The following is a 54,466-nucleotide window of genomic DNA, read 5'->3' as shown; positions in this document are numbered from 1 at the left end:
AGCGCGCGCTTGGCTTCGATGAAGGTCTTGCTCCAGTAGCGGTCACCGAGATTGTCGATGCGCACGCCACCGCTGCGGCGGCTGCTGGAGTGGATGAACTGATCGTCGCCCAGATAGATGCCGGCGTGGCTGACGCGGCCGCGACCATTGGTGCTGAAGAACAGCAGGTCGCCTGGCTTGAGCTTGTTGCGCGCAACCAGCGGGGCTTTCACGTTGATCATTTCGCGGGTGGAGCGCGGCAGGTTCATGCCGGCCTCTTCGCGGAACAGGTAGCCGATGAAGCCGCTGCAGTCGAAGCCGGACTTCTCCGAGGTGCCGCCGAAACGGTAGCGGGTACCGATCAGGGACATGCCACGTTCGAGAATGTTGTCGGCCAGGGCTGGCAGTTCGTAGGGCTTGGTGCTGGAGGAGAACGCTTCCAGGTCCTGCTCGGTGGCCAGCTCTTCTTCGAACACCGACGCGGCGGTGGAAGGCTTGGCGGCAGCCTGGGCAGCAACTGGAGCGGGAGCCTGCTGGTGGGTGACGGGACCGGTGGTCGCGCAGCCGAACAGCAAGGTCACAAGTGCGAGGGGCACGAGGGGTGCGAAGCGATTTAGCATGGGCACGACCGTGGCTTGAATTTGATGAAGCCGAGACTATGCCTTCTATCGGATCGATTTGCAAATTCAATCGAAAAAAATGTGACTTTTATGTGCCGAGGCTCTGGGCCGGCCCTACCAGCCCAATGTCTCTTTCAAAAACGGGATGGTCAGCTTGCGCTGCGCCTGCAGTGAAGCCTGGTCGAGGCGTTCGAGCAGGTCGAACAGTGCGCTCATGCTGCGCGTGCCTCGGGTCAGGATGAAATGCCCGACTTCGTCGGTGAGGTGCAGGCCCCGGCGCGAGGCGCGCAATTGCAGGGCACGCAGCTTGTCTTCATCCGACAGGGCGCGCATCTGGAAGATCAGCGCCAGGGTCAGGCGCGACTTCAGGTCGGCCAGCTTGATCGGCAATTCCCGGGGGGAGCTGGACGCTGCCAGCAGCAAGCGGCGGCCGCTGTCGCGCAGGCGGTTGAACAGGTGGAACATGGCCTCTTCCCAGTCCGGCTTGCCGGCAATCACATGCAGGTCGTCCAGGCACACCAGTTCGTACTGTTCCAGGTTGTCGAGCAGTTCCACGCCGCGATCGAGCAGTTGCGCCAGAGGCAGGTACACCGCAGGCTCGCCCAGTTGCTCGAAGCGCAGGCACGCGGCCTGCAGCAGGTGGGTGCGCCCTACGCCCTGCTTGCCCCACAGGTAGATCAGGCTTTCGGTCCAGCCGGCGTCGGCTTCGCAGAGTCGCTCGACGTAGCCCAATGCGGCGGCGTTGGCACCCGGATAGTAGTTGATGAAGGTGGCGTCATCACGCAGACGCACACCCAGGGGCAACTGGATCGGTTTCATGCTGGCTGGGCAGTCCCGAGGAACCGCAAGGGGCCTTTGGTGAAAAGTCCGCAAAGTCTATACCCGTGACGCCAACCGCACAATGCGTTAGCAAAATCAAAGGCTTGCGCGGCATATGGGGCAGGCATGGGTCAATCCTCCAGCAGTTCCTCTGCACTCAGGCGAAACAGCTCCACGGTGTTGATGCTCGCCCCTTCGAGCGAGCCTTCCTTATCCAGTACCTGGTTGGCCGCGTTCATCTCCGAACTGCGCCCGGCAACGCGCTGGAAGGTGCTGCGCGGTAGTGCGGCGCTCCAGCCATTCTCGAAGGTGTTGTAGGCCAGGGTCAGCGCCGCGGTGAAGTAGTGCTGATTGGCGACCGGGATCCGCACCGCATTGTCGTCCTGGTCATAGGCCGTGAAATGACTGGGCAGCGCCTTGAGCCCCAGACGCTTGAGCACCACCCAGGAAAACGCCGAGGGTACGAACATCGTGAGCTTCTCGGCCGCGTGCCGCGAGTAGCCCTGCTGCTGCAGGGCCGCTGCCACCTCATCCTCGTCGAGGTCGTCGGCCAGCAGCGGCAATGCATCCATCACGCCTGCCAATGCACAGGCGTGGTCGGTTTCATGTTCCATCACTCAGGGTGTCCTTCAAAGGTCCGGGTCGATTTCACCAGCATACATGTCCGACTCTTTATAGAGGTCGTGCATGTGCCGCAGCAACACCATGATCACCGCCGCCACCGGCAGCGCCAGCAGTACCCCGGTGAACCCGAACAGCTCGCCGCCGGCCAGGATCGCGAAGATCACCGCCACCGGGTGCAGACCGATGCGGTCGCCCACCAGCAACGGCGTGAGCACCATGCCTTCAAGCGCCTGGCCCACCATGAACACCGCGACGATGCCCAGCATCGGGTACAGGTCGCCGCCGAACTGGAACATGCCGGCGATCAATGCCGCGCCGATGCCGATGATGAAACCCATGTACGGCACGATGGCCGCAAGCCCGGCCATGATACCGATCAGCAGGCCCAGTTCGAGGCCCACCAGCATCAACCCGGCGGCGTAGATCACCCCCAGCGCCAGCATCACCAGCAACTGCCCGCGCACGAACGCACCGAGCACCTCGTGGCATTCCAGGGCCAGCGACACCACCTGCTCTTCGCGCTGGCGCGGCAACAGGCGGCGCAGCTTGGCCATCATCAGGTCCCAGTCGCGCAGCAGGTAGAAGCCCACCACCGGGATCAGCACCATGTTGGCCAACCAGCCGATCAGCGCCAGCCCGGACGCAGTAGCCTGGCTGAGCACGATGCCGACGATGTCGGTGGTCTGGCCCATGTGCTCGCTGATCGCCGACTTGATCTTGTCGAACTTCCAGAAGCCATCGGCCAGCCCCAGGCGCGTCTGCACCCACGGCAGCGCCACGTGCTGCAACCAGTCGAGCATCTGTGGTGCCAGCTCGTACAGGCGCACCAACTGCTTGGCCAGCATCGGGATCAGCACCAGCAGCATCGCCATGAACACCAGGGTGAACAGGGCGAACACCACTACTACGCCCCAGGTGCGTGACAGCCCGGCGCGCTCCAGCCGGTCCACCAGCGGATCGGCCAGGTACGCCAGGCCGATACCTATAAGGAAGGGCGAGAGGATCCCGTGCAAGAAGTACAGCAGCGTGCCGATTACCAGCACCCCCAACACCCATACCCAACGGCGTGTATCCATCATTCAGTCACGCTCCCTGCCAACGAAACCGCAAACCGGTGAACGGTGCGGGCGCAGCCACCTGGGCCTCGCCTGGGGCTGCGGGTGCGACCGGCGCTGGGGCGGCGGCCTCTGCCGGCACCTCCTGCAGCCTGGCCAGGCCCAGTTGCGCACGCACCTGTTCGGGGGTGCCGCTGACGGTGTAGGTCAGGGTATCGCCGTCCACATAGGTCAGGCGCCCGCCCAGCGGCTCAAGGGTCTGCAAAAGCTGCGCATAGCGCTCCAGGGTCATGCCCTGGACCTGTATCTGGTTTTCGCCACCGGTGCCCGGTCGCGCGACGAAGCGCGGCGCCAGGCGCGTGCTGACGGCCAGCATCACCGCATCGGCCAGGGCGGCCTGATCGGCGCCTTCGACCTTGCCCTGCTCGCGCTGGTCGCCCAGCCACAGGCGCCAGGTGCCCTGCCATTTGCCCTCGCCCTCGGTGGCATGCACCGCCAGCAACGCATCGGCCGCGTAGCGCTCGGAGGCCTCGCGCAGGGGCGCGGGGTCGGTGCCTTCGAGGTTCTTGGCAGTGGCCACCAGTTGCTCGTTCAGGTCGCCCATGGGCAGGCGCAGCGGCAAGCCACGGTGTTGCGCGGCGCGGCGCAGCGGTTCGGCGCTGCTCTGGCCATCGCCCACCAGGCTCGAACCGCCCACGCTGTCGTTCAACCACCAGCCGAGGATGGCCGGCCGGTTGCTGCCCCACAGGGCCAGCCCGGCCTGGCGCAGCGCCCGGTCGGTGCTGCCGGGGTCGAAATCCACCAGCACGGTTTCCGGCGGGCCGGCCTCGAAACCGAACTGGCTGATGATTTGCTGCGGGTCCTTGCGTAGCCCTGCCAGGCCCGCACTCTGCGGCGCCTTGGGGTCGCCCGTGAGGCGCACCACCAGGGTACTCAGGGCATTCTGGGTGGCCTGGGCGCGGGCTTCGGTGCCCTCGCCGCTGACCGGCTCGCGCACCTGATAAAGGCCAGTGAGGGTTTCGGCCTGAACGCTCAGGCCAAACAGGGCAAGGCAGCCAACGGCCAGGTATGAACGCAAACGCATGGAGGATTCCTGTCCAGGTAAATAGAAAGCGCGGTCAGTGAAAAGTGAAGCTCTGACCACCCCCGCGGGTAAAACATTCAGCCCTGCGGTCAAATTTCATTACCTATACCTTATACAGCCCATGGCGCGGCAACCAGCGGCCGTACCGAATCAATGTTTTTATGTCGAATGAGGCCCTGCCCGTCGGCCTGAGGATGGCCGCTACCGGGTAACCCTGATAAAATCGCGCGCCTTCGCAGACCGGCGACGCTCAGGCAGCAGGAAAACCCTCGCAATGCCTGGCAGGTGCCGGTCGATTCCCCCGAATCCCTCCCCCTAAAGGCCTGGATCATGAGCAAGCAACCCTCCCTGAGCTACAAGGACGCCGGTGTAGACATCGACGCCGGTGAAGCATTGGTCGAACGCATCAAAGGCGTCGCCAAGCGCACGGCGCGCCCGGAAGTCATGGGCGGCCTGGGGGGCTTCGGCGCCCTCTGCGAAATTCCGGCCGGCTACAAGCAGCCGGTGCTGGTTTCGGGCACCGACGGCGTGGGCACCAAGCTGCGCCTGGCACTGAACCTGAACAAGCACGACACCATCGGCCAGGACCTGGTCGCCATGTGCGTCAACGACCTGGTGGTGTGCGGCGCCGAGCCGCTGTTCTTCCTCGACTACTACGCCACCGGCAAGCTCAACGTCGACACCGCGGCTGACGTGGTCACCGGCATCGGCGCCGGCTGCGAACTGGCAGGCTGCTCGCTGGTAGGCGGCGAAACCGCTGAAATGCCGGGCATGTACGAAGGCGAAGACTACGACCTGGCCGGCTTCTGCGTCGGCGTGGTGGAAAAGGCCGAGATCATCGACGGCTCCAAGGTGGCTGCCGGTGACGCCCTGATCGCCCTGCCATCGTCGGGCCCGCACTCCAACGGTTACTCGCTGATCCGCAAGATCATCGAAGTGGCCGGCGCCGACATCCAGAACGTCCAGCTCGACGGCAAGCCGCTGACCGAACTGCTGATGGCCCCGACCCGCATCTACGTCAAGCCGCTGCTCAAGCTGATCAAGGACACCGGCGCGGTCAAGGCCATGGCCCACATCACCGGTGGCGGCCTGCTCGACAACATCCCGCGCGTGCTGCCAAAAGGCGCCCAGGCCGTGGTCGACGTGGCCAGCTGGCAGCGCCCGGCGGTATTCGACTGGCTGCAGCAGCAGGGCAACGTCGACGAGACCGAAATGCACCGCGTACTCAACTGCGGCGTGGGCATGGTGATCTGCGTGGGTCAGGATCAGGTCGACAACGCCCTGAACGTGCTGCGCGAAGCCGGCGAGCAGCCTTGGGTGATCGGCCAGATCGCCACCGCTGCCGAAGGCGCCGCCCAGGTCGAGCTGAAGAACCTCAAGGCGCACTGATGCCGAGCACGTCTTGTGATGTAGTGGTGCTGCTGTCCGGCACCGGCAGCAACCTGCAGGCCCTGATCGACAGTACCCGCACCGGCGACAGCCCGGTGCGGATCCGCGCGGTGATCTCCAACCGCGCCGATGCCTACGGCCTGCAGCGCGCCCGCGATGCGGGCATCGACACCGCCGTGCTCGACCACAAGGCCTTCGACGGCCGCGAGGCCTTCGACGCGGCGCTGGTCGAGCTGATCGACGGCTTTGCCCCGCAGCTGGTGGTGCTGGCCGGCTTCATGCGTATCCTCAGTGCCGGTTTCGTGCGCCATTACCACGGCCGCCTGCTCAATATCCACCCTTCCCTGCTGCCCAAGTACAAGGGCCTGCATACCCACCAGCGGGCGCTGGAAGCCGGGGATGCCGAGCATGGCTGCAGTGTGCACTTCGTCACCGAGGAACTCGATGGCGGGCCACTGGTCGTACAGGCTGTGATACCGGTAGTCTCGGATGACACGCCGGCGCAACTGGCCCAGAGGGTTCACAGCCAGGAACACCTGATTTATCCGCTGGCGGTGCGCTGGTTCGCCGAAGGCCGTTTGCGCCTTGGCGAGCACGGTGCTCTACTGGATGGCCAGCCCTTGGCGGCCAGCGGCCACTTGATTCGACCCTAGGAGATTTTATGCGTCGTGCCCTGCTCTTCGCACTTGCCGTGCTTGCACTGCCGCTTCAGGCAGCCGATCTGAAGCCTTTTTCGGCCAGCTACACCGCCGACTGGAAGCAACTGCCCATGAGCGGCACCGCCGAGCGCAGCCTGGCCAAGAACGCCAACGGGACCTGGAGCCTCAACTTCAAGGCCTCGATGATGATTGCCAGCCTGACCGAACAAAGTACCCTGCGCCTGGACAAGGACACCCTGCTGCCGCAGACCTACCACTTCGAACGTGGCGGCCTGGGCAAGGCCAAGAAGGTCGACCTGGACTTCGACTGGTCGAGCAAGAAGATCACCGGCTCCGACCGTGGCGACGCGGTCAACCTGCCGCTCAACCGCGGCGTGCTGGACAAGTCGTCCTACCAGCTGGCCCTGCAGCATGACGTGGCAGCCGGCAAGAAGAGCATGACCTACCAGGTGGTGGATGGCGACGAGATCGACACCTACGACTTCCGCGTGCTGGGTACCGAGAAGGTCAGCACCAAGACCGGCCAGGTCGATGCAATCAAGGTCGAGCGCGTGCGCGACCCGAGCCAGAGCAAGCGCGTCACCGAGCTGTGGTTCGCCAAGGACTGGGACTACCTGCTGGTGCAACTGCGCCAGGTCGAGACCGACGGCAAGGAGTACGTGATCGTGCTGCAGGACGGCACGGTCGACGGCAAGTCGGTCAAGGGCAGCTGACAGGCCGCTAGCGTGCATTACCCGAAACCCCGCCTTGTGCGGGGTTTTGTTTTTGTGGCGTGGCCCTCCCTGCAGACACCAGCCTTGCTGGCGAAGGAGTCGCCTCGACCGTGCGGCATGAAAGATGTTTCATGCGCCAAGCATTTACTTAGGCTGCTAACAAATTCTATAAAAGAGACCTGCGACACGGTGCCGCAGTTAACTGGATTTGGAGTTAGCAGATGACTGTCAAAGTAACTGAGCGCGATGAATCGAAACTGTCCCACGAAGGCCTGGCCGCAGGCGTGCGTATCTGGGATGTGCATCAGCAGGACCAACTGGTCGGCATGTTCCACAACGAACAGGAAGCCCACAGCTACCGGATCGAACTGGAGTACCTCGAAGCCAAGCGCCAACCCCAGTAATTCCCCGTCTTCAGAAACAGCAAACCCCGCCGAGGCGGGGTTTGTCGTGTCTAGCCCAGCAGGCTTACCACATCAGGTCATCCGGGATGACGTAGGCGGCGTACGGGTCGTCCGCATCCGGCGCTTCGACCTGGGTGTTGAGCAGCACGATGCGCTGCGGGTCGCGCTCCTGGATCTTCAGCGCGGCCTCGCGCGGGATCACCTCGTAGCCACCGCCATGCTGCACGATCGCCAGCGAGCCGCTGCTCAGCTTGCTGCGCATCAACGCGTTGACCGACAGGCGCTTGACCTTCTTGTCGTCGACGAAGTTGTAGTAGTCCTCGGTGGTCAGCTTGGGCAGGCGCGACACCTCGATCAACTGCTTGACCTGGGCGGCACGGGCCTTCTGCTCGGCCTTTTCCTGCTGCTGGCGGTTGAGCTCCTGGTCACGCTTGGCCTTCTCGGCCATGGCTTCCTTGGCCAGGCGCTGCTGGGTGTCGTCGACTTCGACCTGGCCTTTGTGCTCCAGGCGTTTCTGTTTCTTCTGTTCTTTGCTGACCTGCTTGACCTGCTTCTGGTTGACCAGGCCGGCTTTGAGCAGTTGGTCACGAAGGGAAAGGCTCATCGGTGTTCACTCACTTATGCAACAGCTCAGCCGCAGCTGGGCAGGTTCTTTTCCTGACGTTTGGCTTCGCCCCAGAGCGCGTCCAAGTCTTCGAGGGTGCAATCTTCAATCGGGCGCCCCATGTCGCGCAATGCCTGTTCGATAAAACGGAAACGTCGTTCGAACTTGCGATTGGCGCCACGCAGGGCGTTTTCCGGGTCCAGCTTGAGGTGGCGGGCCAGGTTGACGGTGGCGAACAGCAAATCGCCCACCTCGTCGGCCAGCGCCGCCGGGTCGTTGTCGGCCATGGCCTGGAGTACTTCGTCGAGCTCCTCGCGCACCTTGTCCAGCACCGGCAACGGGTCGTCCCAGTCGAATCCGACCTGGGCCGCACGCTTTTGCAGTTTGGCCGCACGCGACAGGGCCGGCAAGGCCGCCGGCACGTCGTCGAGCAGCGACAGTTGTTCGGGCTCACCCTTTTCGGCGCGCTCCTGGGCCTTGATCTCTTCCCAGCGCTGCTTGACCTGTTCTTCATCGAGCCGTGGCAGGTCCAGCGGCGCATGGAGCTCGCCGGTGGGGAACACGTGCGGGTGGCGACGGATCAGCTTGCGGGTGATGCTGTCGATCACCCCGGCGAATTCGAAACGGCCCTCTTCACGGGCCAGCTGGGCGTAATACACCACCTGGAACAGCAGGTCGCCCAGTTCGCCCTGCAAGTGTTCGAAGTCGCTGCGCTCGATGGCGTCGGCCACCTCGTAGGCTTCTTCGAGGGTGTGCGGGATGATCGTGGCGTAGGTCTGCCTGAGGTCCCACGGGCAGCCGTACTGCGGGTCGCGCAGGCGGGCCATGAGGTGGAGCAGGTCGTCTAGGGTGTACATCGTGTGCTCTCTGTTCGGCAGGTCTGGCCTCATCGCGGGTCAAGCCCGCTCCCACAAGGATCCTGCAGGAGCGGGCCTGCCCGCAATGGCGCCCTCAAGGCGTACGGTTGCGCCGCGTCTCGATGATGTTGGGCAACTGCGAAATGCGCCCCAGCAAGCGCCCCAGGGCGTCCAGGCCCGGGATCTCGATGGTCAGCGACATCAGCGCGGTGTTGTCCTCCTTGTTCGAACGGGTATTCACCGCCAGCACGTTGATGCGCTCGTTGAGCAGCACCTGCGACACGTCACGCAGCAGGCCCGGGCGGTCATACGCACGCACGATGATGTCCACCGGGTAGGTCTGCACCGGCACCGGGCCCCAGCTGACCTGGATGATGCGCTCCGGCTCGCGACCGGCCAGTTGCAGCACCGAGGCGCAGTCCTGGCGGTGAATGGTCACCCCACGGCCCACGGTGATGTAGCCGACGATGGCATCGCCCGGCAGCGGTTGGCAGCACCCGGCCATCTGCGTCAGCAGGTTGCCAACGCCCTGGATCTGGATATCCCCGCGCTTGCCCGGCTTGTAGCCGGTGGCCTTGCGCGGCACCAGCTCGATGTGGTCGATGCGGTCCGGCTCCACCAGTTGCTGCGCGGCGTTGACCAGGTGCGCCAGGCGCAGGTCGCCGGCGCCCAGCGAGGCGAACATGTCTTCGGCAGTCTTGAGGTTGGCCTTTTCGGCCAGGCGCTCGAAGTCCACCTGCGGCAGGCCCAGACGGTTGAGTTCGCGCTCGAGCAGTGTCTTGCCGGCGGCGACGTTCTGGTCGCGGGCCTGCAGCTTGAACCAGTGCACGATCTTGGCCCGCGCCCGCGAGGTGGTGACGTAGCCCAGGTTCGAGTTCAGCCAGTCGCGGCTCGGGTTGCCGTGCTTGCTGGTGATGATCTCCACCTGCTCGCCGGTCTGCAGGCTGTAGTTGAGCGGCACGATGCGCCCGTTGATCTTGGCGCCCCGGCAGTTGTGGCCGATCTCGGTGTGCACGCGGTAGGCGAAGTCCAGCGGCGTGGCGCCCTTGGGCAGGTCGATGGCGTGGCCGTCGGGGGTGAACACGTACACCCGGTCCGGCTCGATATCCACGCGCAGCTGTTCGGCCAGGCCGCCGATGTCCCCCAGTTCCTCGTGCCATTCCAGCACCTGGCGCAGCCACGAGATCTTCTCCTCGTAGTGGTTGGAGCTGGGCTTGACGTCGGTGCCCTTGTAGCGCCAGTGCGCGCAAACGCCCAGTTCGGCCTCCTCGTGCATGGCATGGGTGCGGATCTGCACCTCCAGCACCTTGCCCTCGGGGCCGATCACCGCGGTGTGCAGCGAGCGGTAGCCGTTCTCCTTGGGGTTGGCGATGTAGTCGTCGAACTCCTTGGGGATGTGCCGCCACAGGGTATGCACGATGCCCAGCGCGGTGTAGCAGTCGCGCATCTCGGGCACCAGCACGCGCACGGCGCGCACGTCGTAGATCTGGCTGAACTCCAGGCCCTTGCGCTGCATCTTGCGCCAGATCGAATAGATATGTTTGGCCCGGCCGCTGATGTCGGCCTTGACGCCCGTGGCCAGCAGCTCGTTCTGCAGCTGGTTCATCACGTCGCTGATGAAGCGCTCGCGGTCGAGCCGGCGCTCGTGCAGCAGCTTGGCGATCTGTTTGTACTGGTCGGGTTCCAGGTAGCGGAACGAGAGGTCTTCGAGCTCCCACTTGATGTGGCCGATGCCCAGGCGGTGGGCCAGCGGCGCGTAGATGTCGAACACCTCGCGGGCCACGCGGTTGCGCTTCTCGTCGTCGGCGCCCTTCACCGCACGAATGGCGCAGGTTCGTTCGGCCAGCTTGATCAGCGCCACGCGCACGTCGTCGACCATCGCCACGAGCATCTTGCGCAGGTTCTCGACCTGCGCCTGCGAGCCCAGCACCAGCGAATGGCGCGGACTGAGGCTGGCACTGATGGCCGCCATGCGCAGCACGCCGTCGATCAGCTTGGACACCACCGGGCCGAAACGCTGGCCCACCTCGGCCAGGGTCACCTTGCCTTCACGCACCGCACGGTAGATGACCGCCGCCACGAGGGAGTCCTGGTCGAGCTTGAGGTCGGCGAGAATCTCGGCGATCTCCAGGCCCGCCTGGAAGCTCGAGGTACCGTCGGCCCAGGAATGCTTGGCCGGGTTACCTTTTTTCTCTATGTCCTGAGCGAACTCGCAGGCCGCCTTGAGGGCTTCCCGGTCCAGCGCCAGGTCGACGCTGACCACATGATCCAGCCATGCTTCGAGATTGATACTGCCGTCGGTGTTGACCGGCTGGTGCACTCTCACCTGTACCATCTTTGTTTACCTTTCCCTACAGCGCATGCTCATGCGCTTGAAAACACGGGTGTCGCCCCTGCCAGATCGAAGGGGCTACACCGGGCGGGCCAGCGTCGCTAACCCACCTCGAATAACGCCATGGCCTCGACATGCGCAGTCTGCGGAAACATGTCGAGGATCCCGGCACATTTTAACCGGTACCCCTGCTTGACCAGCTCGACGGTGTCGCGGGCCAGCGTCGCCGGGTTGCACGACACGTAGACCAGACGTCGGGCGCCAAGTGCGGCGATGTTGCGCACCACCTCGAAGGCACCGTCGCGCGGTGGGTCCAAGAGTACCGCACAAAAGCCTCCTGCCGCCCAGCCTGAAGTCGCCAGAGGCTGGGATAAATCGGCCTGAAAAAACTGCGTGTTATGCAGTTTGTTGCGTTGGGCATTGGCCGCGGCCCGATCGACCATGGCCTGCACCCCTTCCACCGCCACCACTTCGCGGGCCTGCCGGGCCAGCGGCAGGGCGAAGTTGCCAAGGCCGCAGAACAAGTCCAGCACACGCTCGTCGGCCTGTGGCGCAAGCCATGCCAGGGCCTGCTCGATCATCGCGGTGTTGACCTGGGCATTGACCTGCACGAAGTCACCTGGCCTGTAGGCCAATTCCAGATTCCACGGTTCCAGGGTAAACCCTAGCGTGTCCGCTGGATTGGCCGGGGCCGGTTGCCCCTCACCTTGTAACCAGAGTTGTACACCCGCCTCGCTGCAGAACGCCTGCAAACGTGCCAGGTCGGCCTCGACCAGTGGCGCGGTATGGCGCAGCAGCAGTGCCAGGGCGGTGCCGCTGAACAGCTCCACGTGCCCCACCACCTGTGGCTTGCTCAGGCTCTGCAACAGCAGCGGCAGGTGACGCAGTATCGACTGCAAGGGTTGTACCAGCACCGGGCAGTCGTCGATGGCGACGATGTCCTGGCTGGCTTCGGCGCGAAAGCCCACGTCGAGCTTCCGGGCCTTGGCGTCCCAGCGCACCGCCACGCGGGCGCGCCGGCGGTAACCGAATTCGGGGCCGGACAACGGCGCGGCCCACTGCTCGGGCACCACGCCGGCGACCCGCTGCAACTGCTCGGCCAGCAGGCGCTGCTTGAGTTCGAGTTGAGCGGCATGGGGCAGGTGCTGCAGGTTGCAGCCGCCACAGCGATCGAAGTGCTTGCACGGCGCCGGGCGCCGCGCCTCGCTGGGGCTGAACACACGCTCCAGGCGTGCCTCGACCACCTTGCCGTGGGCATTGAGTACCCGTGCCTCGACCTCTTCACCGGCCAGGGCGCCGCTGACGAACCAGGTGCGCCCTTCGAAGAAGGCGATGCCGCGGCCGTCACCGGCCAGGCGCTCGATGCTCAGGCGCTGCTTCTTGCCCGTTGGCACCTGGGGCGCACGGGTACCACCGGTCGGCTGGAAGCGCAGACCGCCATTGCGTTTGGCCTTGGACATCAGTTGGCCGCGTCGAAGATGCCGGTCGACAGGTAACGGTCGCCACGGTCACAGATGATCGCCACCATTACCGCGTTTTCCAGCTCGCGCGACAGGCGCAGCATGGCCGCCACCGCACCACCGGAGGACACGCCACAGAAAATGCCCTCTTCGCGGGCCAGCCGGCGGGTAGTTTCTTCGGCTTCGCTCTGGGCCATGTCGACCACACGGTCGACGCGGCTGGCGTCGAAGATCTTCGGCAGGTACTCGTGGGGCCAGCGACGGATCCCGGGGATCGCCGAGCCTTCCATCGGTTGCAGGCCGACGATCTGCACGTTGGGGTTCTGCTCCTTGAGGTAGCGCGAGCAGCCCATGATGGTGCCCGTGGTGCCCATGGAGCTGACGAAATGGGTGATGCTGCCGCCGGTCTGCTGCCAGATTTCCGGGCCGGTGCTGACGTAGTGGGCTTCGGGGTTGTCACCGTTGCCGAACTGGTCGAGCACCTGGCCACGGCCTTCGGCCTGCAGGCGCTCGGCGAGGTCGCGGGCGCCCTCCATGCCTTCTTCCTTGCTGACCAGGATCAGCTCGGCGCCATAGGCGGTCATGGCGGCCTTGCGTTCGGCGCTGGAGTTGTCGGGCATGATCAGGATCATCTTGTAGCCCTTGATCGCCGCTGCCATCGCCAGGGCGATACCGGTGTTGCCGGAGGTCGCCTCGATCAGCGTGGCGCCTGGCTTGATCTGCCCGCGCAGTTCGGCACGGGTGATCATCGACAACGCCGGCCGGTCCTTGACCGAGCCTGCCGGATTGTTGCCTTCGAGCTTGAGCAGGAGGGTATTGCTGGTCTCGCCGGCCATGCGCTGCAGGCGAACCAGGGGCGTGTTGCCGACGCAATCGGCGATGGTAGGGTACTGCAAGGTCATGGCGTATTTCGCAATCCAGACTGCGGGGGCGCCTATCATACCGGCAAACGGCTTTGGCCCATATCACGCAATGGTTGAGGGTTATAGCCGAGGGATATAAGCAGCCCGCGCGCAGCAACTTGAAACGGTGGTGGTGCATTGGCCGGCAAGGCCGGCGCCTACAGCCGAAGCGGTGCTAGATCACCGCCGGCAGCTGCATGTTCACCCGCAAGCCCTTGGCGTTGTTCTGCGCCCACAGCTGCCCGCTCTGACGCTGCAGGGCATTGCGCGCAATGCTCAGGCCCAGGCCGAAGCCGCCGTTCCCCGGCCGCGAGTCGTCCAGGCGGGTGAACGGCGCAAAGATGTGTTCCAGCTGGGCCTCGTCCACGCCTCCGCCTTCGTCCTCCAGCCACAGCAGCCACTGGCCCCCCTGGCGGCTTCCCGCCAGGCGTATCACCCCGCCCGGCGGCGAGTGGCGAATGGCATTGCGCAGAATGTTCTCCAACGCCTGGGCCAGGCTGTTGAGGTTGCCCTGCACCCAGCAGTCGGCCCCCAGCGTGCACACCAGTTGCTCCCGCGGCCAGCCACTTTCGAAGCAGGCATCCTCCGCCAGCATCTCCCACAACGCCTGCACCTGGATCGGTTCGCTGACCAACTGCGTGCGCTCGGCGTCCAGCCAGGCCAGTTGCAGGGCGTCTTCCACCAGGCGCTGCATGTTGTCCACTTCCCGGCCCAGGCGTTCGCGCAGCGCCTCCAGGTCGGTCTCGCCCTCGCTGGCCACCCGCAGGCGGCTCAGCGGCGTGCGCATTTCATGGGACAGGTCGCGCAGCAACTGCTGCTGCAGGGCCACCGTGCCCTGCAGGCGCTCGGCCATGTCGTCGAAGGCGCGCCCCAGCTCGCCGAACTCGTCCTTGCGGCTGGTGGTGTCGCTGGCCACCCGCGCGGTGAGCCGGTCGGCGCGCCAGGCATTGGCCTGCTCGCGCAACTGGCTCAGCGGGCGAATCAGCATGCGATACAGGCCCACGCAGAACACCAGGGTCAGCAAGCCGGGGATCAGGCCGTTGGTGACCATGCGCCAGAACAGCATGTTCAGGCGCCCCGGCATCAGCCGCCGCGGCAGTTCGATCACCAGGCTGCCCAGGCTGGAGTCGTCCGGGAACGGCACGAGCATCCACGGCGAGCGCGCCGAATGCCGGCTGACCGGCCAGTCGGTGCCGCGCAGAAACGTCAGGCGCTGGCTCTGGGCGTCGGTCAGCGGCACGCTGCCCAGCGATTGCAGGTCGCTGCCGATCACGCCCACGAAACCGCGCTCGCGCTCGTGCATCTGCGTCAGCCACGCATCCACGCCGGCCTGCCCGCCGCGGCGCACGGCGTTTTCGGCCTCGCGGGCGTAGTCTTCCAGGGTGGCGCGCGCCTTGGGCGACAGGTAGGCGTTGCGGATCTCCATGTGCCGGCCCCACTGCCAGCTCAGGGCAATCATCAGCAGGCAGAACACCACCAGTAGCAAGGCCAGCTTCCAGAACAGGGAATGACGGCTGAGCACCTACAGGTCCTCGCTGGCGCTGAGCACATAGCCCTTGCCCCACACCGTGCGCACCTGGCGCTCCAGGTAACCGATGGCCTTGAGCTTGCGGCGGATCTGGCTCACGTGCATGTCCAGGCTGCGGTCATGCCGGGCATAGCCGCGCTGCAATACGTGCTGATAAAGGAATGCCTTGCTCAACACCTCTTCATGGCTGCGGTGCAGGGTGTCGAGCAGGCGGTACTCGCTTAAGGTCAGGCCGGCCCGCTGCTGCCCGTGGAGCACATCGCAGGCCAGTTCATCGAACACCAGTTCGCCCGCGGGCGTGCCCTCCCCCGGCTGGTGCCGGCGCTCCAGCGCCACCCGCCGCAGGATCGCCTCGATGCGCACGCGCAGCTCGACCATGCTGAACGGTTTGGGCAGGTAGTCGTCGGCGCCGCGCTGGAAGCCGGTGATGCGATCGCCTTCGGCGCCCAGCGCCGACATCAGGATCACCGGTATCGAGCTCTTCTCGCGCAGCCGCGCCAAGGCATCCAACCCGTTCAGGCCGGGCAGCAGGATATCCATCAGCACCACATCGAAGCTGCGCTGGCGAGCCATCTGCAGCCCTTCGCGGCCATCGCGGCACCAGGTCACCAGAAACCCGCTGCGCTCGAGCTGCTCGTGCAGGTGGGCACCCAGGACCGGATCGTCCTCGATGGCAAGTATGTTTGAGGCGTTAATGGCGACGGGATTCATTGGCGGGTGCTAGCAATTCTCAATCGCTCGATTATTGAGCATTCCCCCCATGCAAGCAACACGCGCCGACAAAAGCACCTGCGCCTCCTACAATCGACAAAAACAGATACAAATGAGTGCATTAGATACACAGTCGCGGTAATTTTCAGAGTTGGGTCGTCGGAACATGCCGACGAAGGTCCTACAGCGCTAACCGAGCACAGGAGAGTGGGCGTGCTGAATCGATTGGGAATCGGAAGCCGCGTACTGCTGCTCGCCCTGCTCCCGGCCAGCATGATGGCGCTGGTGCTGGGTGGTTACTTCACCTGGTTGCAGCAAAGCGAACTGCAGGCCCAGCTGCTGCAACGCGGTCGCATGATCGCCGAGCAACTGGCGCCCCTGGTGGCCCCGGTGCTGGCCCGCAACGATTCGGCGCAGCTCGAGCGCATCGCCGCCGAGGCGCTGGAGCAGGCCGACGTGCGCGCCGTGTCGTTTCTGCACCCCGACCGCAGCCACCTGGCCCACGCCGGCCCGAGCATGCTCAACCAGCAGCCCAGCGGTGGCGGCACCCAGTTGCTGCAACGCAGCGGCAACGATGCCACGCGCTACCTGTTGCCGGTGTTCGGCCGCCATCGCGAGCTGGCCGGCGAACGGGTTCCCGGTGAAGCCGACCGCCTGCTGGGCTGGGTCGAGATCGAGCTGTCCCACGATGGCACGCTGCTGCGCGGCTACCGCAGCCTGTTCGCCAGCCTGCTGCTGATTCTGGTGGGCCTGGGCGCGACCGCCCTGCTGGCGCTGCGCATGAGCCGCACCATCAACGGCCCCATCGGGCAGATCAAGTTCGCGGTCAACCAGCTCAAGGACGGCAACCTCGAACAGCGCCTGCCGAGCCTGGGCAGCCATGAGCTGGATGAACTGGCCAATGGCATCAACCGCATGGCCGAAACCCTGCACAACGCCCATGAAGAGCTGCAGCACAGCATCGACCAGGCCACCGAGGACGTGCGCCAGAACCTTGAGACCATCGAGATCCAGAACATCGAGCTGGACATGGCGCGCAAGGAAGCCCTGGAAGCCAGCCGCATCAAGTCCGAATTCCTGGCCAACATGAGCCACGAGATCCGCACGCCGCTCAACGGCATCCTGGGCTTTACCCACCTGCTGCAGAAAAGCGAACTGACCCCGCGCCAGCTCGACTACCTGGGTACCATCGAAAAATCCGCCGACAGCCTGCTGGGAATCATCAACGAGATCCTCGACTTCTCCAAGATCGAGGCAGGCAAGCTGGTGCTCGACAGCATCCCGTTCAACCTGCGCGACCTGATCCAGGACACCCTGACCATCCTCGCCCCGGCGGCCCACGCCAAGCAGCTCGAACTGGTCAGCCTGGTGTACCGCGACACCCCGCTGTCGCTGGTGGGCGACCCGCTGCGGCTCAAGCAGATCCTCACCAACCTGGTGAGCAATGCGATCAAGTTCACCCGCGAAGGCACCATCGTTGCCCGCGCCATGCTCGATGACGAAACCGAAGACAGCGTGCAATTGCGCATCTGCGTGCAGGACACCGGCATCGGCCTGTCCAGCCAGGATGTGCGTGCCCTGTTCCAGGCCTTCAGTCAGGCCGACAACTCGCTGTCGCGCCAGCCCGGCGGCACCGGCCTGGGGCTGGTGATCTCCAAGCGCCTGATCGAACAGATGGGCGGCGAGATCGGCGTCGACAGTACCCCGGGCGAGGGTTCGCAGTTCTGGATCAGCCTCAATCTGCCCAAGGCCCGCGACGACGCCGAGGACCTGCCACCCCAGGCGCTGCAAGGCCGGCGCATGGCAATCGTAGACGACCACGAACTGGCCCGCCAGGCATTGGCGCACCAGATGCAGGACTGCGGCCTGGACGTGACCACCTTCACCACCAGCGAGCAGTTGCTCAAGGGCATCGAGGCCGCCTTCCTTGCCGGCCAGCCGTTCGAGCTGGCGATCATGGGGGTCAACCTGCAATCGCTGGCGCCCGAGCGTCTGGGCCAGTACATCCAGCGCCTGGAGCACTTTGCCTGTCAGGCCCTGGTGCTGTGCCCCACCACCGAACAGGCGCTGTACCACCCGCACCTGCCCAATGCCCACGGCCAGTTGCACGCCAAGCCTGCGTGTACGCGCAAGGTGCGCCGGGCCCTGCTCGAGCTGGTGCAGCCCAGGCGCACCAGCGGCGAATACAAGGTGCCCAGCGGCCAGCGCCAGCCCCGCGTGCTGTGCGTGGACGACAACCCGGCCAACCTGCTGCTGGTGCAGACCCTGCTCGAAGACCTCGGCGCCGATGTGCTGGCGGTGGACAGCGGCCATGCGGCGATCAGCGCAGTGCAGGACGAGCACTTCGACCTGGTGCTGATGGACGTACAGATGCCGGTGATGGACGGGCGCGAATGCACCGAACAGATCCGCCAGTGGGAAGCCACGCGCAGCGCTCCGGCCTTGCCGATCGTGGCCTTGACCGCGCATGCCATGGCCAACGAGAAGCGCGCCCTGCTGCACAGCGGCATGGACGACTACCTGACCAAGCCGATCAGTGAGCGCCAGCTGGCCCAGGTGGTGCTGAAGTGGACCGGCCTGCAACTGGGCAGCCCGACCAACGAGCGCGGCGCCGAACTGCCGGTCGACGGCAACGACCTGAAGGTGCTGGACCCTGAGGAAGGCCTGCGCCTGGCGGCAGGCAAGCCAGACCTGGCCGCCGACATGCTGGCCATGCTGCTGGCTTCGCTGGATGCCGACCGCGACGCGATCCGCTGCGCCCGCGAGGCCGACGACCGCCACGCCACCATCGAGCGCGTGCACCGACTCAATGGCGCCACGCGCTATTGCGGCGTACCGCAGCTGCGCGCCGCCTGCCAGCGCAGCGAAACCCTGCTCAAGCAGGACGACCCCGAGGCCCAGCGTGCCCTCGACGAACTGGACCAGGCCATCAACCGCCTGACGACCGTGGCCCGCCAGAGCGCCTGATCTCTGGCAAGGCCCGGGCCTTGCCGGTTGGTTACACTGACGGCATCCGACCCTTGGGAACCATGCCATGCAAGCCTTGCTCTTCAGCAGCCAACACTATGACCAGGACAGCTTCAGCAGCGCGCCAGGAGCCACGCAACTGGCGCTGCACTTTCAAGGCGCGCGCCTGACCGAAGACACCGCGGCACTGGCCGAAGGCTACGAGGTGGTGTGCGCGTTCATCAACGACGACCTCTCGGCGCCGGTGCTGAGCCGCCTCAAGGCCGGCGGCACGCGCCTGATCGCGCTGCGCTCGGCCGGCTACAACCATGTCGACCTGGCCGCCGCCAAGCGCCTTGGGCTGACGGTGGTGCGGGTGCCGGCCTACTCGCCGCATGCGGTGGCCGAACACGCCGTGGCCCTGATTCTTGCCCTCAATCGCCGCCTGCACCGTGCCTATAACCGCACTCGCGAGGGCGATTTCAGCCTGCACGGGCTGACCGGTTTCGACCTGCACGGCAAGACCGTCGGCGTGGTCGGCACCGGCCAGATCGGCCTGGCGTTTGCGCGGATCATGGCAGGCTTCGGCTGCCAGCTGCTGGCGTACGACCCCTACCCCAACGCCGAGGTGGAGGCGCTGGGTGCACGTTACCTGGACCTGCCGGAGCTGCTGCGCGAATCGCGCATCATCAGCCTGCACTGCCCGCTCACGCCGCAGACCCGGCACCTGATCAACCCGCAGAGCCTGGCCAGCCTGCAGCCGGGCGCCATGCTGATCAATACCGGGCGCGGCGCGCTGGTCGACACACCGGCGCTGATCGACGCGCTCAAGAGCGGCCAGCTCGGCTACCTGGGGCTGGACGTGTACGAGGAAGAGGCGCAGATCTTTTTCGAGGACCGCTCCGACCTGCCGTTGCAGGACGACGTGCTGGCGCGGCTGCTGACCTTCCCCAACGTGATCGTGACCGCGCACCAGGCCTTCCTGACCCGCGAGGCACTGGCGGCGATCGCCGCCACCACGCTGGAGAACATTGCCCGCTGGGCGGCAGGCAATCCGCAGAATCTGGTCGAGGGATGATGCTAGGATACGCGCCATATTTGGAGGACCCATGGTCGAACACGATTTCCGCTACACCCTGTTCAATCCGCAACACACCCTGATCGAATGCCGCTCGCTGGTACCCGGTCGCTATCAGGTCACCGGCAACGGTGGCTCGATCCAGAAAGGCGACGTACTGCTGGTGACCCTCAAGGGCAGCAAGACCCTGTCGATGCGCCTGACGGTCGAGACCGTGCGCCACCTGATCAACCCCACCGGCCAGTGGGTGGCGGTAGCGGCGGGCCCGGTGTTCGGCGAGCTGGCGATTCATGCATGGCAGGTCAACTGCGATGGCTGCCAGGCCACCCTGGACTTCGAATTCGCCGTGGATGCCAAACTGGGCACCAAGGCGCAGAAGCCGGCGGCCGTGGCGCGCATCGCCGAATTGGGTTGGTGCACACAGGGCGACAAGCACCTGTGCCCGAAATGCCAGGAGGCTGCAAAGTGAAACCCGTGATGGTCTGTGCAGCGGTGGTCGCGACCCTGGCCGGTTGCGCAGCCGAGCCGATGAAGCTGCAACAGGAACAGAGCTACGTGCTGGAGTGGATTGGCGAACGTCCGCTGATCGACTACAGCCACCTGACCCTGACGCTGGCCGAGGATGGCCGGGCGTATGGCAATGCCGGCTGCAACCACTGGTTTGCGCCGTATACGCTGGACGGCGAGAAACTCAGCTTTGGCCCGGTGGGCAGCACGCGCAAGCAGTGCGCGCCGGCGCTGATGGAGCAGGAAAAGCGCTTTCTGAAGGCGCTGGAGACCGTGCAACGCTGGGACATCTCGCCGATCGAGCAGGTGCGCTTCTGGCCCGAACAGGGCAAGCCACTGCGCTTCTGGCCTGAGGAAGGCTGACAGACCGCATCGCCTGCATCGCGGCCCAGGCCCGCCCCCACAACGCTGTGGGAGCGGGCTTGACCCGCGATGGGCGCACCGCCGATCAGGCGCCCTTTAGCAACTTGATCTTCTCGGCCAGCCCCTCGGCCGTCTGCTCGCCCATCAACTGCTCACGCACCTTGCCCTTGTCGTCGATGATGTAGGTCACCGGCAGCGCCTCGCTGCGCGGCAGGTCGTAGCGCTCGGCCGGGTCGTCGGCCAGCACGGTGAAGTCAATGCCCAGCGCCTGGCTGGCCTTTTTCAGCTCATCGCCGCGCAAGCCGTCGAAATTCACCCCCAGTACGGTGATCCCCTGCGCCTGCCAGTCCTTGGCGGCTGCGTTCAGTTCGGGGATCTCGGTGCGGCACGGCCCGCACCATTCGGCCCAGTAGTTGAGCACCACCCAGCGCCCTTCGATCTGCTCGGCTTTCACCGCATTGCCGTTCTGGTCGAGGCCGTAGTCCACACCGCATCCGCCGAGCAACAGGCTCGCGGTGATGGCCAGGGCTGCTGCCAATCGCCTTGTCATGGGTCAATCCTTCTTCAAGATTCAGGCAAAATGCCAATTCGCTGCGGTTAGAATAGCCGCCACCCCCTGCCGGATGCGACCCCGAACATGACCGAACTGACCCTGTATCACAACCCGCGCTGCTCCAAGTCCCGTGGCGCGCTGGAATTGCTCGAAGCCCGTGGCCTGACCCCGGAGGTGGTGCGCTACCTGGAAACCCCACCCGACGCCGCCACCCTCAAGGCCCTGTTCGGCAAGCTGGGCATCGGCGCGCGCCAGCTGCTGCGCAGTGGCGAAGACGAATACAAGACCCTGGGCCTGGCCGACCCGGCTCTGAGCGACGACCAGTTGATCGACGCCATGGCCCGGCACCCCAAGCTGATCGAACGCCCGATCCTGGTGGCGGGCAACAAGGCCGTGATTGGCCGGCCGCCCGAGAAGGTGCTGGAGATTCTGCCGTGAGCGCGCCCTATGTCCTGATCCTGTTCTACAGCCGCCACGGCTCCACCAGCGAAATGGCCCGGCAGATTGCCCGTGGCGTCGAACTGGGTGGGCTGGAGGCGCGCCTGCGCACGGTGCCGGCGATTTCCACCGAGTGTGAAGCGGTGGCCCCCGACATCCCCGAGAACGGCGCGCTGTATGCCACCCTCGACGACCTGCGCCATTGCTCGGGCCTGGCCCTGGGCAGCCCGACGCGCTTCGGCAACATGGCCGCGCCGCTCAAGTATTTCATCGACGGCACCAGCAGCCTGTGGCTGAGTGGCGGGCTGGTGGGCAAGCCAGCGGCGGCGTTCACCTCCACGGCCAGCCTGCATGGCGGCCAGGAGTCGACCCTGCTGTCGATGCTGCTGCCGCTGATGCACCACGGCATGCTGATCATGGGGCTGCCCTACAGCGAATCGGCCTTGCTCGACACCCGGGGCGGCGGCACGCCGTATGGCGCCAGCCACCATGCCGGGGCCGATGGCAAGCGCGACCTGGACGCCGACGAGATCGCCCTGTGCCGTGCCCTGGGCCAGCGCCTGGCGAGCACTGCCAAACTGCTGGAGAACGGCCGTGGCTAAGAAGCCCAAGGTGCTGCCGCCGCTGGAGTGGCTGGAGCCACGTGTGCGCGCTACCCGGGTGCTGAGCCTGGTGGCGTTTTTCAGCCTGATGGCGTTGCTGACGGTGAACAACCTGTGGTTCGCCAACCTGCACGGCGCGCGCGTGGGGGTGATCCTGGCCATCGAGCTGGTGCCGTTGCTGCTGGTGCTGCCGGGCATGCTGATGGGCAGTGCACGGGCCCATGCGTGGACGTGCTTCGTGGTGAACCTGTACTTCATCAAGGGCGTGCTGGCCGCGTTCGACCCGGCGCGGGCGCTGCTGGGGTGGCTGGAAGTGGGGATCAGCCTGGTGCTGTTCGTGAGTGCGCTGCTGTTTGTGCGCTGGCGCTTTCAGTATGAGCGGCGGGTGGCGGGGGAAGGCGTCTGATAGGCGGCGCGCCTATCGCGGGTCAAGCCCGCTCCCACAGGATTACCACGGTCCTTGTGGGAGCGGGCTTGACCCGCGATTGCGACACCGTCGATCTCAATGGTTGACGGTATACGCCAGCATCATCGACAACTGGCACATCGGCCGCCCGCTCTGGGCATGCCACTGGTTGAACGCCTGCTGCACGGTGGCCAGGTCGCGCTGGCTGGTCGGCTGCCGGTCGATCACATCCTGCGCCACCAGCGCCGCCACCACGTCATTGCTCGGCACGAAGGTGTCCTTGCCGACCATGCGCAGAAAACGCGGCGCCGACAGCCCGCCCATCTGGTTGCCCTGCTTGGCCAGGTACTTCCACAGGCCGACGATGTCGGTCACCGGCCAGTCGGCGATCAACGCACCGAAACTGCCCTTCTCCCTGGCCACGTCGAGCATGAACTGCGCATTGCGCGGCACGCTCTTGAGCTTGCCCAGGTGGCGGATGATGCGGGTGTCCTGCATCAGCCGCTCCAGGTGCTCGGCGCCCATCAGCACCACCTTCTCTGGGTCGAAGCCGAAGAACACCTGCTCGAACGCCGGCCACTTGGCGTCCACCAGGCTGTGCTTGAGCCCGGCGCGAAACACCCGCAGGGCCATGGTCGAGAGGTAGCGGTCGTCGCTGATCTGGCGCAGCTGCGCCGGGCTCAACGGCTCGGGCAGGTGCGCCTCGAGCGCCGCCGCCGAACCGAAGCGGTTCAGGCAGAATTCATGCAGCCACTGATAATCGCGCATGCCGGTCAGATGTTGAGCACATCGACGAACCGCGGGGTGGCGGTCTCATCGATGCGCAGGTTGGTGAAGTCGAACAGGTTGCGGTCCGCCAGCTGCGACGGCACCACGTTCTGCAGGCCGCGGAAGATGCTCTCGGTGCGTCCCGGGGTCTTGCGCTCCCACTCCACCAGCATGTCCTTGACCACCTGGCGCTGCAGGTTTTCCTGCGAGCCGCACAGGTTGCACGGGATGATCGGGAATTGCTTCATGTCCGAGTAGGCCTGGATGTCCTTCTCGGCGCAGTAGGCTAGCGGACGGATCACCACGTTGCGACCGTCGTCGGCGCGCAGCTTGGGCGGCATGGCCTTGAGCGTGCCGTTGAAGAACATGTTGAGAAAGAAGGTCTCGACGATATCGTCGCGGTGATGCCCCAGGGCCATCTTGGTCGCACCGATCTCGTCGGCGAAGGTGTACAGCGTGCCGCGACGCAGGCGCGAGCACAGCGAGCAGGTGGTCTTGCCTTCCGGGATCAGTTCCTTGACCACCGAATAGGTGTCTTTCTCGACGATGTGGTACTCGATGCCCAGGGTCGCGAGGTAGGCCGGCAGGATGTGCTCGGGGAAGCCTGGCTGCTTCTGGTCCATGTTGACCGCGACGATGTCGAACTTGATCGGCGCCACTTTCTGCAGGTGCAGCAGAACATCGAGCATGGTGTAGCTGTCTTTGCCGCCCGACAGGCAGACCATGACCTTGTCGCCCTCTTCGATCATGTTGAAGTCGGCGACGGCTTCGCCGGCAAGGCGACGCAGGCGTTTTTGCAGTTTGTTCTGGTTGACCGAAAGGGTGCCCATGGCGATTGAATCCGCAAGGTGTGACAAAAGCGGCACATTTTACGCACAAACCTGACGCTCGCGTAGCCCATCCGATAAAGACTGCAAGGAAATGAAGCGCCGCGCTTACAGCGCAATTTGCTCTAAAAAAGCGGATTTGTGCAGCGAACCCCTTCCTATACTGCGTCATAAGGCCACAGCAAGCGTGACCTGATCCCGTCAGGCCCAGCCACTGGGCCGCGCAAGCGCTCCGCTGGGGGGCGATGGCAACAACGAGGGAGTGACTGGCATGATCCATCACGTTCTGGGGCTGTTCACCCATCCTGACCAGGAATGGAAAGAAATCCGTGGCGAAGACGAAACCATCAGCCACATGTACCTGACCCACACCTTGATACTGGCGGCGATACCCGCCGTTTCCGCGTTCATCGGCACCACCCAGGTGGGCTGGGTGATCGGCAACCGCGCACCGGTCATGCTCACCGTCGACAGTGCGATCTGGATGACCGTGATGTCCTACCTGGCCATGCTGGGCGGCGTCGCGGTGATGGGCGCCTTCATCCACTGGATGGCGCGCACCTACGACGCCACCCCGAGCATGGCCCAGTGCATCGCGTTCGCCACCTACACCGCCACCCCGCTGTTCATCGGCGGCCTGGCGGCGCTGTACCCGCACCTGTGGCTGGGAATGATCGTCGGCACGGCAGCCATCTGCTACACGGTGTACCTGCTGTACGTGGGCCTGCCGACCTTCATGAACATCCCGTCCGACGAGGGCTTTCTGTTCTCGAGTTCGGTGCTGGCGGTGGGGCTGGTGGTGCTGGTTGCCATCATGGCCTTCACCGTGATCGTCTGGGGACTGGGCGTGGGGCCCGTCTATACCAGCTAGACAATACGCCAACCTAGGGGCTGTACCCATCAGGCCGCCGCAAGGCGGCTTGATGCTGTGCGGACCAGCGGTCTCGGCAGCGCCGCCCGGGTTGCGGCATAATTGCCGGCCAGGAGTGTCCAACCGATATGCCAGAGCTGCTCAATTCCCGCGTCGAAAGCTGTTACCAGCAAGCCGAAAGTTTTTTCAAGCGCCCCTTCCTGCGTCCCGAGGTGAGCTTCAAGCTGCGCGGGCAGAAGGCCGGTGTCGCGCACCTGCACGAAAACCTGCTGCGCTTCAACCTGCAGCTGTACCGCGAGAACAGTGAAGACTTCCTGCGCCAGACCGTGCCCCACGAAGTCGCGCACCTGGTGGCGCATCAACTGTTCGGCGACCGCATCCAGCCCCATGGCGAGGAGTGGCAGCTGATCATGCGCGGGGTGTACGAGCTGCCACCCAACCGCTGCCACAACTATGCAGTCAAGCGCCGCAGCGTGACCCGCTACATCTACAAGTGCCCATGTGCGGGCAGTGACTTTCCGTTCTCGGCGCAGCGCCACGGGCTGGTGCGCCAGGGGCGGCGGTATCTGTGCCGGCGGTGTCGGCAGACGCTGGTGTTCACCGGCGAGACGCGGGTGGAGTAGACGCTTCGCCGGCAAGCCAGCGCCCTGCAGGAGCCGGCCTTGCGGCGAAGACGCCTGCACAGGCGCAAAAAAAAGCCCATCCGAAGATGGGCTTTTTGCGTTTGGCTAACCTCAGCCCTGGCGTACCGCACCTTCGGCGACACCCAGGTCGTCGGTAGGACGGGTGTCGACCAGCGGCGAACCACCCGAAGCCAGCTCGGCTTGCAGCTTGTCTTCGTCCAGCTCGTTGACCCACTTGGCCACCACCACGGTTGCCACCGCGTTGCCGATCAGGTTGGTCAGGGCGCGGGCTTCGGACATGAAGCGGTCGATACCCAGGATCAGCGCCAGGCCGGCAACCGGCAGGTGGCCGACCGCCGACAGGGTCGCGGCCAGCACGATGAAGCCGCTGCCGGTAACGCCTGCAGCACCCTTGGAGGCCACCAGCAGCACCAGCAGCAGGGTGATCTGGTGGGTGATGTCCATGGTGGTGTCGGTGGCCTGGGCGATGAACACCGCAGCCATGGTCAGGTAGATCGAGGTGCCGTCCAGGTTGAACGAGTAGCCGGTCGGGATCACCAGGCCAACCACCGATTTCTTCGCGCCCAGACGCTCCATCTTGGCCAGCATGCGTGGCAGGGCCGACTCGGACGACGAGGTGCCGAGCACGATCATCAGCTCTTCACGGATGTAGCGGATCAGCTTGAGTACGCTGAAGCCGTGGGCACGGGCGATACCGCCCAGAATCACCAGGATGAACAGCAGGCAGGTGATGTAGAAGCAGGCCATCAGGTAGCCCAGCTGCACCAGCGAACCCACGCCGTACTGGCCGATGGTGAAGGCCATGGCACCGAAGGCACCGATCGGGGCCAGCTTCATGATCATGTTGATGATGTTGAACATGACGTGGGCGAAGCGGTCGATCAGGTCCAGCAGCGGCTTGCCGTAGGCACCCAGGCGGTGCAGGGCGAAACCGAAGATCACCGAGAACATCAGCACCTGCAGGATGTCGCCGTTGGCGAAGGCACCGACCACGGTGTTGGGGATGATGTTGAGCAGGAAGCCGACGGTGGTCTGCTGCGCACCGGCGGCGGCATAGGCAGCCACGCTGCTGGCGTTGAGGGTGGTCACGTCGATGTGCATGCCGGCACCCGGCTTGACCACGTTGACCACGACCAGGCCGATGATCAGCGCGATGGTCGAGACGATTTCGAAGTAGAGCAGCGCGTAGCCGCCGGTCTTGCCGACCGATTTCATGCTCTGCATGCCGGCGATGCCGCTGACCACGGTGCAGAAGATGATGGGGGCGATGACCATCTTGATCAGTTTGACGAAACCGTCACCCAGCGGCTTGAGCGCCACACCGGTGTCGGGATAGAAGTGACCCAGCAAGATACCGATGGTGATGGCGATGATCACCTGGATATACAGCGATTTGTACAGCGGCTGACGCGTCGTCATGGCTATTTTCCTCAATGTGCCGGCCCATCCTTCCCAGGAGGCGATCGGCACCTAAAGCGCGAACCCTCCTGCATTGGAGGGATTTGTTGTGTCGAGCTGCGTGGCAATGCTCTGCGGAGTCAATAGCAAGGCTGATGCCAGGATGTGCCAAGGCGGTGCAAACACCCTGTTTCAGGGCATTTCGTGCACCGCAAGGCAGCAAGGCAGGACGCGCCAGTTGGCGGATTTCCGCCCGGCACTCAAAGAATAGACCCGATGATGGCGGTAATCCGCCCACTGGGCGGAATGTGGCAGGCGCTCAGTCGAGCGGAAAGCGGATACGGAAGGCAGCGCCGCCCAGGGGCGAATCGTCGAGAGTGAGGGTGGCGTCGTAGCTCTCGATGATGTCCTTGACCACCGCCAGGCCGATGCCCTGCCCCGGGTACTGGCGATCGAGGCGCTCGCCCCGCTGCAGGATACGTTCGCGCTGGTGCACCGGTACGCCGGGGCCGTCGTCCTCGACACACAGCTCCAGCGCCGTGTCGCTGACCCGCAGGCTGATGCGGATCTGCCCCAGGCACAGACGGTAGGCGTTTTCCAGCAGGTTGCCGAGCAGTTCGAGCAATGCGCCCTGCTCCATGGGTACCAGTGCCTGGTCGGGCACTGCATAGGTGATGTGCACCTGCTTGTCGCGGTAGACCTTGGCCAGGGTGCTGCACAGGCTGTCGAGCAGCGGGTGCAAGGCCACCTGGTGGCGCACCAGGCCGCTCTTGCGCAGGCTGGCGCGCTGCAACTGGTAGTCGATCTGCTGGCTCATGCGCTCGATCTGGCTCTGCAGCACCCGCGCCTGCTCGCGCTCGCCTTCGCGCTGGGCCATGCTTTCGCTGACCCCTTGCAGCACCGCCAGCGGGGTCTTGAGGCTGTGCGCCAGGTCATCCAGCGAGTCGCGGTAGCGCCCGCGCTGCTCGCGCTCGCTGCGCAGCAGGCGGTTGAGCGAGCCGGTCAGGCGCAACAGCTCGCGCGGGTGTTCGGCACTGAGGCCCTCGCGGGCGCCGGACTCCACGTCGTCCAGCTCCACGCTCATGCGCCGCAGCGAGCGCAGGCCCCAGGTCAGCCCGGCCCAGAGCAGCAGCATCAGGGCCAGCAGCGCCGCGCCAAAGCCCAGGTAGAGCTTCTCTTGCAGGCCGTTGAGGGTTTGCTGGTACTCGCGCACCGGTTGCAGGGCAACGATGCTGAAGGCCGCGCTCTTGCCGCCCAGCAGCTTGACCTCCACGTCATAGACGAAGAACTCCTCGCCGTGGTCCTGGCGGATGCGCGCGAACTCGTTGCCGCGTCCGTCGTAGCGGGGTGTGTAGTTGATGTTCTCGTCGTTGGTGGCACGCGAACGCCACACCAGGTTGCCCTGGCGGTCGTAGATGTAGCCGAGCAGGCGGCTGTCGGGCAGGTTGAATTTCTCGTCCGGCAGCAGATCGGGCATCTGCAGCTTGCCGCCGTCTATGCGCGCCGCCGAGATCAGCGTGGTCACGTCCGAGGCCAGGCGCTGCTCGATGGACTCCTGCAGGGCCAGGCTGAAAGCCTTCTGCAGGGCCGGCAACAGGGCCAGCATGAACAGCAGCGCCAGCACCGCTGCGGCCAGCATCAGGCGCAGGCGCAGCGAACGAATCACAGGCAGCGCTCGGTGAACAGGTAGCCCAGGCCACGTACCGTGTCGATGGGCTTGAAGCCGTTGTCGCCCTCGAGCTTGCGGCGCAGGCGGCCGATCAGCACTTCTATCACGTTGGGGTCACGCTCGCCGTCGTCGGGGTACAGCTGCTCCATCAGACGGTCCTTGGCCACCACCTGCTGGTGATGGCGCATCAGGTATTCGAGGATGCGGTATTCGTAGGCGGTCAATGCCAGGGGCTGGTCATCGAGCAGCGCCTGCTTGCGGTTGAGGTCCAGGCGCAGGGGGCCGGCGATGATGGTCGACTGGGTGAAGCCGCTGGAGCGGCGCAGCAGCGCATTCAGGCGCGCCTCCAGCTCTTCGAACTGGAACGGCTTGACCACGTAGTCGTCGGCACCGGCGGCCAGGCCTTCGACCTTGTCCTGCCAGTTGCCACGGGCGGTGAGAATCAGGATAGGAAATGTCTTGCCCTGGCTGCGCAGTTGGCGGATCAGGTCCAGCCCGCTCATGCCCGGCAGGCCCAGGTCGACGATGGCCAGGTCGTGATTGAACTGTTCGGCCTGGTACAGCGCCTCCTCGGCATTGGCCACCGCTTCGACCACATGCCCGCTTTCGCTCAGACGGCTGAACAGGTGATGCCGCAACAGGGCTTCATCCTCGACCACCAGCAGTTTCATACGCTCCTCCATAACCAGGCCCGGCCTGCTTGGCCGGGCATCTCGCTACATAACGGCAGAATAACAGCGAACCGGCCAGAGTGAAGGCCGGTTCGGGTATTGCGCGGGGGTTCAGAACAGGTAGTTGGCCGACAGGTAGGTTTGCGCGCTGCTTTTCAGGCGCAGGGCACCGAGCTTGTCGCCGTCGTGCTCGGACAGTTCGGTGGTGGCGTTGCTGCGCAGGTAGCGGTAGCCCAGCTCGACCGAAGCATTGCTGCTGACCTGTTGCAGTACGCCGGCCTGCAGGCCGTAGGCGTAGCCGGTGTCGGTGTCGCGGCTGTAGCCGGAGGATTCCTGGCTGAGCTTGGTCACGCCCAGGCTCGCACCGCCGAATGCCTTGGTGCTGCTACCCAGCGGATAGAACACGTCGTAGCTGCCCAGCAGGTTTTCCTGGCGCATTTTCAGGCCGCTGTGGTTGTTGGAGACGTTGTCATAGGTGAGGTAGTAGCGGCCCTGGTCGTTCTGCTGACCAATGCGCGCACCCCAGGTGCCGTCCTTGCTGATGATGCCGTCGGTGTTGAGGTGGTCGGTGTTGCTGCTGAGCAGGCCGGACTTCTTGATCTTGTCGCTGGTCTGGCCGTAGGTGAGGCCGGCGAAGGTGGTGTCGGCAGCCTGTACCAGGGAGCTGGCACCCAGCATGGTGATGGCGATCAGTACGGTATTGAGGCTTTTCATGAGTGTGTACTCCAGAGTGATGCGCGGTGTTTGTGTGGGAGCTAGAGTAAGCAGGGCGCCCTGAACCGCCGCTGAATGCTGGCTGAACCCCGGCTGAACGAGCGGGCATCAACGGAAAAAAGGAGACTGACCATGCGTTACCTGCTCGCACTTGCCCTGATCGGCGCCACTGGCCTGGCCCAGGCTGCGGTGCAAACCCGCCAGATCGACTACCAGGACGCCGACGGCAAGCGCCTGGTGGGCTACTACGCCTATGACGACGCCGTGAAGGGCGAACGTCCCGGGGTGGTGGTGGTGCACGAATGGTGGGGGCTGAACGACTATGCCAAGCGCCGTGCCCGCGACCTGGCCGGGCTGGGCTACAGCGCGCTGGCCATCGACATGTATGGCGACGGCAAGAACACCGAGCACCCGGCCGATGCGCAGGCGTTCATGGCGGCGGCCCTGAAAAACCCGAAGACGGCGGCAACACGCTTCGATGCCGGGGTCGAGTTGCTGAAGATCCAGCCGCAGACCAACCCCGACAAGATCGCCGCCATCGGCTACTGCTTCGGCGGCAAGGTGGTGCTGGACGCTGCGCGGCGCAGTGAGCCGCTGGCGGGGGTGGCGAGCTTTCACGGAGCGCTGGTGACGGCCACGCCGGCAACCAGCGGCAGTGTGAAGGCGCCGTTGCTGGTGGAGCATGGCGCCAGCGACAGCATGGTCACGCCCGAGCAGGTGGCTGCGTTCAGGAAGGAGATGGAGGCAGCCGGCGCCGACCTGAAGTTCGTGAGCATCCCGGGGGCCAAGCATGGCTTCACCAACCCGGATGCCGACCGCCTGAGCCACGGCGAGCACGGCGGGCCGGATATCGGCTATGACAAGGCCGCCGATGAAAGCTCGTGGGCAGACCTGCAGGTGTTCTTGAAGAAGGTGTTTGACTGAAGCCCGCTTGGCGGCAACGCTGGCTCCTGCGGCAGGCCGCGTGAACCTGTAGGCGCCAGCGTTGCTGGCGAAGGCTCGTGGGCCACGGCACAATAGCGCCCATGAATCGACTCCCGCACTGCTGCGCCCCGCTCCAGCACCACTGGCCCCTGCCCCACCCGGTCCCCGGTGCGGTGCTGGTCAGCTGCGCCTTCGACCCGGCCAACCTCGCCGCCGATGACTTCCGGCGCGCCGCCATCGAACCCACCCCCAGCCTGCAACGCTCGGTGGCCAAGCGTCAGGCCGAGTACCTGGCCGGCCGCGTGTGCGCCCGCGCCGCCCTGCAGCGCCTGGACGGGCGCGACTACCTGCCCGCCACCGGCGACGACCGCGCCCCCCTATGGCCGGCCGGCATCAGCGGCTCGATCACCCACGGCAAGGGCTGGGCGGCCGCCGTGGTGGCCCGCAGCAGCGACTGCCAGGGCCTGGGCCTGGACCAGGAAAACCTGCTGGAGACCGAACGCGCCGAACGCCTGATGGGCGAAATCCTCACTGCCGATGAGCTGCAGCGCATGGACCGCAGCCAGCTGAGCCTGACCACCACGCTGACCTTCTCCCTCAAGGAAAGCCTGTTCAAGGCGCTGTACCCCATAGTGCGCAAGCGCTTCTATTTCGAGCACGCCGAACTGCTGGAGTGGTCCGCCAATGGCCACGCCCGCCTGCGCCTGCTCACCGACCTGTCGCCGCTGTGGTGCCACGGCCGGGAAATCCAGGGGCAGTTCAGCCTGCAGGGCGATCAGTTGCTGAGCCTGGTCAGCGTGTGAGCCGCAGGCTTACAGCGGGCACTGCGCGCAGCGCCCAACCCACTCGACCTTGTAGCTCAGGCAACAGGTGCGCCTGACCCGCCGCCCGTCAGGGGTGTAGCGCACCGCGCCGTACAGCGGGTTGCCGGGCGTATCCAGCAACCGCTGGACCTCGGGCCGCTCACCTGCAATCTGCTCCAGGCAGTCACCGGCATTGCCCCACAACACCGCCGCCGGCACGCTGCCCAGCACCACCAGTTGCTCGACGATGGCTGGCAGGTGCCGTTCCAGTACCGCCACCACACCGCCCACCGCCGCGGACGTCGACAGGTCGGTTGGCAGGCCGCGCCCATCCAGCGTCACCGCCAGCGCCTGAACCTGCAACGGGGCGCGCCCGACCAGGGCCGCACGCCACAGCACGGCGAAGTAGTACTTGGACCATTGCGACACCAGCACCGGCCGTTGCGCCGGCATCAGCTCGGGGCCGTACAGCCCCAGCAGCAGGGCATCGAAGGCGTCGGGGCGCAACAGCTCAGCGAGCCTCAAGGCCGTCCTCCTGCGCCTGCTCCGCGTCATGCGCGCGTGGCCAGCTCAGGCTGAAGCAGGCACCACCCAGGCGCTCGCTCTTGCCGATCAGGGCGCGCCCGGCATGCCAGTAGATGATCCGCCGCACGATCGACAAGCCCAGCCCGTGCCCGCCAGAGGCGCGGGTACGGCTGTCGTCCAGGCGGGTAAAGGGCGTGAAGATGCGCGACCAGGCGCTTTGTGGCACCCCCGGCCCATCGTCCTCGACGTCGATGCGACAGCGCTGGGCGCCCAGTTGATAGCTCAGGCTGACCTGCGACTCGGCGTGGCGCATCGCATTGCTCACCAGGTTCTGCAGGGCGCGGTGCAGGTAGCGCGGCTCGGCCTCGACCCACGCCCCCTGCTCGCCGCCCTGGCACGGCCCGCGCAGCACCCGCACCTCGCGGCGCAGCGGCGCCAGTTCGGCAATCACCTGGTCGAGCAAGGCGTCCAGGTCGATACGCTGGAAGTTCAGGGCCGGCGCCCCTTGCTCAAGACGTGCGTAGGTGAGCATCTCGTCGACCAGTCGGTCGAGGTCCTGAATGTCGTTGTCCATGCCCAGCAGGTATTTCTCGCGGGCGTGCTCGCTGCTGGCGTTCTCGACCATCTCCAGGCCAAAGCGCAGGCGCGCCACCGGGGTGCGCAGCTCATGGGACACCGCCCGCACCAGTTCGCGCTGCATGTTCAGCGATTGCTGCAGGTGCCCGGCCATATGGTTGAACGCCGCGGCCAGGCGCCCCACCGAGTCGGCGTCGTCCGCTGCCACGCGCACGTCCAGGCTACCCTGGGCAATCTGCGTGGCCGCCGCCTCCAGGCCCGACAGACGCCGCTCCAGCTGGCGCACCAGCAGGTACACGATCAGGCCGATCAGGCACAGCCCCAGCGCCGCGATTACCAGCAGCATCTGCGGTGGATACGGGTTCATCTGATACAGCGGCCCGATCTCCAGCACCCAGGGCGTGGCCACCATGCCGGCGAACACGCGGATCGAGTTGCCGTCCTTGCCCAGCGCCATCACGGTGTCGCCTTCGTCGACGCGACGGCGCTGGTCGCCGTCCATGTCGGTCTGGTCGAGGCTGAGCAGGCGCAGGTCGAAGCCGAACCCCTTGCTCTGCTTGAGTTCGGCCAGGCGCTGCGGCTGCTCGCCCACCGGGTAGCGCACCAGTTCGTCGGCCAGCAGGTAGATGGTGGCGCGGGCCAGTTGCTCGCTGATCTGCTGCACCTCGCCGGTCAGCAACAGGTTCTGCCCGCGCACCTGGCGCAGCACCCGCGCCGCATGGGGGCCGGTGCGCTGCACCAGCACATGCCCGCGTTGCAGGCGGGTGCGCTGGCTGCCGTCGAGGGCGGCCTGATCGATCGAGGCGAGGGCCAGCGGAATGCCCAGCAGGCGCCCCCATATCGCCAGCGCCCGGGTACGCTCCACATCGCTCATGGGGGCCAGGTTGTCGGCCATCAGGGTAAAGGTGCCGTGGGCCAGGCGCTCGCGGTACTGCTCGGCACGCACCTCGTTGAGCAGGTGCAGGCTGAGCGCGCCCAGCAACGCCACCAGCACCAGGGCGGCCAGCATGCCTCCGTAGATGCGCAGGAAGATCGAGTTCATTCAACCAGGCCCAGCGCCTGGGCAGCCTCGCCCACGAACAGGTAGCCTTTGCTGCGCACCGTCTTGATCATGCGCGGGTGGTCGGGGTCGTCGCCTATCTTGGGGCGGATGCGCGAAATGCGCACATCGATGGAGCGGTCCTGGCCGTCATAGCCCACCCCGCGCAGGGAGGTAAAGATCTCTTCGCGGGACAGGATGCGCCCCGCGTTGCTCACCAGCAGCCACAGCAGGTCGAACTCGGCAGCGGTCAGCTCGATGCCGTTGTCGCCAAGCCAGGCTTCGCGCAGGGTGTTGTCCACCCGCAGCGGGCCGAACTGCAGGCTCTGGCGCTCGCCCGTGGTGGCCGGCACCTCGGTGCGACGCAGCAAGGCGTTGATCCGCGCCAGCAACAGGCGCGGGCGCACCGGCTTGCACACGTAATCGTCGGCGCCCAGGTCCAGGCCCTGCACCTGGTCCAGGTCCTCGCTGCGCGCGGTGAGCATCAGGATGACCCCGTTGTACCGCGTGCGCACCTTGCGGCAGATGCTCAGGCCGTCCTCGCCGGGCAGCATCAGGTCGAGGATCACCAGGTCTGGCTGCTCGGCCACGATGCGCGCCGCCGCCTTCGCCCCATCGCCCTCCACCGCCACGTCGAAGCCATTGGCTTGCAGGTAGTCACGGGTCAGCTCGGCTAGACGCTCGTCATCCTCGACGATCAACACCTGACTGTTGGGCTGCTGCACGGATCACCTCGGCTGGGCTTTTTATTGTTGGAGTGAAGCCCTTCAATAAAGGGCAACATTGGCCCGCGATACTACCACTGCCGGGCGCCGGAAAAAGCCGCGCCAAAGTCGCTGGACAAGTGTGTTTTTTGTGATAGGGTTCGCGCCCTCAAAAATGCCCCTGCGACGCTTTGCCCGGGCAAAAAAAGAGTGACGAGCGGTGGAATGGCGGTGGGACGCGGCCTACAAGGCTTTGCCCATAATCACGCACAATCTACCCACACGTTATCCACAGGCCACTGCCTTGCAATACCCCCGATACCGCATTATCTTGTATCCCCAGCGCGACAAAACACTACATGTTGGGTTTTGAACAAAAATCCAAGCACAAGTGGAGCAGAGAACTCAAGCCTTCAAAGGCGCTTTTTTTGCTTGAACTTTGATTGAAATTCGCAGCCAAACCGCTCCTGCGGAAGGCGACCGGTGCAAGCCCGCGACGGGCCTTGTTTCGGGTACGGGTGTTGCAAGTGCATCCCCGTCAGCAACAGTTTTTGGGCCGTGGCCCAGAACCTTTGACTTCGGCCAGGGAGCGGCAAGCGATTGCCCCTTTTTTTCCTGATCTGTCCCGAAGTCGGTAGACCCTGCCCGGCCAGGCGCGCATGCGCCGGTGGGCAAGTTGGCGAGCTTTCGGACGGAACGGTAGGTGCCCAAAAGGCATCTGAACAAACATAGAGAACGTGGAGACACCCATGCAAACCGACACAACTCGCGAGAACCCGCAGGCGCTGGCGCCGCAGGCCGCTGATTCGAACCAGGATCTGGCTGCCACCGCCCCCGGCCAACTGCGCGTGATCAAGCGTAACGGCACTGTCGTCGCCTACACCGACGACAAGATCACCGTGGCCATCACCAAAGCGTTCCTCGCAGTTGAAGGCGGCACCGCTGCCGCCTCGTCGCGCATCCACGATACCGTCGCCCGCCTGACCGAGCAGGTCACCGCCACCTTCAAGCGTCGCATGCCTTCGGGCGGCACCATCCATATCGAAGAGATCCAGGACCAGGTCGAACTGGCCCTGATGCGCGCCGGCGAGCAGAAAGTCGCCCGTGACTACGTGATCTACCGTGACCAGCGTGCCAAGGAGCGTGCCACCCGCACTCCGGCCGACGCCTCGGTACAGCCGCACCCGAGCATCCGCATCAGCCTGGCCGACGGCAGCTTCGCGCCGCTGGACATGAACCGCCTGAACACCATCATCACCGAGGCCTGCGAAGGCCTGGCCGAAGTCGATGGCGAGCTGATCCAGCGCGAAACCCTGAAGAACCTGTACGACGGCGTGGCCATCAAGGACGTCAACACCGCCCTGGTGATGACCGCCCGTACCCTGGTAGAGCGCGAGCCGAACTACTCGTTCGTCACCGCCCGCCTGCTGATGGACACCCTGCGTGCCGAAGGCCTGAGCTTCCTCGAAGTGGCCGACAGCGCCACCCACCACGAAATGGCCGAGCTGTACGCCAAAGCGCTGCCTGCCTACGTGGCCAAGGGCGTGCAGTTCGAACTGCTCAACCCTGCCCTGGCCGACTTCGACCTGGAGCGTCTGGGCAAGGCGATCAACCACGAGCGCGACCAGCAGTTCACCTACCTGGGCCTGCAGACCCTCTACGACCGCTACTTCATCCACAAGGATGGCGTGCGCTTCGAGCTGCCACAGGTGTTCTTCATGCGCGTGGCCATGGGCCTGGCGCTGGAAGAGAAAGACAAGGAAGCCCGTGCGATCGAGTTCTACAACCTGTTGTCGTCGTTCGACTACATGGCCTCGACCCCGACCCTGTTCAACGCCGGCACCCTGCGTCCGCAGCTGTCGAGCTGCTACCTGACCACCGTGCCGGACGACCTGTCGGGCATCTACCACGCGATCCACGACAACGCCATGCTGTCGAAATTCGCCGGTGGCCTGGGCAACGACTGGACCCCTGTGCGTGCACTGGGCTCCTACATCAAGGGCACCAACGGCAAGTCCCAGGGCGTCGTGCCCTTCCTCAAGGTGGTCAACGACACCGCTGTTGCGGTCAACCAGGGCGGCAAGCGCAAGGGCGCGGTCTGTGCCTACCTGGAAACCTGGCACCTGGATATCGAAGAATTCATCGAGCTGCGCAAGAACACCGGTGATGACCGTCGTCGTACCCACGACATGAACACCGCCAACTGGATCCCCGACCTGTTCATGAAGCGTGTCTTCGATGACGGCAAGTGGACCCTGTTCTCGCCAAGCGAAGTACCAGACCTGCACGACCTGACCGGCAAGGCCTTCGAAGAGCGCTACGAGTACTACGAAGCCCTGACCGAGTACAACAAGATCAAGGTGTTCAAGACCGTCCAGGCCAAAGACCTGTGGCGCAAGATGCTGTCGATGCTGTTCGAGACCGGCCACCCGTGGCTGACCTTCAAGGACCCGTGCAACCTGCGTTCGCCGCAGCAGCACGTGGGCGTGGTCCACAGCTCGAACCTGTGCACCGAGATCACCCTGAACACCAACAAGGACGAGATCGCGGTCTGCAACCTGGGCTCGATCAACCTGCCGAACCACATCGTCGACGGCAAGCTGGACACCGCCAAGCTGCAGCGCACCGTGAACACTGCCGTGCGCATGCTCGACAACGTGATCGACATCAACTACTACTCCGTGCCGCAGGCGCGCAACTCGAACCTCAAGCACCGCCCTGTGGGCCTGGGCATCATGGGCTTCCAGGACGCGCTGTACCTGCAGCACATCCCGTACGGTTCGGACGCTGCGGTCGAGTTCGCCGACAAGTCGATGGAAGCGGTCAGCTACTACGCGATCCAGGCCTCCTGCGACCTGGCCGATGAGCGTGGCGCCTACGAGACGTTCCAGGGTTCGCTGTGGTCCAAGGGCATCCTGCCACTGGACTCGCAACAGATCCTGATCGAGCAACGTGGCCAGCAGTACATCGATGTCGACCTGAACGAGAGCCTGGACTGGGCACCGGTACGTGCCCGTGTGCAGAAAGGCATTCGCAACTCGAACATCATGGCCATCGCACCGACCGCGACCATCGCCAACATCACCGGCGTTTCGCAGTCGATCGAGCCGACCTACCAGAACCTGTACGTGAAATCGAACCTGTCGGGCGAGTTCACCGTGATCAACCCGTACCTGGTCCACGACCTGAAGGCCCGCGGCCTGTGGGACTCGGTCATGATCAACGACCTGAAGTACTACGATGGTTCGGTGCAGCAGATCGAGCGCATTCCGCAGGAGCTCAAGGACCTGTACGCCACCGCGTTCGAAGTCGAGACCAAATGGATCGTCGATGCAGCCAGCCGTCGCCAGAAGTGGATCGACCAGGCCCAGTCGCTGAACCTGTACATTGCCGGCGCTTCGGGCAAGAAGCTGGACGTGACCTACCGCATGGCCTGGTACCGTGGCCTGAAAACCACCTACTACCTCCGTGCCCTGGCCGCCACCAGCACCGAGAAGTCGACCATCAGCACCGGCAAGCTCAACGCCGTGTCCAGCGGTGGCGACAGCGCCCCGGTCCAGGCAGCAGCGCCAGCCGGCCCTGCCCCAGTGCCAAAAGCCTGCGCGATCGACGAGCCAGACTGCGAAGCCTGCCAGTAAGGCCTGAAGGCGCCGCTTGCAAGCGGCGCCTTGCGCCTACCCTGTAGGCGCTGGCCTTGCCAGCGAAGAGGTCGGCACAACCACCGGCCTCTATCGCCGAACACCCAGGTGCGGGTCACCCCGCCCTCCCCGAGGGGCTGCGCCCCCGGAAGCATTCCAAGATTTTGCGTGCACACCTTAACCGCGAGCAGCGCAACCCTAGATCCAACCGGCCATACTCTTTCATGGCCCTCAAGCAGGAGACCCATCATGCTGAGCTGGGACGAATTCGAAAACGAAGACGGCGAAGTCGCCGCCAAAGGTCAAACCGCCTCTCAGGTGGCTGAAGCGGGCATCGACAAGCTCGACAGCGCTGGCGGTGTGGCCGCGCAGGAAGCCCGTGCAGTGACCGCCGCCGACTCCGACGCGGTCAAGCGCGCCAAGGCGGCCCTGGACGATCTCGACATCGCCGAAGGCCTGGCCGAGCTGGAAGGCTCTGCTGCCCGTGTAGCGGTCGACGAGAAGCGCATGATCAACTGCCGCGCCGACCTCAACCAGCTGGTACCGTTCAAGTACGACTGGGCCTGGCAGAAGTACCTGGATGGCTGTGCCAACCACTGGATGCCGCAAGAGGTCAACATGACCGCGGACATCGCCCTGTGGAAGACCCCCGAAGGCCTGACCGACGACGAGCGTCGCATCGTCATGCGCAACCTGGGCTTCTTCTCCACCGCCGACTCGCTGGTTGCCAACAACCTGGCACTGGCCGTGTACCGCTTGATCACCAACCCCGAGTGCCGCCAGTACATCCTGCGCCAGGCGTTCGAAGAGGCGATCCACACCCACGCGTACCAGTACTGCATCGAATCGCTGGGCATGGATGAAGGCGAGATCTTCAACATGTACCACGAGATCCCTTCGGTCGCGAAAAAGGCCGCCTGGGGCCTGCGCTACACCCGTGCCATCTCGGACCCGGAGTTCGACACCGGCACCGTCGAGACCGACAAGGAGCTGCTGCGCAACCTGATCGCCTACTACTGCGTACTCGAAGGCATCTTCTTCTACTGCGGCTTCACCCAGATCCTGTCGATGGGTCGTCGCAACAAGATGACCGGCGTTGCCGAGCAGTTCCAGTACATCCTGCGTGACGAGTCGATGCACCTGAACTTCGGTATCGACGTGATCAACCAGATCAAGATCGAAAACCCGCACCTGTGGGATGCCGAGATGAAGGAAGAGGCCTCGCAGATGATCCTGCAGGGTACTCAGCTGGAAATCGAATACGCACGCGACACCATGCCACGCGGCGTGCTGGGCATGAACGCGGCGATGATGGAGGACTACCTCAAGTTCATCGCCAACCGTCGCCTGTCGCAGATCGGCCTGAAGGAAGAGTACCCAGGTACCACCAACCCGTTCCCATGGATGAGCGAAATCATGGACTTGAAGAAAGAGAAGAACTTCTTCGAGACGCGGGTTATCGAGTATCAGACTGGCGGCGCGTTGAGCTGGGATTGATTTCCCGCGCGTGGATGCTGCAAAAAGAGGCTGCCGCAAGGCGGCCTTTTTTGTGCCTGGCTTTTTTCAGAGGTTTTCGCATGCTGTTGGTCGCTGCGCCTGCTGGCGTCAGTCAGCCAGGGTCACGCTGGAACCCGGTAGGAGCCAGCCTTGCTGGCGAAGAGGCCAGCAGACCTTGCGCACTACTACAGTTGATCCGGCAAAAACTGCGGCACCCTGGCCTTCAACAGTTCAACCAACTCCGGCGCCATGAACCCATAGTCGTCCGGGATGCCCAGGCAAACGATGCGCTTGTCGCCCAGCACCGAGCGGAATCGCGCCGACAGTTTCTTGCGGTGCGCCTGTTCCATCACGATCACCAGGTCTGCCCACGCCAGCAACTCGTTGCCCACCGGCACGTCCGCATCATTGCCCACACCGGCAGAGGCCGTCTCCACCCCCGGCCAGTCGGCAAACACCTGTTCAGCCGTGGGGCTGCGCAAGCGGTTCTGAGTACACACGAACAGTACATGCAGTGTCATTGATTACCTGGAATTACAACAAGATTAGGGTTGGCAGACAGCCCATCGCGGGGCAAGCCCGCTCCCACAGGAGGGCGCAAACACTTTGTGGGAGCGGGCTTGACCCGCGATGGCGTCGGCAAATCAGAGGGTCGCGCGATGGCTACCCCCGCTGCGAATCGAAAAACCGATACAACGCCCGCAAACCGATCACGACGGCCTCGACCGAAGCCGCATGCTCCTGCGGCTGCAACGCCTCGACTTTTTCGATGTTCTCGTCCAGCCCATGCAGCGCAATCGCCTCCAGGTGCCGTACCTGCACCGGCGGCAGCGCCGGCCAGCGCGCTACCTGCACACCCCGCAAGTAGCCGAAGCACCACTCCTCGACCACCAGCTGCGGATCAGGCTCGGACTCGTCTTCGAGAAACAACGGTTCGAAGGCATCACACGCCTCACTGAGCTCGCCCGCCACGTTGTTCATGTAGCGCATCAACAACGCCGAAAACGCCTCGGCCTCGGCCGGCTTCTTGAACCGCGGCGCTCTGCCGCCGGTCACTTCGGGCAGCCATTCGTTGGGCGTCAACAACACGGGCGAACTGGCCAGCGCCACCAGAAAGCCATCCAGCTCCGAGAGCGTGAGGATGGCTTCATCGTTACCGTACTTGAGCAGAAAACCATCAAGACGGGTCATTTCCTTATCGTTCAAAGGCTGTACAAAAGCTGTCATGGCATAGCCTCAAGGCGGGATCCTGCCGTAACACTACATCACCCCGCCCTTCAGCGCTTACCCGGCGCCCGTCAGCCACCCCACAAATGGCAGGATCATCAGCGTGCAGGCAGCCATCGACAGCACGTTGCCAATGTACCCATGCAGATGGCTGGGCAGGCGCTGGCTGATTGCGACCGCCAATGGCGGTGCCATCACCGCGCCCAGGCCGGCACTGAGCACCACCACCTCCCACGTGCCACCCAATGTCAGCACCGCCGCCGGCACCACGGACACGATCGGGATGTAGGTCGGGTACCACCCCCTCTGCATCCATTGCCTGCGCCACAACAGCACGCCGATCAGCGACGCCAGCGCCTGCCCGCCCACCATCTCCAGCACCAGCTGCGAGCCGTAGGCCGGCCCGGCCGGCGACAGCAGGTAGGCCGCCAGCACGCCGAGCAACAAGCCCAGGCTGGCCAGCTCATTGCCGAAGAACGGCGCCTCGCTGAAGTCGGCCAGCACCCGTCGCAGCGTCCAGCCAACGCCGTGGTGCGGTGTCGCTCTCTCGACGACCGGTGCCGGTGGCGGCGCATCGACAGGCGGCGTCGAGCGCACCAGGCCTGCAAACCGCCGGCACAGCATGAACGCCAGCACGCTCGCCACGGCCATGCCGCCAACATTGCCGATCACCACCGGCAAGCCCAATGGGTAGCACAGGTAGTTGACCAGCAGCAGGCTCGCTGGCGTCACCAGCAGTGCCCCCAGCAACGCGCCATTGATCGCGACCTTCCAGCCGCCGCCGAACAGCAGCACCATCGCCGCCGGCAACGAGACGAACGCGACGAAGGTGGGTTGCCAGGTGCTTGCGCTGAGCGTCCAGCCCCACAGCACATGGCTGAACACCAGCCCCAGCAGCGAGCTGGTCACCAGCCAGGGCCACAACCCGGTGCCATAGCAGATCGCAAAGCCCTGCCATGCCCGGCCCGTGCGGTGCGCCCAATGGGCCAGCGCGGCGCCCAGCAGCAACCCGATCGCCGGCAGCTCATGCTTGTAGAACGCTACCTCGCTGATATCGCCGACGATCCAGCGCAACCGCGCCAGCGGCTCGTGCAGGTTGGCGACCATGTGCGCGTAGTCGGGCCATACCCCGACCCAGGATGCCGCACGCCCGCTGATGACCTCGATGAACACCCCGGTGCCCAGCGACACGCACACGCACATCAGCAGCAAAGGCAGAAAGCCTGCCTCCACCTTGTCGATTGACTTGTCCATGGCGACTCCTCAGCGCGGCAGCGCTGGATGCTGGTCATAACCCAGCATCGCGCCATAGCAATCGGTGCGACGGTCCCGTGGCAGGTCATTCAGGCTGTTCCAGACCGGCGCGCTGCGTGCAGTGCTGAGGTCGACATCGGCATACAGGATGCACTCGTCCTCGGCGCCCCCCACCTTGCCCAACGGCCAGCCATTGGTGCCCGCGATCAGCGAACACCCCAGAAAACGCCCGCCACGCTCGCTGCCGATGCGGTTGGCGGCGGCAATGTAGACATTGTTGACGTGGGCCGCGGTGATGGTGAGGTACGAGGCCATGCACCTGCCGCTGGCATCGAACAGCGGGGGCGGTGTCCACACCCAGTTGTTCAGGCTGCAGATGATGTCTGCACCCTGCAACGCAAGCAGGCGTGGCACCTCGGGAAACCATACGTCCCAGCAGATCATCAGGCCGATCCGGCCGATCGGGGTTTCAAACACCGGAAAGCCCAGATCACCGGGGCTGAACCAGAGCTTTTCCTGGTTCCACAGGTGTGCCTTGCGGTAATGTCCCAGCAGGCCGTCGGGGCCGAACAGCACCGCGCTGTCATACAGCTTGAGGCCATCGCGCTCGGCAAATCCTGCCACCAGGTACACCTGATGCTCCCGGGCGAAGGCGCGCCAGGTCTTGATGCTGGGACCTTCATCGAGGGTTTCGGCATGCGCATAGGCTTCTGCTCGGGTCTCGAAGGTGTAGCCGGTGTTGGCAAGCTCGGGCAGCACGATCAGGTTGGCGCCGTCATGCACCGCCTCTTCGGCGAGCTGCAGACCTTTGCACAAGTTGTTGTCGCACTGGTCCAGCCCGACCTGAGGGTCGAACTGGATCACGGCAATACGCACGGGGCTGACCGGGACAGAGGGTGCAGGCATGGAAGTGTCCTTTTTGTTGTTCGAGTTGTCGTTTGGAGGCTTTCCAGTGGACAAAACAACCCTCAAGAGGGACAAGTCGGCCCCTTCCGACAATGCTGCAAGGCCGCTCTGCGCCTGTAGGAAAGGCCTACCGGGACGCCTGGGGCTGAATGCGATAGTGCGGATAGACCGCCATGCTGAAACCGCCGTTGAACAGTGCCCCGGTGTCGTTGCACAGGTTGATCGCTGCATCGATCGCGGTACGCAGGCAGGGCTCGGTCCAGCCTGCATCCACCGAGGCATAGCGGTCGTTGTAGCGGCAGGCATAAACACCGTGGATAAAGCTGTCAGTAACCAGAACTTGCGTGATGGCCTGATTACGTTGCAAAAAATTTTCTGCAACGGCTTATACGCCTTGCAACGGGTTCCCCTGGCGCCGTCCTTTACGCGTCGATGAAGTCGCTGCAGGCTGCAGCGGTGCTACATAGTTGAACGCCCTCACTCCGGCAGTTCGAGCGCCACCCCACCTGCATGCTGCCTCACGATCCGATACGGCAGCACCGCCCAGCCCACCCCACGGCAATGGCGCTGCACGCTGTCGAACACCGGGTCGAACTGGATGCCTTCGGGGGTAAAGCGCCATGTGGGCATCTGCCACACCTGCGCCTGTGCATAATCGCAGCCGTCCTCGCCCACCTCGCCCAACATGTGCTGCGGATAAAGCTGCTTGAGCTGCTCCAGCAACCACGGCGCAAAGGTGCGCGAGCGGTAGTCCACATAGGCACCGAAACTCACGGTGGCGAACTGCTCGGGGTTGGGGCCAGGCTGGTACTCGTAGTGAAACGGCTTGCCCTCGCCCACCCACAGCACATCGTCCAGGGTCAGCTCCTTGCCCGACTCCACCGCCAGGTTGAGCGGCGCATCGGTGGGCAGCATCGGCGTGCCGTCGCAGCTGTAGTCCTGCACGATGCTGACACTGAGCAGCGCATTGCTCATGAACCGCGGCGTCACCGTCTGCCGGTAGTACCCGCCAGGGCGCCCCAGCAGCATGCACTGGTGGTAGGCCACCACATCACTGGACAGGCGCGCGCGCAGCAACTGGTTGAGGCGTGTGAGCTGCTGCGCAGGGTAACCGTCCTCGATCACGAACAGGCTTATCCCCGAGGACGGCTCGCTCAGCCAGCGCAGCGGGTAGCCTTGAAAGTGTTCAAGCTCGCCCGGCTTCAACGGCAGTTGCATCAGCCTCAGGTATTCATAGGGTGAGTCGGTGTACTGGCGGGCCAGGAACGGATCGGCACCCGACGGTACCTGCGGCAGTCGTGCCGGCAGCAGCGTGATCGGCAGGCGTTTGCCCTGGGGGCTTTGCCACTCACCTTGCAGGCCGCCCTGGGCAGCCGGCCACAGCGCGAGTGTTGGCAGCGAGTCGATGCCTGCCTCTGGAGCCGGCTCATGCCCCTCCACCAGTTGAGTCCGCGTGCCCTGGATGCTGCCGGTGAGCTGCAGGTCGTGGTGATGCTTTACGTAGAAGTAACGCCCGCTGACATCCTCGGGCACGGCGCGGTCGAGCTCCAGCACGATCGACTGGGTACCCAGGGTACCGGTGAACACGTCGCTGTCCAAGCCCGCCTGGGCGGGCATGGCTGCGGTCAAGGCCTGCGCGGCCAGCAGTGCGACGCAACATCCATGTTTCATGGGAAAAACGTCCGCTATTCAAGAGGGGTGAATTATGCCGACAAAGCCTGCGGCACAAGGCAACTAATTGAACGGCGGCGGATCTTTACTCAGAGCCCCCCACGGAAACCTCCCCCATGAACGAGCAGAAAAGCGGCAAGACCCCGGGCCTGTCAGCGGACGAAGAGCAGGAGGTCAGCCACAACCAGCCGCCACGTGCCGCTGTGCTCCACGAGATCATCCGCGCCCAGGGCGACAAGGAACTGCAGCGCACCATCGCGGCGCTGTGGTGGTCGGCACTGGCGGCCGGCTTGAGCATGGGCCTGTCGCTGATGGCGATGGGGCTGTTCTATTCCCGCCTGCCCGAGGGCGACAGCAGCCAGGTGATCGCCAGCCTGGGCTACTCGGCGGGCTTTCTGGCGGTGATTCTCGCGCGCCAGCAACTGTTTACCGAAAATACCCTGACCGCCGTGCTGCCGGTGATGACCAAACCCACGTTCAACAATGTGGGGCGCCTGTTGCGCCTGTGGGGCGTGGTGCTGTTCGGCAACCTGGTGGGCACCGTGCTGGTGTCATACGTGATGCTGCACCTGCCGATCTTCGACACCAAGACCGATCTCGCCTTTCTTGAAGTGGGGCGCAAGGTCATGGAAAACGAGGTGGGCCAGATGTTTGCCAAGGGCATCATCTCGGGCTGGATGATCGCGACCATGGTGTGGATGATCCCGTCGATGGAGAACGCCAAGATCTGGATCATCCTGCTGATCACCTATCTCATGGCGCTGGGTGACTTCACCCATATCGTGGTTGGCTCGGTCGAGGTGTCGTACCTGGTGTGGGCCGGGGAAGTGAGCTGGCAGCAGTTCTGGCTGCACTTTGCCGCGCCGACCCTGGCGGGCAACATCGTGGGCGGCAGCTTCATCTTCGCGCTGATCAGCCATGCGCAGATTCGCAGCGACGCCGGCCTGCCCGATGAAACCCTGAGCAAGGGCCGCGAGCGCCCCTTGCCCGGCCGGCGCGACCCTAGCGACGCACCTTAGCGCTGCCTGGTGGCCAACACGCCCGCCTGAGCCTGCTGTTGCTCCAGTGGAAGCCACCACGCGGTACCCCGCTGCGGTTGCACCAGGCTGACCCGCTCCCCCATCTGCGGGGTGCTCAGCGCTACCCGTGCGTTGGCCGCCAGGGCCATGATGCGGTCGAAGGGTTCATGCCAGGCGTGGGTGGACAGGTCGAAGGTGCCGTTGTGTATCGGCAGCAACCAGCGCCCGCGCAGGTCCAGGTGCGCCTGCAGGCTCTGCTCGGACTGCATGTGCACATTGGGCCAGTTGACGTTGTAGGCGCCGGTTTCCATCAGTGTCACGTCGAATGGCCCGTAGCGTTCGCCGATCTGCCTGAAGCCCTCGAAGTAGCCGGTATCGCCGCTGAAGAACAGGCGCAGGTCCTCATCGAGCACCACCCATGACGCCCACAGGGTGCGGTTGCTGTCGAACAGCCCGCGCCCGGAGAAGTGCTGCGCCGGGGTGGCGACGAACTGGATGCCCGCAACCTCCGTGGCCTGCCACCAGTCGAGCTGGCGCACCTTGGCCAAAGGCACGCCCCAACCGACCAGGGTGTCACCCACCCCAAGCGGGGCAAGGAACACCTCGGTGCGCTCGGCCAGGGCCAGCACCGCCCGTTCATCCAGATGGTCGTAATGGTCGTGGGACAGTATCACCGCCGTGATCGGCGGCAGTTGCTCCAGCGCCAGCGGCGGCTGGTGAAAGCGCTGCGGGCCGGCCCACTGCACCGGCGAGGCGCGCTCGGCGAACACCGGGTCGGTGATGAAGAAACGATCGCGCAGCTTGAGCAGCACCGTTGAATGGCCCAGGCGCCACAGGCTGCGGTCCGGCGCGGCCAGCACCTGGGCCTGGCTCAGGGGGTGCACCGGTATCGGCAGGGTTGGCCGGGTGTCGGCCGGCTTGCTCAGAAACAGGAACTTGAAACCGATGCGCAGTTTTTTCAGCACCCCGTCGCGGGGCAACTGGGCCTGGTTGCGGTACCGCCCGTCCTGCTGCAGCGAAGGCTGCACGGGGGTTTCGGTGGCTTGTGCTGCAAGGGAAGCCATGAATGCAAATACTCCGACTAACCGTTTCAGGTGCATGCCCATTGCCCGTACCAACTGTGAAATGGCCTGCAAGGCCATTCTTGAACAGCCCGGCTTTGTTCAACAATATTCACGCAAATTATGCGATGAACGGCGTCAGGCAGATCGGCAAATCATGACTCAAATCAGCAACGGCAAGGGATTATCATTTGTCAGAAGAATTTACCTGCCGCGTATCATCGGCTCGGGTATCGGCCTGTTCAGCGTGCTCTCCGGCGTGCTGCCCCTGCAGCTGCCGTACTGGGTCGTAGCGCTGCTGGTGTTCAACGGGCTGGGCTGGCCGCACCTGGCCTACCAGCTCGGCCTGCGCTCGCAAGCCCCCTATCGCGCCGAACAGCGCAACCTGATGGTCGACTCGCTGATGGGCGGCTTCTGGGCCGGCACCGTGCAGTTCAACCCGCTGATCAGCGTCACCATCCTGGCCATGATGGGCATGAACAACGTCGCCGCCGGTGGTCAGCGCCTGTTTGTGCAAGGGCTGCTGGCCATGGGGCTGGGCATGGTGGCGGCGGTGGCGCTGTTCGGGCCGAGCCTGCAACTGGACGTCAGCACCGTGCAGGTGTACGCCTGCCTGCCGATGCTGACCCTCTATCCGCTGGCGCTGGGCTGGGTGTGCTACCGCCTGGCGATCAAGCTGGCCGAGCACAAGCGCAGCCTCAGTGCGCTGAGCCGCACCGACAGCCTCACCGGCCTGTTCAACCACGGCTCATGGAAAGACCTGCTGCAACTGCGCTTTCAGCTGTGCCAGCAGGCCCCGGCCCAGGCCGTGATCGCGATCATCGACATCGACCACTTCAAGACCATCAACGATGTGTATGGCCATGTGGTGGGTGACTGCGTGCTGCGCCAGCTGAGCGTCGAGCTCAAGCGCAACCTGCGCGAGGACGACGTGCCGGGGCGCTACGGCGGGGATGAATTCGGCGTGATCCTGCCCGGGTGCAGCCTGGAGCATGCCAGCCAGGTCATGGAGCGCCTGCGCCAGCGGGTCAACGAGTACCGCAACGAGCAGCTCCCGCAATTGCGCATCAGCCTGAGCATCGGCCTGGCCAGCTTCCAGCCAGGCTTCGCAGACTCCATGGTGTGGCTGAACGAGGCGGACAAGGCGCTGTATGCGGCCAAGCAGAGTGGCCGCAACAAGGTCAATGTGGCCCGCGGCGAGGTGGTGCCGCTGCGCCTGGCCTACCCGGACTGAAATGCAGGCACCACGTTCCGGCGCCTTCGCCGGCATGGCCGGCTCCTGCAGCTAGGGCTTGCGGCCCTGTGTCACGCCCGCAAGCGGCGCTGGGCCGCGATCTCCGGCAGGTCGTTGCGACGCAGGTACACCCGCAACGGCTCGGTGATGTTCAACCGCTCGTCGACATTCTGCGCCAGCAGCACCTCGATCAGTTCGCGGCGCAAGGTCATCACCTCGCCGCCGCTCGCCTGCCACACGAATTCATGACTGGGGATGATGCTGTCGTCGGCCACGTCCATGCCGAACGAGTCTTCGCTGAAGCGCACGATATGCCGGCCCAGCTTGTGGTTGAAGCCTACGAAGCCCTTGAGCTGGTCGGCCGCGGCGCAGATATCCTGGGAAGTGATGTGCATGTCAAACCTCACTGAAGCATCGTCGAAGATGCGGGGTGAATGGAATTGGCACGCGGGGCGGGTCGTCTGCGGCCCTCTCTGACGGAGAAGCTCGACAGGCAGAGGTTACTAAAAACCCGCCTGCGCCTGACACCCTTTTTTTCGCTAAACTGCCAGACATCCTCACCTTGCCGCCAGCCACGTGGACGTTCCATGAGTACTGCCATCACCGCCGACCTTGCCACGATTGCGCGGATCAACGCCGTGCCGGCCATCCTCCAGGTGATCTGCGAAACCACCGGCATGCGCTTTGCGGCCGTGGCCCGTGTCACCGAGAACAACTGGACCGCCTGCGCCGTGCTCGACAACCTGGGCTTTGGCCTGGGAGTGGGCGGCGAGCTGGACGTGGCCACCACGCTATGCCACGAGATTCGCGGCAGCCACCAGACCATCGTGATCGACAAGGCCAGCGAGGACGCCCGCTACTGCCACCACCCCACCCCGCGCCTGTACCGCTTCGAAAGCTATATCTCGGTGCCGGTGTTCCGTACCAACGGCAGCTTTTTCGGCACCATCTGCGCGCTCGATCCGGCCCCGGCCGCCCTCACCGGCAGCGCCATCCAGCCGATGATGGAGTCCTTCGCGCGGCTGTTGACGATCCAGATCGAGAGCGAGGAAGCCGCCCAGCAGACCGAGGCGGCGCTGAAGAAGGAGCTGGCCATCGCCGAGCTGCGCGAACAGTTCATCGCGGTGCTCGGCCACGACCTGCGCAACCCGCTGTTCGCCATCACCGCCGGCGCCGAGCTGCTGGTCAAGCGCCTGGGCGATGCACGCTCGCGAACCATCGCCGAGCACATCCTCGCCTCCGGACGCCGTGCCACCGAACTGGTGCGCGATGTGCTGGACTTCGCCCGCGGGCGCCTGGGCAACGGCATCATGGTGAACATCCAGCCCTGCCCCGACCTGGACACCGCCTTGCGTCAGGTGGCCTCCGAGCTGCAACGGGTCTACCCGCAGCGGGTGATACGCCTGCATATCGATGACCTCAGCGGCATGTGCTGCGACCGCGAGCGGATCACCCAGCTGCTCTCCAACCTGCTGGCCAACGCCCTGAACCATGGCGACGCCAACAGCCCGGTAGATGTATCGGCGCGTATCGAGCAGCAGGTGTTCACCCTGGGCGTGCACAACCAGGGCGCGCCGATTGCCCCGGCGGTGATGGCGCAACTGTTCCAGCCGTTTTCGCGCCCGCTCGACGGCACCCCGCAAAGCGGCCTGGGGCTGGGCCTGTACATCGCCAACCAGATTGCCCTGGCCCATGGCGGGCGCATGGAAGTGGTGTCCAGCCGCGAGGCCGGCACGCTGTTCAGCCTGCGCCTGCCACTGGATCGAGTTGCCCCGCCAGAACCTGCTCCAGCCACCCCATGAACGCCGCCACCCGCAATGGCAGGTGCACCTGCCGAGCGAACAGCAATGACACCGGCATCGGCTCGGGCACCTGCTGGTCCAGCACGCTGACCAGTTGCCCGCTCTCCAGGTACTCGCGCACACCGGCAAAGGGCGCCTGGATGATGCCCAACCCGGCCAGGCAGGCGCTTTCGTAGGCATCGGTATTGTTCACCGTGACTGCACCGCCCATGGGCTGATACCGCGTCGTGGCGCCCTGTCGGTACTCGAACCCCGGGCAGCGCGCCCCCAGGTTCTGTACGTAGTGGATCAACTGGTGGTCGCGCAGGGCCTCCAGCCGTGTCGGCACCCCCATGCGCTGCAGGTAGGCAGGGCTGGCGCAGTTGACCATGCGCAGGCTGCCCAGGGGCCGGGCGACCAGCGCAAGGTCACTGAGCGCACCAATGCGCAGCACGCAGTCGAAGCCCTCGCGCACCAGGTCGACCTGGCGATCGGTGCAACTGATCTCCAGCGCCAGCCCCGGGTGCTGCTGCATGAACGCCGGCAAGGCCGGCAGAATGATGCGCCGTGCCATCAGCGTCGGCAGGTCGATGCGCAGGCGACCGTGCAACTGGGCCGGGTCGGGCCGAAACAGCCCTTCGAGCTCGTCCATTCGCGACAGCAGGTCTTTGCTACGCTCGTACAGTTGCAGGCCATCCTGGGTGGCCTGTACACGCCGCGTGGTGCGGTTGAGCAGGCGCGTGCCCAGGTGCCTCTCAAGCAGGCGCACCTGTTCCGAGACGGTAGAACGCGGCAGCCCCAGGCTCTCACCGGCCAGGGTGAAGCTCGACAGTTCGGCAACCCGCACAAAGGTGCGCAACAGCTCCAGCGTGTTCATCCAGCCCCCTTCATTGTTCGACCCTACCGAACAGTATTTCCGAATCCAGCGGATTTATCAGTACCGGAGCGACCAATAGACTGTGCTCGACTTAAGCCACCCCGAGGAACCGACCATGACCCGCAAGATCGCACTGATTACCGGCGCCAGCCGTGGCCTGGGCAGGAACACCGCGTTGCACCTGGCAGCCCAGGGCATCGACATCATCGGCACCTACCACAGCAAGGCCGACGAGGCCCACGCGCTGGTGGCCGAGCTTGAGCAAAAAGGCGTGCGCGCCACCATGTTGCAACTGGACGTGAGCAACAGCGCCAGCTTCGAGGCGTTCGCCGCCACCCTCGATGACACCTTGCAGCGTACCTTCGGCCGTCGACAGTTCGACTTTCTGGTGAACAACGCCGGCATCGGCATCAACGCAAGCTTCAGCGAAACCACCGAAGCGCAGTTCGATACCCTGCTCAACATCCAGCTCAAGGGCCCGTTCTTTCTCACCCAGCGGCTGCTGCCGCTGCTTGCCGACCAGGGCCGCATCGTCAATATCTCCACCGGGCTGACCCGCTTCGCCCTGCCCGGCTTTGCCGCCTACGCGGCGATGAAGGGGGCAATGGAGGTGCTGACCCGCTACCAGGCCAAGGAGCTCGGTGCGCGTGGCATTCGCGTGAACATCCTGGCCCCCGGTGCCATCGAGACCGACTTTGGTGGCGGTGTGGTGCGCGACAATGACCAGGTGAACGGCTTTATCGCCAGCAACACCGCCCTGGGCCGCGTCGGCCTGCCGGATGATATCGGCGCGGCGGTGGCTGTGCTGCTCGGCGACGGTGGCAGCTGGATCAACGGCCAGCGGGTGGAGGTGTCGGGCGGGATGTTCCTGTGAAACCTCAGAGGTGCCTGTACAGCTCGGTGAGGCGGTCCAGTGCGGCCTGCACGAAGTCCTCGGGCAGGTTCTGGATCAATCGCGACGGGGCCTCGAACAGGTCCTCGCCGTGCGCTGCCTCAAGCGCCTCGAGCACCTCCATGCGCGCGTCACGACGCTCGGGGTAGTGCGGGCCGAACAGCACCAGGGCATCACCGAACGCCTTGGCAGTGACCGGCATGTGCAGGGCATGCAGGCCGCGCAAGGCGATCAGGGCCTGGTCGCCGGCACTGTTCCAGAAATACTGGTCCAGCCGCCCGTTCATGGTTTCGGCCTCCAGCCACCACAGCGCGATGGCTTCCTGCTCCTGCGCCAGCAAGGTGTCGAAACCGTGACCCCAGCGTGCTTCGAGTTGCGCCCAGGTGGGACTGTTGGTGATGCTCATGTACGTTCCCTCGCCCACGTGCCGAATCGATGGGCGCGATTATAGGCGCTGCCTCAGTCCTCGCGCACCTGCACGCTGGCGGTCATGCCTGCACTGAGGTTGACCCCCGCCGGCACCTCGTCGAGCCGGATGCGCACCGGAATGCGCTGGGCCAGGCGCACCCAGTTGAAGGTCGGCTCCACTTCGGCCAGCAACTGGCTGTCGGGGGTGGCGTTGCGATCGGTGATGCCGCGGCTGATGCTCTGCACATGGCCCTGCATCGGCTCGCCGGCGCTCATCAGCCACACCTTGACCGGCGCACCGACCTTGATGCGCGGCAGCTTGGTTTCTTCGAAATAGGCCTGCACATAGAAGGTCGAGTCGTCCACCAGCGCCATCACCGGCTGCCCGGCATTCACATAATTGCCCTCGGCCAGGCGCAGGTTGGTGATGTGCCCGTCCCGCGGTGCCTTGACCTGGCTGCGCGCCAGGTTGAGCGCAGCCACCTTGACCTCGGCCAGAGCCTGGCGCAGCTCGCCACGGGCCACGGCGGCGTTGATCTGGGCATTTTCGCGCAGCTCGGCGCTGATCGCCTGCGGGCCCAGTGCAGCGCGGCGCGAGGCCTCGTGTTCGCGCAGGCGCAGTTGCTGCTGGCGGGTCTCGGCCACGGCATTGGCTTTTTCCAGCGCAGCCTCGAAGCGGTCCTTGTCGATGGACATCAGCAAATCCCCCGCCTTGACCTCCTGGTTGTCGTGCACCTTGAGCTCGCGCACCCAGCCCGACACATCCGGGGCGACGATCACCACGTCGGCGCGGATCTTCGCGTCGCGGGTCCAGGGGGTGAGCATGTAGTAACGCCACAGTTCGAGGCCGGCGAACACCGCCACCACCACCAGGCACAGGGTTACGGCAACACGCACATAGGTACGCATGGTCAAACTCCTTACAGGGGCCCCAGTACGCGGGTGACCAGGGCCAGAATACAAACGAACAGTGCAGTGTCGAACAGGGCTTCATGCCACACCCAGCGCCCCAGCGGGGTCAGACGCAGCAGCAGCCGCACCGCGAAAGTCAGCAGCAGCGCCAGCACCGCATAGATCAGAAACGGGCTGAGCAATACCCCGCCCATTGCCCACTCACGCAACCCCATGGAGTTCCTCCTGTCGCCGGCACCATTTGGCCCAGCTGTGTCGAAGTTGCAGTACCGCGCCCACGGCAAGACGCAGCGGGTCGCTGTCGGGGCGTTGCTGCAACGCCGCGATGAAGGCTTCGCTGGCAGCATCCAGGCGCTGCCCGCGCCCGGCACCCGGGCCCTGTGCCAGCACGTTTTCCAACTGCTGGAAATACGCGCGCTGCGCCGCGTCCGGTGGCACCTGGGCCACCGCCAGGCACATGCGCAGGTGCAGCAGTTCGTCGCCGATGTCCAGCCCGTGCAGGCCATCGTCCCAGTGGCCGCGCTCCTGCTCGGGCAGCGCGGTGTAATGGCGCGCCAGCTGCAGCAGGCGGTCGGCCATGCGTCCGCCAAACCAGGTTTCGGCGCCGCGCAGGTCGCGCCGGGTCAGGCGTACCAGGTCGTTCTGGGTGGCGGCGCGCAGGCGCCGGCCGTGCCATGCGGGGTTGCGCAACACCAGCAGCTTGAACGCCAGCACCGCTGCGCCCACCCCCAGCAGCATGGCCTGGGCACTGTTGAGAAAGTTGGCCACATCGAACGTCATGGTATTGAGCGGTGCCACCAGCACGATGAAGTGCAGGCAGTACGAAGTGGCTGTGGCGCCGATTTTCGGGTTGGCCATGCCCAGCGCGCCCAGGAACAGCGGCACCCCCATGCCCATGCACAGCAAGGCAAAACCGCTCCACTGCGGCAGCAGGATCTGCCCGACGAAGAACGCCACGGGCACCGCCAGCAGGATGCCGCGCAAAAAACTCATGCCGATCTGCGCGCCGTTCTCGCGACTGGCGAACAGGCTGCACACCACGCAGGTGAGCACCAGGCCGCCGGGCGCCGCCGACCAGGCGGTGGCCAGCCAGAAGCTGGCCATGGCCAGGAACGCCAGCGCACTGCGCGAGCCGAACAGCAGTGCCAGCGGCACGTCGCGGTGCACCGCCAGGCTGTCGGGCAGGTCGGCTGGTGCCTTGCCCTCCTCCACCGCGCGCAGGGCCAGGGTCGCCGCCATGGCGTTGTCCAGCAGCAGGGTCAGACGCGCCAGGCAGTAATGCTGCGCGGGGCTGTTGTGCTCGTCATGGGCGGCATCCCACAC

At 65.0% G+C, this 54,466-nt stretch carries 56 protein-coding genes (2 of these 56 running past the window's edge); 21 read left to right on the top strand and 35 right to left on the bottom strand.

All coding sequences use genetic code 11. From position 1 onward, the window contains the following. The 5 genes from QMX96_RS03150 to QMX96_RS03130 form a co-directional block, all read right to left on the bottom strand. Positions 1–599, bottom strand: the 5' portion of a protein-coding gene (locus QMX96_RS03150; RefSeq protein ID WP_043862545.1) for an NlpC/P60 family protein. 34 nt of this gene lie to the left of the window's left edge; the window shows 599 of its 633 coding nt (coding positions 1–599); its start codon is at positions 597–599; its stop codon lies off the left edge, out of view. A gap of 114 nt (positions 600–713) precedes the next feature. Then, on the bottom strand, positions 714–1,418 hold the full coding sequence (gene hda, locus QMX96_RS03145) for a DnaA regulatory inactivator Hda (RefSeq protein WP_043862546.1): 705 nt from the start codon (positions 1,416–1,418) through the stop codon (positions 714–716). A gap of 131 nt (positions 1,419–1,549) precedes the next feature. Continuing rightward, positions 1,550–2,032 (bottom strand): hypothetical protein, encoded by a 483-nt coding sequence (locus QMX96_RS03140; protein WP_043862547.1) that lies wholly within the window; start codon positions 2,030–2,032, stop codon positions 1,550–1,552. A gap of 15 nt (positions 2,033–2,047) precedes the next feature. Next, entirely contained in the window at positions 2,048–3,121 is a 1,074-nt protein-coding gene (locus QMX96_RS03135; RefSeq protein WP_043862548.1) for an AI-2E family transporter, read from the bottom strand. 4 nt (positions 3,122–3,125) lie between these two features. Beyond that, positions 3,126–4,181, bottom strand: coding sequence for a DUF2066 domain-containing protein (locus tag QMX96_RS03130; RefSeq protein ID WP_058541003.1), 1,056 nt, complete (start codon positions 4,179–4,181; stop codon positions 3,126–3,128). Between the two features lie 330 nt (positions 4,182–4,511). Between QMX96_RS03130 and purM the strand changes: the two genes are divergently transcribed. From purM to QMX96_RS03110, 4 genes are all read left to right on the top strand, one after another. Further along, positions 4,512–5,570, top strand: coding sequence for a phosphoribosylformylglycinamidine cyclo-ligase (gene purM / locus QMX96_RS03125; RefSeq protein WP_043862550.1), 1,059 nt, complete (start codon positions 4,512–4,514; stop codon positions 5,568–5,570). Then, positions 5,570–6,223 (top strand): phosphoribosylglycinamide formyltransferase, encoded by a 654-nt coding sequence (gene purN, locus QMX96_RS03120; RefSeq protein WP_054914698.1) that lies wholly within the window; start codon positions 5,570–5,572, stop codon positions 6,221–6,223. Before purM ends, purN begins: the two co-directional genes overlap by 1 nt. Positions 6,224–6,231: 8 nt before the next feature. Next, positions 6,232–6,942, top strand: coding sequence for a DUF3108 domain-containing protein (locus QMX96_RS03115; protein ID WP_043862552.1), 711 nt, complete (start codon positions 6,232–6,234; stop codon positions 6,940–6,942). A gap of 221 nt (positions 6,943–7,163) precedes the next feature. Then, entirely contained in the window at positions 7,164–7,346 is a 183-nt protein-coding gene (locus QMX96_RS03110) for a hypothetical protein (protein WP_043862553.1), read from the top strand. Positions 7,347–7,410: 64 nt separating this feature from the next. On the opposite strand, the gene QMX96_RS03105 is transcribed toward QMX96_RS03110, so the two are convergent. The 7 genes from QMX96_RS03105 to QMX96_RS03075 all read right to left on the bottom strand — a co-directional run bounded on the left by QMX96_RS03105 (position 7,411) and on the right by QMX96_RS03075 (position 15,740). Further along, on the bottom strand, positions 7,411–7,950 hold the full coding sequence (locus QMX96_RS03105; RefSeq protein WP_043862554.1) for a DUF2058 domain-containing protein: 540 nt from the start codon (positions 7,948–7,950) through the stop codon (positions 7,411–7,413). A gap of 26 nt (positions 7,951–7,976) precedes the next feature. Beyond that, positions 7,977–8,807, bottom strand: a complete 831-nt coding sequence (gene mazG / locus QMX96_RS03100; RefSeq protein WP_043862555.1) for a nucleoside triphosphate pyrophosphohydrolase — start codon at positions 8,805–8,807, stop codon at positions 7,977–7,979. 94 nt (positions 8,808–8,901) lie between these two features. Further along, positions 8,902–11,142 (bottom strand): GTP diphosphokinase, encoded by a 2,241-nt coding sequence (relA, locus tag QMX96_RS03095; protein ID WP_054914700.1) that lies wholly within the window; start codon positions 11,140–11,142, stop codon positions 8,902–8,904. Positions 11,143–11,240: 98 nt separating this feature from the next. Further along, positions 11,241–12,599 carry a 23S rRNA (uracil(1939)-C(5))-methyltransferase RlmD gene (gene rlmD / locus QMX96_RS03090; protein ID WP_088514027.1) on the bottom strand — a complete coding sequence of 453 codons (1,359 nt, stop codon included), beginning with the start codon at positions 12,597–12,599 and terminating at the stop codon, positions 11,241–11,243. Further along, positions 12,599–13,501 (bottom strand): cysteine synthase CysM, encoded by a 903-nt coding sequence (cysM, locus tag QMX96_RS03085; RefSeq protein ID WP_162484876.1) that lies wholly within the window; start codon positions 13,499–13,501, stop codon positions 12,599–12,601. The genes rlmD and cysM overlap by 1 nt, the downstream gene beginning before the upstream one ends. Before the next feature lie 175 nt (positions 13,502–13,676). Further along, positions 13,677–15,023: a sensor histidine kinase gene (locus QMX96_RS03080; protein ID WP_282361171.1), complete on the bottom strand. Its 1,347-nt coding sequence runs from the start codon at positions 15,021–15,023 to the stop codon at positions 13,677–13,679. Next, entirely contained in the window at positions 15,024–15,740 is a 717-nt protein-coding gene (locus tag QMX96_RS03075) for a response regulator transcription factor (protein WP_043862560.1), read from the bottom strand. It abuts the gene before it with no gap. Positions 15,741–15,953: 213 nt separating this feature from the next. Here QMX96_RS03075 and QMX96_RS03070 point away from each other — a divergent pair, with 213 nt between their 5' ends. The 4 genes from QMX96_RS03070 to QMX96_RS03055 all read left to right on the top strand — a co-directional run bounded on the left by QMX96_RS03070 (position 15,954) and on the right by QMX96_RS03055 (position 20,634). After that, entirely contained in the window at positions 15,954–18,707 is a 2,754-nt protein-coding gene (locus QMX96_RS03070) for a response regulator (protein WP_282361170.1), read from the top strand. A 67-nt stretch (positions 18,708–18,774) separates the two neighbouring features. After that, the gene (locus QMX96_RS03065; protein WP_282361169.1) at positions 18,775–19,764 is read left to right on the top strand and encodes a 2-hydroxyacid dehydrogenase; all 990 of its coding nucleotides are present in this window, start codon (positions 18,775–18,777) and stop codon (positions 19,762–19,764) included. 31 nt (positions 19,765–19,795) lie between these two features. After that, on the top strand, positions 19,796–20,233 hold the full coding sequence (locus QMX96_RS03060) for a hypothetical protein (RefSeq protein ID WP_058541001.1): 438 nt from the start codon (positions 19,796–19,798) through the stop codon (positions 20,231–20,233). Between the two features lie 8 nt (positions 20,234–20,241). After that, positions 20,242–20,634, top strand: a complete 393-nt coding sequence (locus tag QMX96_RS03055) for an META domain-containing protein (protein WP_078479811.1) — start codon at positions 20,242–20,244, stop codon at positions 20,632–20,634. An 85-nt stretch (positions 20,635–20,719) separates the two neighbouring features. On the opposite strand, the gene QMX96_RS03050 is transcribed toward QMX96_RS03055, so the two are convergent. Beyond that, the gene (locus QMX96_RS03050) at positions 20,720–21,184 is read right to left on the bottom strand and encodes a TlpA disulfide reductase family protein (RefSeq protein ID WP_282361168.1); all 465 of its coding nucleotides are present in this window, start codon (positions 21,182–21,184) and stop codon (positions 20,720–20,722) included. Positions 21,185–21,271: 87 nt separating this feature from the next. Here QMX96_RS03050 and arsC point away from each other — a divergent pair, with 87 nt between their 5' ends. From arsC to QMX96_RS03035, 3 genes are read left to right on the top strand one after another with little or no spacing between them, the layout of a single operon-like run. Then, a complete protein-coding gene (gene arsC / locus QMX96_RS03045) occupies positions 21,272–21,625 on the top strand; it encodes an arsenate reductase (glutaredoxin) (RefSeq protein ID WP_282361167.1) in 354 nt (117 codons plus the stop codon). After that, positions 21,622–22,227 (top strand): NAD(P)H:quinone oxidoreductase, encoded by a 606-nt coding sequence (gene wrbA, locus QMX96_RS03040; protein WP_282361166.1) that lies wholly within the window; start codon positions 21,622–21,624, stop codon positions 22,225–22,227. The genes arsC and wrbA overlap by 4 nt, the downstream gene beginning before the upstream one ends. Then, on the top strand, positions 22,220–22,633 hold the full coding sequence (locus tag QMX96_RS03035) for a DUF2069 domain-containing protein (RefSeq protein ID WP_043862568.1): 414 nt from the start codon (positions 22,220–22,222) through the stop codon (positions 22,631–22,633). Before wrbA ends, QMX96_RS03035 begins: the two co-directional genes overlap by 8 nt. A gap of 96 nt (positions 22,634–22,729) precedes the next feature. On the opposite strand, the gene QMX96_RS03030 is transcribed toward QMX96_RS03035, so the two are convergent. Then, positions 22,730–23,401 (bottom strand): DNA-3-methyladenine glycosylase I, encoded by a 672-nt coding sequence (locus QMX96_RS03030; RefSeq protein ID WP_054914703.1) that lies wholly within the window; start codon positions 23,399–23,401, stop codon positions 22,730–22,732. 5 nt (positions 23,402–23,406) lie between these two features. Further along, entirely contained in the window at positions 23,407–24,231 is an 825-nt protein-coding gene (gene ttcA / locus QMX96_RS03025) for a tRNA 2-thiocytidine(32) synthetase TtcA (RefSeq protein ID WP_043862570.1), read from the bottom strand. A 268-nt stretch (positions 24,232–24,499) separates the two neighbouring features. Here ttcA and QMX96_RS03020 point away from each other — a divergent pair, with 268 nt between their 5' ends. Beyond that, positions 24,500–25,099: a Yip1 family protein gene (locus tag QMX96_RS03020; protein WP_043862571.1), complete on the top strand. Its 600-nt coding sequence runs from the start codon at positions 24,500–24,502 to the stop codon at positions 25,097–25,099. Positions 25,100–25,227: 128 nt separating this feature from the next. Further along, the gene (locus QMX96_RS03015) at positions 25,228–25,722 is read left to right on the top strand and encodes a SprT family zinc-dependent metalloprotease (protein ID WP_043862572.1); all 495 of its coding nucleotides are present in this window, start codon (positions 25,228–25,230) and stop codon (positions 25,720–25,722) included. A 111-nt stretch (positions 25,723–25,833) separates the two neighbouring features. Here QMX96_RS03015 and QMX96_RS03010 read toward each other — a convergent pair whose 3' ends face one another. From QMX96_RS03010 to QMX96_RS02995, 4 genes are all read right to left on the bottom strand, one after another. Continuing rightward, positions 25,834–27,162, bottom strand: coding sequence for a dicarboxylate/amino acid:cation symporter (locus tag QMX96_RS03010; protein WP_054914705.1), 1,329 nt, complete (start codon positions 27,160–27,162; stop codon positions 25,834–25,836). 298 nt (positions 27,163–27,460) lie between these two features. Beyond that, on the bottom strand, positions 27,461–28,807 hold the full coding sequence (locus tag QMX96_RS03005) for an ATP-binding protein (protein WP_043862574.1): 1,347 nt from the start codon (positions 28,805–28,807) through the stop codon (positions 27,461–27,463). Then, positions 28,804–29,481 (bottom strand): response regulator, encoded by a 678-nt coding sequence (locus QMX96_RS03000; protein WP_043862575.1) that lies wholly within the window; start codon positions 29,479–29,481, stop codon positions 28,804–28,806. The genes QMX96_RS03005 and QMX96_RS03000 overlap by 4 nt, the downstream gene beginning before the upstream one ends. Before the next feature lie 111 nt (positions 29,482–29,592). Then, positions 29,593–30,195: a membrane protein gene (locus tag QMX96_RS02995; protein WP_043862576.1), complete on the bottom strand. Its 603-nt coding sequence runs from the start codon at positions 30,193–30,195 to the stop codon at positions 29,593–29,595. A 132-nt stretch (positions 30,196–30,327) separates the two neighbouring features. On the opposite strand from QMX96_RS02995, the gene QMX96_RS02990 reads away from it, so the two are divergent. Next, a complete protein-coding gene (locus tag QMX96_RS02990) occupies positions 30,328–31,119 on the top strand; it encodes a dienelactone hydrolase family protein (RefSeq protein WP_100633638.1) in 792 nt (263 codons plus the stop codon). 101 nt (positions 31,120–31,220) lie between these two features. Then, complete coding sequence (locus QMX96_RS02985) at positions 31,221–31,922, top strand: 4'-phosphopantetheinyl transferase superfamily protein (RefSeq protein ID WP_282361165.1); 702 nt, start codon at positions 31,221–31,223, stop codon at positions 31,920–31,922. 9 nt (positions 31,923–31,931) lie between these two features. Here the strand turns inward: QMX96_RS02985 and QMX96_RS02980 are convergent, their stop codons facing one another. From QMX96_RS02980 to QMX96_RS02970, 3 genes are read right to left on the bottom strand one after another with little or no spacing between them, the layout of a single operon-like run. Then, complete coding sequence (locus QMX96_RS02980; protein WP_161493025.1) at positions 31,932–32,447, bottom strand: (2Fe-2S)-binding protein; 516 nt, start codon at positions 32,445–32,447, stop codon at positions 31,932–31,934. Next, complete coding sequence (locus tag QMX96_RS02975; protein WP_054914710.1) at positions 32,434–34,065, bottom strand: ATP-binding protein; 1,632 nt, start codon at positions 34,063–34,065, stop codon at positions 32,434–32,436. The genes QMX96_RS02980 and QMX96_RS02975 overlap by 14 nt, the downstream gene beginning before the upstream one ends. Continuing rightward, entirely contained in the window at positions 34,062–34,787 is a 726-nt protein-coding gene (locus QMX96_RS02970; protein WP_043862581.1) for a response regulator transcription factor, read from the bottom strand. Before QMX96_RS02970 ends, QMX96_RS02975 begins: the two co-directional genes overlap by 4 nt. Positions 34,788–35,515: 728 nt before the next feature. On the opposite strand from QMX96_RS02970, the gene QMX96_RS02965 reads away from it, so the two are divergent. Together QMX96_RS02965 and QMX96_RS02960 are read left to right on the top strand one after the other, a co-directional pair. Continuing rightward, entirely contained in the window at positions 35,516–38,404 is a 2,889-nt protein-coding gene (locus QMX96_RS02965) for a ribonucleoside-diphosphate reductase subunit alpha (RefSeq protein ID WP_043862582.1), read from the top strand. 249 nt (positions 38,405–38,653) lie between these two features. Next, positions 38,654–39,901, top strand: coding sequence for a ribonucleotide-diphosphate reductase subunit beta (locus tag QMX96_RS02960; RefSeq protein WP_043862583.1), 1,248 nt, complete (start codon positions 38,654–38,656; stop codon positions 39,899–39,901). Between the two features lie 185 nt (positions 39,902–40,086). Here QMX96_RS02960 and QMX96_RS02955 read toward each other — a convergent pair whose 3' ends face one another. The 6 genes from QMX96_RS02955 to QMX96_RS02930 form a co-directional block, all read right to left on the bottom strand. Beyond that, positions 40,087–40,416, bottom strand: a complete 330-nt coding sequence (locus QMX96_RS02955; RefSeq protein ID WP_229590066.1) for a low molecular weight protein tyrosine phosphatase family protein — start codon at positions 40,414–40,416, stop codon at positions 40,087–40,089. Between the two features lie 148 nt (positions 40,417–40,564). Further along, complete coding sequence (locus QMX96_RS02950) at positions 40,565–41,128, bottom strand: UPF0149 family protein (RefSeq protein WP_054914713.1); 564 nt, start codon at positions 41,126–41,128, stop codon at positions 40,565–40,567. Between the two features lie 57 nt (positions 41,129–41,185). Then, positions 41,186–42,331 (bottom strand): hypothetical protein, encoded by a 1,146-nt coding sequence (locus QMX96_RS02945; RefSeq protein WP_229590065.1) that lies wholly within the window; start codon positions 42,329–42,331, stop codon positions 41,186–41,188. A 60-nt stretch (positions 42,332–42,391) separates the two neighbouring features. Then, on the bottom strand, positions 42,392–43,288 hold the full coding sequence (locus tag QMX96_RS02940; protein ID WP_054914714.1) for a nitrilase family protein: 897 nt from the start codon (positions 43,286–43,288) through the stop codon (positions 42,392–42,394). A 127-nt stretch (positions 43,289–43,415) separates the two neighbouring features. Next, the gene (locus QMX96_RS02935) at positions 43,416–43,655 is read right to left on the bottom strand and encodes a hypothetical protein (RefSeq protein WP_282361164.1); all 240 of its coding nucleotides are present in this window, start codon (positions 43,653–43,655) and stop codon (positions 43,416–43,418) included. Between the two features lie 110 nt (positions 43,656–43,765). After that, a complete protein-coding gene (locus QMX96_RS02930) occupies positions 43,766–44,959 on the bottom strand; it encodes a hypothetical protein (protein WP_282361163.1) in 1,194 nt (397 codons plus the stop codon). A 116-nt stretch (positions 44,960–45,075) separates the two neighbouring features. Here QMX96_RS02930 and QMX96_RS02925 point away from each other — a divergent pair, with 116 nt between their 5' ends. Continuing rightward, on the top strand, positions 45,076–45,978 hold the full coding sequence (locus QMX96_RS02925; protein ID WP_043862589.1) for a formate/nitrite transporter family protein: 903 nt from the start codon (positions 45,076–45,078) through the stop codon (positions 45,976–45,978). Here QMX96_RS02925 and QMX96_RS02920 read toward each other — a convergent pair. Next, positions 45,975–47,042: an MBL fold metallo-hydrolase gene (locus QMX96_RS02920; RefSeq protein ID WP_282361162.1), complete on the bottom strand. Its 1,068-nt coding sequence runs from the start codon at positions 47,040–47,042 to the stop codon at positions 45,975–45,977. The genes QMX96_RS02925 and QMX96_RS02920 overlap by 4 nt on opposite strands. A gap of 154 nt (positions 47,043–47,196) precedes the next feature. On the opposite strand from QMX96_RS02920, the gene QMX96_RS02915 reads away from it, so the two are divergent. Continuing rightward, positions 47,197–48,273: a diguanylate cyclase gene (locus QMX96_RS02915; protein ID WP_043862591.1), complete on the top strand. Its 1,077-nt coding sequence runs from the start codon at positions 47,197–47,199 to the stop codon at positions 48,271–48,273. Between the two features lie 71 nt (positions 48,274–48,344). On the opposite strand, the gene QMX96_RS02910 is transcribed toward QMX96_RS02915, so the two are convergent. After that, the gene (locus QMX96_RS02910) at positions 48,345–48,668 is read right to left on the bottom strand and encodes a DUF2025 family protein (protein ID WP_043862592.1); all 324 of its coding nucleotides are present in this window, start codon (positions 48,666–48,668) and stop codon (positions 48,345–48,347) included. A 192-nt stretch (positions 48,669–48,860) separates the two neighbouring features. Between QMX96_RS02910 and QMX96_RS02905 the strand changes: the two genes are divergently transcribed. After that, complete coding sequence (locus QMX96_RS02905) at positions 48,861–50,075, top strand: ATP-binding protein (protein ID WP_043862593.1); 1,215 nt, start codon at positions 48,861–48,863, stop codon at positions 50,073–50,075. Here the strand turns inward: QMX96_RS02905 and QMX96_RS02900 are convergent. Continuing rightward, the gene (locus QMX96_RS02900; RefSeq protein WP_058540987.1) at positions 50,014–50,931 is read right to left on the bottom strand and encodes a LysR family transcriptional regulator; all 918 of its coding nucleotides are present in this window, start codon (positions 50,929–50,931) and stop codon (positions 50,014–50,016) included. The genes QMX96_RS02905 and QMX96_RS02900 overlap by 62 nt on opposite strands. 115 nt (positions 50,932–51,046) lie before the next feature. Between QMX96_RS02900 and QMX96_RS02895 the strand changes: the two genes are divergently transcribed. Next, complete coding sequence (locus QMX96_RS02895) at positions 51,047–51,805, top strand: SDR family oxidoreductase (RefSeq protein ID WP_078480543.1); 759 nt, start codon at positions 51,047–51,049, stop codon at positions 51,803–51,805. A gap of 4 nt (positions 51,806–51,809) precedes the next feature. Here QMX96_RS02895 and QMX96_RS02890 read toward each other — a convergent pair whose 3' ends face one another. The 4 genes in view from QMX96_RS02890 to QMX96_RS02875 are tightly spaced (at most 53 nt apart) and all read right to left on the bottom strand, a layout consistent with a single transcriptional unit that may run on beyond the window. After that, on the bottom strand, positions 51,810–52,229 hold the full coding sequence (locus tag QMX96_RS02890) for a DUF4375 domain-containing protein (protein WP_282361161.1): 420 nt from the start codon (positions 52,227–52,229) through the stop codon (positions 51,810–51,812). Between the two features lie 53 nt (positions 52,230–52,282). After that, complete coding sequence (locus tag QMX96_RS02885; RefSeq protein WP_043862597.1) at positions 52,283–53,140, bottom strand: HlyD family secretion protein; 858 nt, start codon at positions 53,138–53,140, stop codon at positions 52,283–52,285. Positions 53,141–53,151: 11 nt separating this feature from the next. Further along, positions 53,152–53,358, bottom strand: a complete 207-nt coding sequence (locus QMX96_RS02880) for a DUF1656 domain-containing protein (protein WP_043862598.1) — start codon at positions 53,356–53,358, stop codon at positions 53,152–53,154. Beyond that, positions 53,345–54,466, bottom strand: partial view of an FUSC family protein gene (locus QMX96_RS02875; protein ID WP_043862599.1) — the 3' portion only. It continues 867 nt past the right edge of the window; 1,122 of the gene's 1,989 nt are visible here — the last part of the coding sequence; its start codon lies off the right edge, out of view; it ends in the stop codon at positions 53,345–53,347. The genes QMX96_RS02880 and QMX96_RS02875 overlap by 14 nt, the downstream gene beginning before the upstream one ends.

Source organism: Pseudomonas sp. PS01300, from assembly GCF_029960155.1.
GTDB lineage: Bacteria > Pseudomonadota > Gammaproteobacteria > Pseudomonadales > Pseudomonadaceae > Aquipseudomonas > Aquipseudomonas palmensis.
Note: the sequence above shows the minus strand (reverse complement) of the source record. Positions and strands in the feature narration are given on the sequence as shown.

Excerpts from the sequence above, each read along its gene's own strand:
- QMX96_RS03060 (WP_058541001.1), top strand. The coding sequence starts at position 19,796 with ATGGTCGAACACGATTTCCGCTACACCCTGTTCAATCCGCAACACACC.
- arsC (WP_282361167.1), top strand. The coding sequence starts at position 21,272 with ATGACCGAACTGACCCTGTATCACAACCCGCGCTGCTCCAAGTCCCGT.
- relA (WP_054914700.1), bottom strand. The coding sequence starts at position 11,142 with ATGGTACAGGTGAGAGTGCACCAGCCGGTCAACACCGACGGCAGTATC.
- QMX96_RS02900 (WP_058540987.1), bottom strand. The coding sequence starts at position 50,931 with ATGAACACGCTGGAGCTGTTGCGCACCTTTGTGCGGGTTGCCGAACTG.
- purN (WP_054914698.1), top strand. The coding sequence starts at position 5,570 with ATGCCGAGCACGTCTTGTGATGTAGTGGTGCTGCTGTCCGGCACCGGC.
- rlmD (WP_088514027.1), bottom strand. The coding sequence starts at position 12,599 with ATGTCCAAGGCCAAACGCAATGGCGGTCTGCGCTTCCAGCCGACCGGT.
- QMX96_RS03130 (WP_058541003.1), bottom strand. The coding sequence starts at position 4,181 with ATGCGTTTGCGTTCATACCTGGCCGTTGGCTGCCTTGCCCTGTTTGGC.
- QMX96_RS02940 (WP_054914714.1), bottom strand. The coding sequence starts at position 43,288 with ATGCCTGCACCCTCTGTCCCGGTCAGCCCCGTGCGTATTGCCGTGATC.
- QMX96_RS03140 (WP_043862547.1), bottom strand. The coding sequence starts at position 2,032 with ATGGAACATGAAACCGACCACGCCTGTGCATTGGCAGGCGTGATGGAT.
- QMX96_RS02910 (WP_043862592.1), bottom strand. The coding sequence starts at position 48,668 with ATGCACATCACTTCCCAGGATATCTGCGCCGCGGCCGACCAGCTCAAG.
- QMX96_RS03050 (WP_282361168.1), bottom strand. The coding sequence starts at position 21,184 with ATGACAAGGCGATTGGCAGCAGCCCTGGCCATCACCGCGAGCCTGTTG.
- QMX96_RS02920 (WP_282361162.1), bottom strand. The coding sequence starts at position 47,042 with ATGGCTTCCCTTGCAGCACAAGCCACCGAAACCCCCGTGCAGCCTTCG.
- QMX96_RS03065 (WP_282361169.1), top strand. The coding sequence starts at position 18,775 with ATGCAAGCCTTGCTCTTCAGCAGCCAACACTATGACCAGGACAGCTTC.
- QMX96_RS02895 (WP_078480543.1), top strand. The coding sequence starts at position 51,047 with ATGACCCGCAAGATCGCACTGATTACCGGCGCCAGCCGTGGCCTGGGC.
- QMX96_RS02905 (WP_043862593.1), top strand. The coding sequence starts at position 48,861 with ATGAGTACTGCCATCACCGCCGACCTTGCCACGATTGCGCGGATCAAC.
- QMX96_RS03055 (WP_078479811.1), top strand. The coding sequence starts at position 20,242 with ATGGTCTGTGCAGCGGTGGTCGCGACCCTGGCCGGTTGCGCAGCCGAG.
- QMX96_RS03010 (WP_054914705.1), bottom strand. The coding sequence starts at position 27,162 with ATGACGACGCGTCAGCCGCTGTACAAATCGCTGTATATCCAGGTGATC.
- QMX96_RS03135 (WP_043862548.1), bottom strand. The coding sequence starts at position 3,121 with ATGATGGATACACGCCGTTGGGTATGGGTGTTGGGGGTGCTGGTAATC.
- QMX96_RS03020 (WP_043862571.1), top strand. The coding sequence starts at position 24,500 with ATGATCCATCACGTTCTGGGGCTGTTCACCCATCCTGACCAGGAATGG.
- QMX96_RS03075 (WP_043862560.1), bottom strand. The coding sequence starts at position 15,740 with ATGAATCCCGTCGCCATTAACGCCTCAAACATACTTGCCATCGAGGAC.
- QMX96_RS02885 (WP_043862597.1), bottom strand. The coding sequence starts at position 53,140 with ATGCGTACCTATGTGCGTGTTGCCGTAACCCTGTGCCTGGTGGTGGTG.
- QMX96_RS02985 (WP_282361165.1), top strand. The coding sequence starts at position 31,221 with ATGAATCGACTCCCGCACTGCTGCGCCCCGCTCCAGCACCACTGGCCC.
- QMX96_RS02915 (WP_043862591.1), top strand. The coding sequence starts at position 47,197 with ATGACTCAAATCAGCAACGGCAAGGGATTATCATTTGTCAGAAGAATT.
- QMX96_RS02925 (WP_043862589.1), top strand. The coding sequence starts at position 45,076 with ATGAACGAGCAGAAAAGCGGCAAGACCCCGGGCCTGTCAGCGGACGAA.
- QMX96_RS02995 (WP_043862576.1), bottom strand. The coding sequence starts at position 30,195 with ATGAAAAGCCTCAATACCGTACTGATCGCCATCACCATGCTGGGTGCC.
- QMX96_RS03115 (WP_043862552.1), top strand. The coding sequence starts at position 6,232 with ATGCGTCGTGCCCTGCTCTTCGCACTTGCCGTGCTTGCACTGCCGCTT.
- purM (WP_043862550.1), top strand. The coding sequence starts at position 4,512 with ATGAGCAAGCAACCCTCCCTGAGCTACAAGGACGCCGGTGTAGACATC.
- QMX96_RS03110 (WP_043862553.1), top strand. The coding sequence starts at position 7,164 with ATGACTGTCAAAGTAACTGAGCGCGATGAATCGAAACTGTCCCACGAA.
- QMX96_RS02890 (WP_282361161.1), bottom strand. The coding sequence starts at position 52,229 with ATGAGCATCACCAACAGTCCCACCTGGGCGCAACTCGAAGCACGCTGG.
- QMX96_RS02960 (WP_043862583.1), top strand. The coding sequence starts at position 38,654 with ATGCTGAGCTGGGACGAATTCGAAAACGAAGACGGCGAAGTCGCCGCC.
- QMX96_RS03105 (WP_043862554.1), bottom strand. The coding sequence starts at position 7,950 with ATGAGCCTTTCCCTTCGTGACCAACTGCTCAAAGCCGGCCTGGTCAAC.
- hda (WP_043862546.1), bottom strand. The coding sequence starts at position 1,418 with ATGAAACCGATCCAGTTGCCCCTGGGTGTGCGTCTGCGTGATGACGCC.
- mazG (WP_043862555.1), bottom strand. The coding sequence starts at position 8,807 with ATGTACACCCTAGACGACCTGCTCCACCTCATGGCCCGCCTGCGCGAC.
- QMX96_RS03015 (WP_043862572.1), top strand. The coding sequence starts at position 25,228 with ATGCCAGAGCTGCTCAATTCCCGCGTCGAAAGCTGTTACCAGCAAGCC.
- QMX96_RS03030 (WP_054914703.1), bottom strand. The coding sequence starts at position 23,401 with ATGCGCGATTATCAGTGGCTGCATGAATTCTGCCTGAACCGCTTCGGT.
- QMX96_RS02975 (WP_054914710.1), bottom strand. The coding sequence starts at position 34,065 with ATGAACTCGATCTTCCTGCGCATCTACGGAGGCATGCTGGCCGCCCTG.
- QMX96_RS03000 (WP_043862575.1), bottom strand. The coding sequence starts at position 29,481 with ATGAAACTGCTGGTGGTCGAGGATGAAGCCCTGTTGCGGCATCACCTG.
- QMX96_RS02950 (WP_054914713.1), bottom strand. The coding sequence starts at position 41,128 with ATGACAGCTTTTGTACAGCCTTTGAACGATAAGGAAATGACCCGTCTT.
- QMX96_RS02880 (WP_043862598.1), bottom strand. The coding sequence starts at position 53,358 with ATGGGGTTGCGTGAGTGGGCAATGGGCGGGGTATTGCTCAGCCCGTTT.
- cysM (WP_162484876.1), bottom strand. The coding sequence starts at position 13,501 with ATGACCTTGCAGTACCCTACCATCGCCGATTGCGTCGGCAACACGCCC.
- QMX96_RS02930 (WP_282361163.1), bottom strand. The coding sequence starts at position 44,959 with ATGAAACATGGATGTTGCGTCGCACTGCTGGCCGCGCAGGCCTTGACC.
- ttcA (WP_043862570.1), bottom strand. The coding sequence starts at position 24,231 with ATGGGCACCCTTTCGGTCAACCAGAACAAACTGCAAAAACGCCTGCGT.
- QMX96_RS02965 (WP_043862582.1), top strand. The coding sequence starts at position 35,516 with ATGCAAACCGACACAACTCGCGAGAACCCGCAGGCGCTGGCGCCGCAG.
- QMX96_RS02945 (WP_229590065.1), bottom strand. The coding sequence starts at position 42,331 with ATGTGCGTGTGCGTGTCGCTGGGCACCGGGGTGTTCATCGAGGTCATC.
- QMX96_RS02990 (WP_100633638.1), top strand. The coding sequence starts at position 30,328 with ATGCGTTACCTGCTCGCACTTGCCCTGATCGGCGCCACTGGCCTGGCC.